The organism is Vulcanisaeta sp. (genome assembly GCF_049966235.1).
Taxonomy (GTDB): domain Archaea; phylum Thermoproteota; class Thermoprotei; order Thermoproteales; family Thermocladiaceae; genus Vulcanisaeta; species Vulcanisaeta moutnovskia.
Genome location: NZ_JBMFVA010000008.1, coordinates 1 through 57671 on the forward strand (window position 1 = coordinate 1; position 57671 = coordinate 57671).

General features: G+C 45.6%; 57 protein-coding genes, 1 tRNA gene and 1 pseudogene (1 of these 59 running past the window's edge). 19 read left to right on the forward strand and 40 right to left on the reverse strand.

Going from position 1 to position 57671, the window contains the following annotated elements; all coding sequences use genetic code 11:
* Together ACP5L5_RS06255 and ACP5L5_RS06260 are read right to left on the reverse strand one after the other, a co-directional pair.
* Nucleotides 1-385 (reverse strand): annotated as a pseudogene (locus ACP5L5_RS06255) (hypothetical protein); the annotation flags it as partial.
* A gap of 205 nt (nucleotides 386-590) precedes the next feature.
* Nucleotides 591-749 carry a hypothetical protein gene (locus tag ACP5L5_RS06260; RefSeq protein WP_158304799.1) on the reverse strand — a complete coding sequence of 53 codons (159 nt, stop codon included), beginning with the start codon at nucleotides 747-749 and terminating at the stop codon, nucleotides 591-593.
* Between the two features lie 98 nt (nucleotides 750-847).
* Here ACP5L5_RS06260 and ACP5L5_RS06265 point away from each other — a divergent pair, with 98 nt between their 5' ends.
* Nucleotides 848-1861 carry a PhoU domain-containing protein gene (locus tag ACP5L5_RS06265; protein WP_428762417.1) on the forward strand — a complete coding sequence of 338 codons (1014 nt, stop codon included), beginning with the start codon at nucleotides 848-850 and terminating at the stop codon, nucleotides 1859-1861.
* Nucleotides 1861-2508: a class I SAM-dependent methyltransferase gene (locus ACP5L5_RS06270; protein ID WP_428762419.1), complete on the forward strand. Its 648-nt coding sequence runs from the start codon at nucleotides 1861-1863 to the stop codon at nucleotides 2506-2508. The genes ACP5L5_RS06265 and ACP5L5_RS06270 overlap by 1 nt, the downstream gene beginning before the upstream one ends.
* 5 nt (nucleotides 2509-2513) lie before the next feature.
* Here the strand turns inward: ACP5L5_RS06270 and ACP5L5_RS06275 are convergent, their stop codons facing one another.
* The 3 genes from ACP5L5_RS06275 to sufB (ACP5L5_RS06285) form a co-directional block, all read right to left on the reverse strand.
* Nucleotides 2514-3707, reverse strand: a complete 1194-nt coding sequence (locus tag ACP5L5_RS06275) for a SufB/SufD family protein (RefSeq protein WP_428762421.1) — start codon at nucleotides 3705-3707, stop codon at nucleotides 2514-2516.
* 34 nt (nucleotides 3708-3741) lie between these two features.
* Nucleotides 3742-5175 carry a Fe-S cluster assembly protein SufB gene (gene sufB, locus ACP5L5_RS06280; RefSeq protein ID WP_013604778.1) on the reverse strand — a complete coding sequence of 478 codons (1434 nt, stop codon included), beginning with the start codon at nucleotides 5173-5175 and terminating at the stop codon, nucleotides 3742-3744.
* 66 nt (nucleotides 5176-5241) lie between these two features.
* Nucleotides 5242-6663 carry a Fe-S cluster assembly protein SufB gene (sufB, locus tag ACP5L5_RS06285; protein WP_428762423.1) on the reverse strand — a complete coding sequence of 474 codons (1422 nt, stop codon included), beginning with the start codon at nucleotides 6661-6663 and terminating at the stop codon, nucleotides 5242-5244.
* A gap of 116 nt (nucleotides 6664-6779) precedes the next feature.
* Here sufB (ACP5L5_RS06285) and sufC point away from each other — a divergent pair, with 116 nt between their 5' ends.
* Entirely contained in the window at nucleotides 6780-7544 is a 765-nt protein-coding gene (sufC, locus tag ACP5L5_RS06290; protein ID WP_428762425.1) for a Fe-S cluster assembly ATPase SufC, read from the forward strand.
* Nucleotides 7545-7590: 46 nt separating this feature from the next.
* The gene (gene pyrC, locus ACP5L5_RS06295) at nucleotides 7591-8907 is read left to right on the forward strand and encodes a dihydroorotase (RefSeq protein ID WP_428762427.1); all 1317 of its coding nucleotides are present in this window, start codon (nucleotides 7591-7593) and stop codon (nucleotides 8905-8907) included.
* A gap of 33 nt (nucleotides 8908-8940) precedes the next feature.
* Here the strand turns inward: pyrC and ACP5L5_RS06300 are convergent, their stop codons facing one another.
* The 8 genes from ACP5L5_RS06300 to trpA form a co-directional block, all read right to left on the reverse strand.
* Nucleotides 8941-9279, reverse strand: a complete 339-nt coding sequence (locus ACP5L5_RS06300; protein ID WP_428762429.1) for an AbrB/MazE/SpoVT family DNA-binding domain-containing protein — start codon at nucleotides 9277-9279, stop codon at nucleotides 8941-8943.
* Between the two features lie 262 nt (nucleotides 9280-9541).
* Nucleotides 9542-10162, reverse strand: a complete 621-nt coding sequence (locus ACP5L5_RS06305) for a LysE family transporter (RefSeq protein ID WP_428762431.1) — start codon at nucleotides 10160-10162, stop codon at nucleotides 9542-9544.
* A gap of 158 nt (nucleotides 10163-10320) precedes the next feature.
* Nucleotides 10321-10902, reverse strand: coding sequence for an anthranilate synthase component II (locus ACP5L5_RS06310; RefSeq protein ID WP_428762433.1), 582 nt, complete (start codon nucleotides 10900-10902; stop codon nucleotides 10321-10323).
* Nucleotides 10903-12168: an anthranilate synthase component I family protein gene (locus ACP5L5_RS06315; RefSeq protein ID WP_428762435.1), complete on the reverse strand. Its 1266-nt coding sequence runs from the start codon at nucleotides 12166-12168 to the stop codon at nucleotides 10903-10905.
* Complete coding sequence (locus tag ACP5L5_RS06320; protein ID WP_428762436.1) at nucleotides 12155-12802, reverse strand: phosphoribosylanthranilate isomerase; 648 nt, start codon at nucleotides 12800-12802, stop codon at nucleotides 12155-12157. Before ACP5L5_RS06320 ends, ACP5L5_RS06315 begins: the two co-directional genes overlap by 14 nt.
* On the reverse strand, nucleotides 12799-13803 hold the full coding sequence (gene trpD, locus ACP5L5_RS06325; RefSeq protein ID WP_428762438.1) for an anthranilate phosphoribosyltransferase: 1005 nt from the start codon (nucleotides 13801-13803) through the stop codon (nucleotides 12799-12801). The genes ACP5L5_RS06320 and trpD overlap by 4 nt, the downstream gene beginning before the upstream one ends.
* Nucleotides 13804-13809: 6 nt before the next feature.
* On the reverse strand, nucleotides 13810-15051 hold the full coding sequence (locus ACP5L5_RS06330; protein WP_428762440.1) for a TrpB-like pyridoxal phosphate-dependent enzyme: 1242 nt from the start codon (nucleotides 15049-15051) through the stop codon (nucleotides 13810-13812).
* Nucleotides 15048-15767 (reverse strand): tryptophan synthase subunit alpha, encoded by a 720-nt coding sequence (gene trpA, locus ACP5L5_RS06335; RefSeq protein WP_428762442.1) that lies wholly within the window; start codon nucleotides 15765-15767, stop codon nucleotides 15048-15050. Before trpA ends, ACP5L5_RS06330 begins: the two co-directional genes overlap by 4 nt.
* 157 nt (nucleotides 15768-15924) lie before the next feature.
* Here trpA and ACP5L5_RS06340 point away from each other — a divergent pair, with 157 nt between their 5' ends.
* A complete protein-coding gene (locus tag ACP5L5_RS06340) occupies nucleotides 15925-16668 on the forward strand; it encodes an indole-3-glycerol-phosphate synthase (protein ID WP_428762443.1) in 744 nt (247 codons plus the stop codon).
* On the opposite strand, the gene ACP5L5_RS06345 is transcribed toward ACP5L5_RS06340, so the two are convergent.
* The 4 genes from ACP5L5_RS06345 to ACP5L5_RS06360 form a co-directional block, all read right to left on the reverse strand.
* Nucleotides 16655-17092 carry a 2-oxoacid:acceptor oxidoreductase family protein gene (locus ACP5L5_RS06345; protein ID WP_013604791.1) on the reverse strand — a complete coding sequence of 146 codons (438 nt, stop codon included), beginning with the start codon at nucleotides 17090-17092 and terminating at the stop codon, nucleotides 16655-16657. The genes ACP5L5_RS06340 and ACP5L5_RS06345 overlap by 14 nt on opposite strands.
* A gap of 116 nt (nucleotides 17093-17208) precedes the next feature.
* Nucleotides 17209-18510, reverse strand: coding sequence for a 3-phosphoshikimate 1-carboxyvinyltransferase (gene aroA / locus ACP5L5_RS06350; protein WP_428762444.1), 1302 nt, complete (start codon nucleotides 18508-18510; stop codon nucleotides 17209-17211).
* A 66-nt stretch (nucleotides 18511-18576) separates the two neighbouring features.
* Nucleotides 18577-20328 carry a transketolase C-terminal domain-containing protein gene (locus tag ACP5L5_RS06355; RefSeq protein ID WP_428762445.1) on the reverse strand — a complete coding sequence of 584 codons (1752 nt, stop codon included), beginning with the start codon at nucleotides 20326-20328 and terminating at the stop codon, nucleotides 18577-18579.
* A gap of 58 nt (nucleotides 20329-20386) precedes the next feature.
* A complete protein-coding gene (locus ACP5L5_RS06360) occupies nucleotides 20387-21211 on the reverse strand; it encodes a shikimate kinase (protein WP_428762446.1) in 825 nt (274 codons plus the stop codon).
* A 63-nt stretch (nucleotides 21212-21274) separates the two neighbouring features.
* Between ACP5L5_RS06360 and ACP5L5_RS06365 the strand changes: the two genes are divergently transcribed.
* Nucleotides 21275-21967, forward strand: coding sequence for a type I 3-dehydroquinate dehydratase (locus ACP5L5_RS06365; RefSeq protein WP_428762447.1), 693 nt, complete (start codon nucleotides 21275-21277; stop codon nucleotides 21965-21967).
* 7 nt (nucleotides 21968-21974) lie between these two features.
* On the opposite strand, the gene aroE is transcribed toward ACP5L5_RS06365, so the two are convergent.
* The 6 genes from aroE to aroC form a co-directional block, all read right to left on the reverse strand.
* The gene (gene aroE, locus ACP5L5_RS06370) at nucleotides 21975-22778 is read right to left on the reverse strand and encodes a shikimate dehydrogenase (protein ID WP_428762448.1); all 804 of its coding nucleotides are present in this window, start codon (nucleotides 22776-22778) and stop codon (nucleotides 21975-21977) included.
* The gene (locus tag ACP5L5_RS06375) at nucleotides 22760-23806 is read right to left on the reverse strand and encodes a 3-dehydroquinate synthase (protein ID WP_428762449.1); all 1047 of its coding nucleotides are present in this window, start codon (nucleotides 23804-23806) and stop codon (nucleotides 22760-22762) included. The genes aroE and ACP5L5_RS06375 overlap by 19 nt, the downstream gene beginning before the upstream one ends.
* Nucleotides 23803-24798 (reverse strand): 3-deoxy-7-phosphoheptulonate synthase, encoded by a 996-nt coding sequence (gene aroF / locus ACP5L5_RS06380; RefSeq protein WP_428762450.1) that lies wholly within the window; start codon nucleotides 24796-24798, stop codon nucleotides 23803-23805. Before aroF ends, ACP5L5_RS06375 begins: the two co-directional genes overlap by 4 nt.
* On the reverse strand, nucleotides 24795-25778 hold the full coding sequence (locus ACP5L5_RS06385; RefSeq protein ID WP_428762451.1) for a prephenate dehydrogenase/arogenate dehydrogenase family protein: 984 nt from the start codon (nucleotides 25776-25778) through the stop codon (nucleotides 24795-24797). The genes aroF and ACP5L5_RS06385 overlap by 4 nt, the downstream gene beginning before the upstream one ends.
* 218 nt (nucleotides 25779-25996) lie before the next feature.
* Nucleotides 25997-26164: a hypothetical protein gene (locus ACP5L5_RS06390; protein WP_428762452.1), complete on the reverse strand. Its 168-nt coding sequence runs from the start codon at nucleotides 26162-26164 to the stop codon at nucleotides 25997-25999.
* Nucleotides 26165-26228: 64 nt separating this feature from the next.
* Complete coding sequence (aroC, locus tag ACP5L5_RS06395; RefSeq protein WP_428762454.1) at nucleotides 26229-27329, reverse strand: chorismate synthase; 1101 nt, start codon at nucleotides 27327-27329, stop codon at nucleotides 26229-26231.
* Nucleotides 27330-27431: 102 nt separating this feature from the next.
* Here aroC and ACP5L5_RS06400 point away from each other — a divergent pair.
* Nucleotides 27432-27510: transfer RNA gene (locus ACP5L5_RS06400), tRNA-Gly, on the forward strand.
* 514 nt (nucleotides 27511-28024) lie between these two features.
* On the opposite strand, the gene ACP5L5_RS06405 is transcribed toward ACP5L5_RS06400, so the two are convergent.
* Together ACP5L5_RS06405 and ACP5L5_RS06410 are read right to left on the reverse strand one after the other, a co-directional pair.
* A complete protein-coding gene (locus tag ACP5L5_RS06405) occupies nucleotides 28025-28171 on the reverse strand; it encodes a hypothetical protein (protein ID WP_428762456.1) in 147 nt (48 codons plus the stop codon).
* Nucleotides 28172-28309: 138 nt separating this feature from the next.
* Nucleotides 28310-28519, reverse strand: coding sequence for a hypothetical protein (locus ACP5L5_RS06410; protein ID WP_428762457.1), 210 nt, complete (start codon nucleotides 28517-28519; stop codon nucleotides 28310-28312).
* Between the two features lie 434 nt (nucleotides 28520-28953).
* Between ACP5L5_RS06410 and ACP5L5_RS06415 the strand changes: the two genes are divergently transcribed.
* Nucleotides 28954-29517: a phosphoribosyltransferase gene (locus ACP5L5_RS06415; RefSeq protein ID WP_428762459.1), complete on the forward strand. Its 564-nt coding sequence runs from the start codon at nucleotides 28954-28956 to the stop codon at nucleotides 29515-29517.
* Here the strand turns inward: ACP5L5_RS06415 and ACP5L5_RS06420 are convergent, their stop codons facing one another.
* Both ACP5L5_RS06420 and guaA read right to left on the reverse strand, forming a co-directional pair.
* Complete coding sequence (locus ACP5L5_RS06420; RefSeq protein WP_428762460.1) at nucleotides 29518-30645, reverse strand: GMP synthase; 1128 nt, start codon at nucleotides 30643-30645, stop codon at nucleotides 29518-29520.
* Nucleotides 30646-30749: 104 nt separating this feature from the next.
* Entirely contained in the window at nucleotides 30750-31313 is a 564-nt protein-coding gene (guaA, locus tag ACP5L5_RS06425) for a glutamine-hydrolyzing GMP synthase (protein ID WP_428762461.1), read from the reverse strand.
* A gap of 188 nt (nucleotides 31314-31501) precedes the next feature.
* On the opposite strand from guaA, the gene ACP5L5_RS06430 reads away from it, so the two are divergent.
* From ACP5L5_RS06430 to ACP5L5_RS06445, 4 genes are all read left to right on the forward strand, one after another.
* Nucleotides 31502-33022: an APC family permease gene (locus tag ACP5L5_RS06430; protein WP_428762462.1), complete on the forward strand. Its 1521-nt coding sequence runs from the start codon at nucleotides 31502-31504 to the stop codon at nucleotides 33020-33022.
* 6 nt (nucleotides 33023-33028) lie between these two features.
* Nucleotides 33029-34366 (forward strand): amidohydrolase family protein, encoded by a 1338-nt coding sequence (locus tag ACP5L5_RS06435; protein ID WP_428762464.1) that lies wholly within the window; start codon nucleotides 33029-33031, stop codon nucleotides 34364-34366.
* A gap of 165 nt (nucleotides 34367-34531) precedes the next feature.
* Complete coding sequence (locus ACP5L5_RS06440) at nucleotides 34532-35539, forward strand: sulfite exporter TauE/SafE family protein (RefSeq protein WP_428762466.1); 1008 nt, start codon at nucleotides 34532-34534, stop codon at nucleotides 35537-35539.
* Nucleotides 35532-35966, forward strand: coding sequence for a DUF1634 domain-containing protein (locus tag ACP5L5_RS06445; protein ID WP_428762467.1), 435 nt, complete (start codon nucleotides 35532-35534; stop codon nucleotides 35964-35966). Before ACP5L5_RS06440 ends, ACP5L5_RS06445 begins: the two co-directional genes overlap by 8 nt.
* A gap of 3 nt (nucleotides 35967-35969) precedes the next feature.
* On the opposite strand, the gene ACP5L5_RS06450 is transcribed toward ACP5L5_RS06445, so the two are convergent.
* Complete coding sequence (locus tag ACP5L5_RS06450) at nucleotides 35970-36806, reverse strand: DMT family transporter (RefSeq protein WP_428762468.1); 837 nt, start codon at nucleotides 36804-36806, stop codon at nucleotides 35970-35972.
* A gap of 32 nt (nucleotides 36807-36838) precedes the next feature.
* Entirely contained in the window at nucleotides 36839-37981 is a 1143-nt protein-coding gene (locus ACP5L5_RS06455) for an MFS transporter (protein ID WP_428762470.1), read from the reverse strand.
* A gap of 82 nt (nucleotides 37982-38063) precedes the next feature.
* On the opposite strand from ACP5L5_RS06455, the gene ACP5L5_RS06460 reads away from it, so the two are divergent.
* Nucleotides 38064-40238, forward strand: a complete 2175-nt coding sequence (locus ACP5L5_RS06460) for a thermopsin (protein ID WP_428762472.1) — start codon at nucleotides 38064-38066, stop codon at nucleotides 40236-40238.
* Here the strand turns inward: ACP5L5_RS06460 and ACP5L5_RS06465 are convergent.
* The 6 genes from ACP5L5_RS06465 to ACP5L5_RS06490 form a co-directional block, all read right to left on the reverse strand.
* Entirely contained in the window at nucleotides 40235-40738 is a 504-nt protein-coding gene (locus ACP5L5_RS06465; RefSeq protein WP_428762473.1) for a DUF996 domain-containing protein, read from the reverse strand. The genes ACP5L5_RS06460 and ACP5L5_RS06465 overlap by 4 nt on opposite strands.
* 87 nt (nucleotides 40739-40825) lie before the next feature.
* The gene (gene endA, locus ACP5L5_RS06470) at nucleotides 40826-41428 is read right to left on the reverse strand and encodes a tRNA-intron lyase (RefSeq protein ID WP_428762474.1); all 603 of its coding nucleotides are present in this window, start codon (nucleotides 41426-41428) and stop codon (nucleotides 40826-40828) included.
* Between the two features lie 18 nt (nucleotides 41429-41446).
* The gene (locus tag ACP5L5_RS06475; protein ID WP_013604815.1) at nucleotides 41447-41815 is read right to left on the reverse strand and encodes a hypothetical protein; all 369 of its coding nucleotides are present in this window, start codon (nucleotides 41813-41815) and stop codon (nucleotides 41447-41449) included.
* 23 nt (nucleotides 41816-41838) lie between these two features.
* On the reverse strand, nucleotides 41839-42120 hold the full coding sequence (locus tag ACP5L5_RS06480; RefSeq protein WP_273304524.1) for a hypothetical protein: 282 nt from the start codon (nucleotides 42118-42120) through the stop codon (nucleotides 41839-41841).
* A gap of 38 nt (nucleotides 42121-42158) precedes the next feature.
* Complete coding sequence (locus ACP5L5_RS06485) at nucleotides 42159-43052, reverse strand: CBS domain-containing protein (protein ID WP_428762476.1); 894 nt, start codon at nucleotides 43050-43052, stop codon at nucleotides 42159-42161.
* A 100-nt stretch (nucleotides 43053-43152) separates the two neighbouring features.
* Nucleotides 43153-44301, reverse strand: a complete 1149-nt coding sequence (locus ACP5L5_RS06490) for a pyridoxal-phosphate dependent enzyme (protein WP_428762478.1) — start codon at nucleotides 44299-44301, stop codon at nucleotides 43153-43155.
* Between the two features lie 572 nt (nucleotides 44302-44873).
* Here ACP5L5_RS06490 and ACP5L5_RS06495 point away from each other — a divergent pair.
* Genes ACP5L5_RS06495 through ACP5L5_RS06515 form a run of 5 tightly spaced genes read left to right on the forward strand, consistent with a single transcriptional unit; the run spans nucleotide 44874 to nucleotide 52773 of the window.
* Complete coding sequence (locus ACP5L5_RS06495) at nucleotides 44874-46796, forward strand: ATP-binding protein (protein ID WP_428762480.1); 1923 nt, start codon at nucleotides 44874-44876, stop codon at nucleotides 46794-46796.
* Nucleotide 46797: 1 nt separating this feature from the next.
* Complete coding sequence (locus ACP5L5_RS06500) at nucleotides 46798-48036, forward strand: DNA repair exonuclease (RefSeq protein ID WP_428762482.1); 1239 nt, start codon at nucleotides 46798-46800, stop codon at nucleotides 48034-48036.
* Nucleotides 48033-50444 carry an AAA family ATPase gene (locus ACP5L5_RS06505; RefSeq protein ID WP_428762484.1) on the forward strand — a complete coding sequence of 804 codons (2412 nt, stop codon included), beginning with the start codon at nucleotides 48033-48035 and terminating at the stop codon, nucleotides 50442-50444. Before ACP5L5_RS06500 ends, ACP5L5_RS06505 begins: the two co-directional genes overlap by 4 nt.
* Nucleotides 50445-50490: 46 nt before the next feature.
* Complete coding sequence (locus tag ACP5L5_RS06510; protein WP_428762486.1) at nucleotides 50491-51354, forward strand: hypothetical protein; 864 nt, start codon at nucleotides 50491-50493, stop codon at nucleotides 51352-51354.
* A gap of 24 nt (nucleotides 51355-51378) precedes the next feature.
* A complete protein-coding gene (locus tag ACP5L5_RS06515) occupies nucleotides 51379-52773 on the forward strand; it encodes an acetate--CoA ligase family protein (RefSeq protein ID WP_428762487.1) in 1395 nt (464 codons plus the stop codon).
* Here the strand turns inward: ACP5L5_RS06515 and ACP5L5_RS06520 are convergent.
* Together ACP5L5_RS06520 and ACP5L5_RS06525 are read right to left on the reverse strand one after the other, a co-directional pair.
* Nucleotides 52756-53955, reverse strand: coding sequence for a cation:proton antiporter (locus ACP5L5_RS06520; protein ID WP_428762489.1), 1200 nt, complete (start codon nucleotides 53953-53955; stop codon nucleotides 52756-52758). The genes ACP5L5_RS06515 and ACP5L5_RS06520 overlap by 18 nt on opposite strands.
* A gap of 190 nt (nucleotides 53956-54145) precedes the next feature.
* Nucleotides 54146-54952 (reverse strand): hypothetical protein, encoded by an 807-nt coding sequence (locus ACP5L5_RS06525; RefSeq protein WP_428762491.1) that lies wholly within the window; start codon nucleotides 54950-54952, stop codon nucleotides 54146-54148.
* 70 nt (nucleotides 54953-55022) lie between these two features.
* On the opposite strand from ACP5L5_RS06525, the gene ACP5L5_RS06530 reads away from it, so the two are divergent.
* Nucleotides 55023-56369 (forward strand): chloride channel protein, encoded by a 1347-nt coding sequence (locus tag ACP5L5_RS06530; RefSeq protein WP_428762492.1) that lies wholly within the window; start codon nucleotides 55023-55025, stop codon nucleotides 56367-56369.
* Between the two features lie 277 nt (nucleotides 56370-56646).
* On the opposite strand, the gene ACP5L5_RS06535 is transcribed toward ACP5L5_RS06530, so the two are convergent.
* The 3 genes in view from ACP5L5_RS06535 to ACP5L5_RS06545 are tightly spaced (at most 4 nt apart) and all read right to left on the reverse strand, a layout consistent with a single transcriptional unit that may run on beyond the window.
* Nucleotides 56647-57201, reverse strand: coding sequence for a PaREP1 family protein (locus tag ACP5L5_RS06535; RefSeq protein WP_428762494.1), 555 nt, complete (start codon nucleotides 57199-57201; stop codon nucleotides 56647-56649).
* Nucleotides 57167-57325 carry a hypothetical protein gene (locus tag ACP5L5_RS06540; protein WP_428762496.1) on the reverse strand — a complete coding sequence of 53 codons (159 nt, stop codon included), beginning with the start codon at nucleotides 57323-57325 and terminating at the stop codon, nucleotides 57167-57169. The genes ACP5L5_RS06535 and ACP5L5_RS06540 overlap by 35 nt, the downstream gene beginning before the upstream one ends.
* A gap of 4 nt (nucleotides 57326-57329) precedes the next feature.
* Nucleotides 57330-57671: the 3' portion of a class I SAM-dependent methyltransferase gene (locus tag ACP5L5_RS06545; RefSeq protein WP_428762498.1), read on the reverse strand. 117 nt of this gene lie beyond the right edge of the window; only the last 342 of its 459 coding nucleotides appear in the window; its start codon lies off the right edge, out of view; it ends in the stop codon at nucleotides 57330-57332.

Here is a 57671-nt window from a genome sequence, read left to right on the forward strand (position 1 = left end):
AACCGCTTACCTCACGTAACACGCCCCAGCGGACCCTCCTAAATACTAGACCTATGACTATGGGTATCACCAAAGCCGCAATGACCTCGTATAGGTAGAGTCCGTGGGCCTCTGAAATCACCGTATACTCTCCGTAGAGCATTAGCCCTGAGGCTATTATTGACGGTACCACGTACCAACCCCTCAGGTACCCTATTGATGCCACCATAACTATGAATAGCGTTAGGTATAGGTCGGCCACCGATGGGTATATCGTTATTAGGTAAAACCCCGAATAATTAATTAGGCTGATTATTGCTAGGGCTATGACTAAGGCGGGCACTATAGCCCTAACCCTATTAATCCCAAGGCCATGGTACAGCAGGTAATACGGTAATACTGGCATTATCAATAGTGATACTGATAATGGGCGCTGTGATATTCGTGTACGGTTACTACATACCCACTGGAAAATCCGTGAGCAGTAGCAGCAACACCGCGCATACTCAATCCCAATCAACACCGACCTGGGGAGCATCATCATCAAGTAGCTCAAACACGTCATCCTCAACCCAACAATCCTCAACAACTCCCTCATCCATAAGCCCACCTCAGCAGTCCTCCAGCTCCAACAGTTCAAGTACACCATCAACAACGTCTTCATCATCCACAACACAGAGCACAACAACAAACTCAACCACGACAAGTTCCTCCCAACAATCATCAAGTAGCTCGTCAAAGTCAAGCTCACCAACGTGGGGCTGATACACCCCTTAGTGTCGAGAATCACTAAAATCTAGGTATTTTTCTTTCTTTGAGGAAAAGTAAATTTATTATGCTTAGTACAGGGCTGTAATTATTGAGAGTGATGGTTGAGGAGGAGGTTAGGAAGGTTGTGGTTTCGGGTAGGTCTTCAATAGCCATTACAATACCCAAGAAGTGGGTCTCCGCCCTGGGCATTAGTGCTGGTTCCCACGTTCTACTGCGTTTTATGGGTGATCACATTGCCGTAATACCCATAGGCCGTCTAGCCCGTGGTTCCGGTATTAACAATGTTGTTGAGGTTGATAGGGAGAACCCTGAGTACGTACTTAGGAAGTTAATAACCCATTACCTAAGGGGTGTTGATGAGGTTAGGGTTAGGCTTGGTAAGTATGTTGGTATTAAGGAGGAGGTTAAGGAGTTAGTTAAGGAGAGGATTTCTGGTGCTGAGGTTATTGAGGAGGATAATAATTACGTGGTGTTTAGATTCGTAACACCGGCGCCCGAGGTACCCATTAGGAGGCTGCTAAATAGGATGATATTAACAGTGCTTGGCATGTTTAAGGACTCACTCGACATACTCAGTGGTTCGAGCCTCGATCCTGGGGACATAATTGATAGGGACAATGAGGTTGATAGGTTATACCTACTCATTGAGAGGTTGGTGATGATGGGCATCACCGACCAATCAATACTCTCTAGATTGGAGGTTAATAGTTCCAGGGAGCTTGTGAATGCACTAATGGTTTCTAAGTCGATAGAGAGGTCTGGTGATCATTCATGGAGGATTGCCCAAATAATTAGTGAGGCGTATCAATCATGTTGTAAATTAAGTGATTTACCAATAGTGAGGGATGTTGTTGAACTTGGTCTAAACTCCGTAGATATACTTAGGAAGTCCGTTATGTCCTTTATAAATGGTGATGTTGATGAAGCCATGGAGGTCCTGGATAGGAGGATTGCCATGAGGAGTAAGAGCCTTGAGGTTATTAAGTCAATTTATGGCAGTGGACTTCACGTTGATATTGGTGGTAGGTTGATGATGATTGTGGAGAGTATTAGGAGGGTCTCCGAGTATAGTTATGATATTGCTGAAATAACGCTTGATACGTATGGGTGATGGCTCTGTCATCAATACCAATATTCAATAAATACGCTAGGGATTACGATAATTGGTACGTGAAGCACGTGGATACGGCAGAGTCCGAGATTAAGGCAGTCTCAATGCTGGTGCCTAAGGGCCTTGGCATTGAGATTGGTGTTGGTAGCGGGTTCTTTGCAGGTAGGGTTGGTATACCAATGGGTCTAGAGCCCGCCATTGCAATGGCCGAGTTAGCTAGGGATAGGGGTATTGATGTTATGGTTGGTGTTGGTGAGTCCATGCCCCTCAGAGATTCATCCTTTGATTACACGGTTATTGTGGTGACCATATGCTTCCTTGATGATCCGAGGAAAACCCTTACTGAGGTTCACAGAATACTCAGGCCAGGCGGTAGGTTAATAACCTGTATTGTGCCTAGGGATAGTGATCACGGCAGGTACTACATGGAATTAGGTAGGAAGGGGCATAGGTTTTACCGAGCAGCTCATTTCTACACCGTTAATGAGATTAAGAGAACCCTGGAGCCCCTTGGGTTCTCAGTGAGTGATAGGGTCGTTGCCGTACTGTCCAGGGGAGTTGGTGAGTACTTTGAGGAACCCAAATTCGTTAAGTTAAGTGAGGCAGAGCGATTTGGCTTTGCATGTATTGAGGCAATACGTGAGTAACGCACCTAGTCCTTAATCACTATCTTACTCATTATTAGTGATCTAATGGCCTCAGCATCAACCGCGTACTCCCTGGGTAGTGACTCAATGAATTGAGAGACAACCTCATGTATTATTAGGTCCGTAACCTCATCCTTACTAATACCCCTAAGCCTCAGGTAATTAACCTGGTCCTCGTCTGGTGAGGCATCAGCCGCGCTGTGCCTAGCCCCATTAACATCACCAGTATCGACCATTATTATTGGCACCGAGGCTGCGTAGGCGCCCTCATTCATCACGAAGACCTTGCCCTCAACGCTCGTGTCACTCCACCTTGCGCTATTCATTATCCTGCCCAGAGCCCTATGTATTATGAAGGACTTATCCCTGGCTATCCCCAGTACCCTTGAGTAACTCGTTCCATACTCACCAGTGTGTACCGCATTGATTTGGTAATCAATCCTTGAGGCTCCATAACCAATCTCAAGGCCTAGATGGTTTAGATTGCTTTTCCTGCCCTGGAGTAAGTAGTCCTCTCTATGGTGGTTCATTGAGCCTCCCATTATTAATGAGCGGGCATTTATTGATGATTCCTCACCAGCGATGACCTTAATCAATGCATATGCAGGGACTTGCTCATGAACGTCCGTGAATAATACATTCAATTTAGAACCCCTACCTAGGTAGACCTCGACCGTGGTTGATGGGCAACCCCCAGAACCAATTGTGAATAGGCCAAGTGATGCTGTGACGCCATCATTAACAAGCACCGTGTAATGTGTTGGTAATAGCATGGGCTTCTCTATGGAGGCTATAATGCCTATTCTGAGCGGTTCGTTTAAATCCTCATTAATCTCCACGTATGCGCCATTCACGAGGTTGGCAACATGCCTAGCAATGGCCCTTGACTCAGAAATATCAATTGACCTAAATAGTAATTTACCTAGTTCCTCACCTATTTCGTTAATGCTCATCACGTGGGTACCTCTTGGTATCTTCGTAATGCCTATACCACCATTTACCGATACAATATTGGGTTCATAGGGCATATTGGTGATCAATGGAGTGGGAAGAGCCTCCATGGTTGGGTCACTACACTTCTCAAAGGCGCTCCAGTCCGTGTAGTACTTAACTGACGGTGAATCCTTAATTTGTTGGTAGGGTATTTTCTGGGCAATCTCCCTAGCCCTAAGCTTCAATTCATCAAGCCACTTAACCATTCAAGACCACCTAGTTTTTACCTAGCCTTTTAAGTCATCCTACCTTAGATAACTTACTGAATTCGAGTTCAATAACCCTATTTAGCGTCATTGCGTACTCAGTGGGTAGGCGAACGGTTATGTCCTGGATAAAACCAAGCACTATCAGGCTCCTGGCGGTTCCCTCATCGAAACCACGGCTACGTAGGTAGAACAACTTGTCCTCGCTTATTCTTCCTGTATAGGCTTCGTGGGTAACTGTGGCAGTATCCTCAAACACTTGGTCGTGGGGTATTGTGTAGGCCCTTGACTTATCATCAAGTATTAATGAGTCGCATGATACTGAGGATCTCGTGTACTTAGCGCCCTCCCTAACATAAACCAGACCCCTATAAACCACTGTGCCTCCATTAATACTTACGCTCTTATTAACAATCTTGCTTGAAGTCCTTGGTGCATCATGGTATGCCTTAGCCCCATTCTCCTTCCAGAATGGCCCATTGGCTATGGTAACGCCTATAATGCTCGTCCTGGCACCCTCACCCTTGAGTACCGTGCTTGGGTACGTATAACTAACTTTACTACCTAGGCTACCCTCAACCCACTCAACCGTCGAGTTCTCCATGGCCAACGCCCTCTTATTATTAAAATTAATAATGTTCCTACTCCAGTTCTGTATTGTGTTAATCCTTAGGTGGGCATTCCTCGCTGCATAGCCCTCAACCATACCATCATGGAAACTAAAGCCCTTGTAAACGGGAGCTGCGCAACCCTCAAGCCACTCAACACTTGCGCCCTCATCAGCAATTATTAATGAGTGCTCGAACTGACCTTCACCAGAACTACCTATTAGGAAGAAGGATTCTATGGGCATGTCGAGCTTGACACCAGGTGGTACATAGACGAATGTACCGCCACTCCATAAAGCAACATGCAACGCCGCAAACTTGTGCTCGCCAGGTGGGAATATTCTTGAGAAGTACTGCTTTACTAGGTCAGGATACCTCTTAACAGCCTCATCCATTGTGGTCACCACAGCCCCCTTCTCCTCAAGGTACTTCTTTACATGTAGGTAAACAACCTCAGAATCAAATTGGCCAAGTAATCCAGCCAGCACCCTGGCCTCGAGTTCAGGCATGCCTAAGGCCTCATAGTACTTTCTAATCTCCTTGGGTACGTCGTCCCAAGACCCAGCCTTCTCCACACTGGGTTTGGCATAGAGCACCAGGGACTCCAGGTCAATCTCCTCCTTAATAGGCAACCACTTAGGCTCTGGCAACTTCTCGAACATTTCAAGGGCCCTAAGCCTAAGCCTCCTCATCCAATCAGGCTCACCCTTAATCCTACTAATTTCCTCAATCATATCCTTAGTAATCCTACCCCTAATGACGGCCTCCCAGGGCAACCTCTCCATTTCCGGCCCAAGTAACTCCTCAACTGAGCTTTTCTCAATAACGGTCTTCAAAGACTCTGTCGATTCACTAACCATCAGTGTCACCGAACTCCTCTACTGTGGTTCTTTAAAAACCGGTTCCGGGAAATAAAATATAATGAACTACCCAACACCGCCCATCCTCGATAGCTCAAGCTCAATGGCCTTATTGAAAATGGACATGTATTCAACGGGTAGGTTAATCATAACGTCATGGAAATAACCAAGGACTATTAGGCTACGGGCCTCCTCCTCACTAAGGCCGCGACTACGTAGGTAGAACAACTTATCCTCACCAATCCTCCCAGTATAGGCCTCGTGAGTCACGGTTGCCGTCTCCTCAAAAACCTGCTCATGGGGTATTGTGTAAGCCTTGGAATTATCATCCAGAATAAGTGATTCACAACTGACAGAGGACTTAGCGTATCTGGCTCCGTCCCTAACATACACGAGACCCCTATACACTGAAGTACCGCCGTTGAGACTAACGCCCTTACTAACAACCTTACTATACGTGTGCGGTGCACTATGGAATACCTTGGCCCCCTCCTCCTTCCACGTTGGCCCATTAGCAAGGGCAACACTTGTTATTGTCGTCCTCGCATTAACACCCTTAAGAACACTCATTGGGTACACAATCGTTACCTTACCACCCAGGGAACCACTCAACCAATCAACACTCGCGTTATCCTCAATAATAGCCCTATTATTGCCAAAGTAAATAACATCCTTACTCCAGTTCTTTAGGTCTATGAGCCTAACCCTAGCGCCCCTGTGTATGTATGCCTCGGTCATACCATCATGAAGACTAAGCCCAGTGAATACTGGTGCTGCGCAGGCAACTATGAACTCAGCACTTGCGCCCTCACCAACAACAATTAGTGAATGCTCAAACTGCCCAACACCAGCACTACTTATTAGTATGACTAGTTCAATGGGCATCTTAACATGGACACCAGGCGGCACATAAACAAAAACACCACCACCCCAAAGGGCTATGTTTAACGACGCGAACTTATACTCCGGTGGAAAAACCCTAGCGAAGTACTGCTTTACTAGGTCAGGATACCTCTTAACAGCCTCATCCATGCTCATCGCAATGACCCCAGCCCTCTCAAGATCCTTCTTAATGCTCTCGTAAGTAATCCCACCATCAACCTGCCCAATAACCCCAGACAAAACCTTAGCCTCGAGTTCAGGTATCTTAAGCGCCTCATAATACTCCCTCAACTCCCTGGGTAATTCATCCCATGACCTAGCCCTCTCAACACTTGGCTTTGCATATAAAACGAGAGACTCAAGGTCAATGTTACCCTCCAGGGGAAGCCAGTTAGGCCAGGGTTGTCTCTCGAACATTTCAAGGGCCCTAAGCCTAAGCCTCCTCATCCAATCAGGCTCACCCTTAATCCTACTAATTTCCTCAATCATATCCTTAGTAATCCTACCCCTAATCTCTACCTCCCACTTGATGGGCCTTGCATGGCCCAATATGCTCGAGAGCTCGCCCGTCCTTGCGATCTCGAGTTTAACGCCATCCCTACTCATGATTATTCCTAGATAGCGTTATAATTTTACATAACTATTAAGCTTTCTATTGATTGGTTCACATAGACACTGCCGAAAAGTTTTTAATCAGTGTCACAGAGGTTACGCGACCAATAATGGCAAGGCTTGATGTGATTAATCTAAGTGTTGAGGTTGATGGTAAGAGGATACTAAACAATGTTAACCTAACCGTTGAGTCAGGGGAGGTTGTTGCCATAATGGGGCCAAACGGTAGTGGAAAGACCACACTCTTCCTAACAATTGCTGGTCATCCGAGGTATAATGTGGTCAATGGTGACATTAGGCTTGATGGCGAGTCAATACTAAAGCTATACCCTGAAGAGAGGGTTCAGAGGGGTGTATTGCTTGCCCTGCAGAGCCCCACTCCCGTCCCTGAGGTTAGATTATCGACTTTAATAACTGCAATGCTAAATAAGAAGGCTGGCAAGCGCATAACTGATCCACCGCCACCGCAGGCCATTGCTGAAATGACGAAGCTAACCACGGAGCTTGGTCTAAGGCCTGAGCATTTGACGAGGGGTGTGCATGCTGGATTTAGTGGTGGTGAGTCTAAGAGGGCTGAGATGCTTCAACTCCTTATGTACAGGCCTAAGGTAGCCATGCTTGATGAACCTGATTCGGGTCTTGATGTTGATGGTATAGCCATAATAGGTAGGTCAATAGCTAGGCTTGCCCAGGAGGGTACGGCAATACTAGTCACCACGCATCATGCGGAAATACTTCATTACGTTAAGCCTACCCGCGTCATTGTGATGGCTAGGGGTTCCGTGGTTCACGTTGGTGGGGAGGGGGTTGTTAAGATGATTGAGTCCATGGGTTATGAAAGGTTCTTTAGGGAGGTAGTGAAATTGAATGCATAAGCAGGGCAGTGGATAACTTATAATTAAGGGCTTGTAATTATTCATAATGAGTATTTCCAGGGTTAATACGTTAATTAGGGCTAGGGCTTATGTAAGGGGTAGTGTTAAGGAGGTCTACATAGGTATTACTGGTAGTGAGATAGCCTACGTGGGTAATGAACCAGTTGAGACCGAGAATAGGGTGGAATTACCCAGTCAATATATTGTGCTTCCTGGCCTTGTGGACATCCACGTGCACTTCAGGGATTTCGATCTATCCTATAAGGAGGATGCTGTTAGCGGGTCGCAGGCTGCATTGGCCGGTGGTTATGTGGCTGTTGGTGACATGCCCAATACGAAACCTCCAATAAAGACGGTGGAGTTATTGAGGAGGAAGATTGAGGAGTTTAATAGAAAGACTGGTATGCACATTAGGCATTATTTTGGTGCTCCCCAGGAGCTGTCGGTGCTTAAGGAGGCGCTTGATAATGGTGCCTACGCCATTGGTGAGGTACTTCCCGAGGAAGTTGCTGAGTATGGCGGTGATCAATACCTGGAAGCCCTATTTAAGGAGGCTGCTAGGGTTGGTATACCAATCATAATGCATTGTGAGGACTCATTAATTATTAATCAGTATAGTGGGCCTAGGGATTTTGAGCATCACAACGTGATTAGGAACCCGAGGGCTGAATTGGCCTGCATACACAATGTTATTAGGTTGGTGTATAGGTATGGTACGAAGACCCACATAACACACCTAACGCTCCCTCAATCAATAGGTATAATTAAGTCAAGTGGTCTCGACATAACCTTCGATGTAACCCCACACCACATGCTCCTGAGTCAGGAGGAGTGCCTTGCCCGGGCTGAGAAACCTGCCTATTGCAAGGTTAATCCACCGCTTAGGGATGAGCCAACGAGGAGGGAGTTACTGGCAATGTTCGTTAGGGGTGAAATACCCATTGTGGCTAGTGATCACGCACCACATGCGGATTGGGAGAAGGATAAGCCCTATGATGAGGCACCACCGGGTATTGTTGGTCTTGAAACAACGGCACCATTATTACTTACGCTGTGGCGTCGTGGATTCACGGACCTAGGCACAGTAATGAGAGCCATTCAGGAGAGGCCGGCCAAGTTCCTTGGACTTAATATAGGGATTAGGCAAGGCTCATGCGCTGACCTAGCAATAATAAATACAAAGGCTAGGCATAGGATAGAGCCCGAGAAGTTTAGGTCTAGGGCTAAGTTCTCGCCGTTTAAGGGTTTTGAGGTTGATATTGCCGTAGTCGCGACAATACTTCACGGTAAATTGACCTACCTAAATGAGGAGTATATGAATAACACGGTAATGAAGACCCTGGAGAACGCATTGCCGCATTAGGCGCTATATTCCTATTAATTTAGTTTAAAGTAGTTATTCCCTAATCCTTCCATTAATTACCTGTTCAGTGCTAACCTCCTTAATCCTTAAGGGCCTTACATCAAGTATCTCTACTTCATCCAACGGCATTACACCATACTTCTCCCTTACTTCCCTGGGTATTGTGAATTGCCTAGATGCGGTATGCCTAGTCCTAAGGAGGAGGGTCTTCCTCAACGTAATCACTTCACCATTATGCCTAATTGTTATATCGGCATACCTAACCCAGTCAATGCCCAAGGCCCTAACAAGCCTTGCAGGCAGAAGCACCTGGTTATTGACGTATATCTTGGTCCTGTAGGGAAGACCATCAACGGGCTTTGGACTTGGCATCTTAATTACTAAGTTCAATCCCTAAATAAAAGGCTTTCGATAAAGACAACAAAGAGGAATTGATAAAAGAGGTCAAGGTGTTGAAGGCAGGTTTATGAGAAATATTAATTTTGAAATCACTAATTATTTCCACATGACTCTCCAAAGCACGTGTTATTCCTCGTATGTTACCAATAACTAGGACTGATCATCAAATGGCATTGAGTAAGGGGGAATTTCACCACCCATGTTGGTGCAGTAATGCAGTTGTTACTTGATAGTATCATAGGGATTTAACTAGGGATATTATCATTGATATTCCGAAATTGGCTATTGCTATTGCAAGTATTATTAATAATGCCCTGTATACCGAGACCTTCAACCTACTGACGGAACCAAGGGATGCCATTAACGTTAACCATGCGTAGTCAAGCCACACGTGTGAAACATACAGTATTGCTATGCCGATTAAGTACATTGATTGAAAGGCCTCCATTATTAGGGGTGTGCCGACACCAATCCACCAGGCGATGAAATATGGATTGAACAGTGATAATGCAGCGCCGGTTATTATTGCTGAGCTATACTTAGGCACATCACTTATGCTGAAATTACTCCTAAGGGCATCCTTAAGTGTTAGGTAGGCGAAGAATAGTAGGAAGGCACCGCCAATAATGCCGAATACCGTACTAACAATGGGTATTTGGAAGATGCAATGAAGGCCATAGGCTATTGTAATGACTAGTGGTAATTCAACCGTCATATGCCCAACAGCCTCATTTAAGCCTGCCCTCCAGCCTACGCGCGCACCAAGGCTGACTGCTGATGCCGTGAGTGGGCCGGGCGCCAAGGCACCCGAGGCACTAATTATTATGACCTTAATTATAAAGCCTGGGTCAAGCACTAATTAGATTAAATAGCTTTATTTTTTAAGTATTTAGTCTTTATTCAATTTCCAAATACCCTGTACTCCCAAAAACCCGTAATCCCAAGAGGTGAATTAACCATTCGCAATATATTATTGTTGATGGTTTTATTATGATTATTGATGGATACGTATTTTCATCCTAGTGAAAGGAAGTTCTTTAGTATTTTCTTGCCCATTGGAGTTCCTATGCTCTCTGGGTGGAATTGAGTGCCAAATATCGGGTAATTCCTATGCTGTATTGCCATGACCTCATTATCATCCTCTGAAACCGCCGTAACGATTAACTCATTGGGTACGTCATCAATGACCAAGCTGTGATACCTCATACCCTCAATTCTCTCCGGTAATTCCTGGAATATTGGTGATGGATTTATCAACCTAATGATACTTGTCTTACCGTGCTTTATCGTTTCGGCGATCCTAATCCTAGCGCCAAAGGTGACACCAATCAATTGATGACCAAGGCAAATACCCAAAATAGGTAGTTTATCCTTGAAGTGTAGAATAACGTCCCTGGAAACACCAACATCCCTGGGGTTAAGTGGATTGCCGGGGCCTGGTGATATTATTATGCCGCTTGGTCTTAATCTCTCGATTACCTTAACCGTAACCTCATCATTCCTAAAAACCAGTGGCTTGGCTCCGAGTTCACCCACATATTGAGCAATATTATATGTGAATGAATCGTAATTATCAATAATAACCACAAGATCCACCTAAACCACCCCCATAGCAGTCTTCAGACTACCTAGTTTATGCTCGGTCTCCCGGAACTCAAGCTCTGGAACTGAGTCATACACAATACCAGCCCCTGCCTGTATCCTTACTATATTATTAAGAAGGAATAATGTCCTGATCATTATTGCGAATTCACCGCCATAACCATGCAATAGCCCTATGGCACCCGCATATGGACCCCGAGCCACATCCTCATACTTCGCGATTAATTCCATCGCCCTCGGTTTCGGTGCGCCACTAACGGTACCTGCGGGAAAAGTTGCGAATAAGGCATCAACAATGTCATTACCATGTTCCAGTATACCCTCAACCCTGGAGACAAGGTGCTGTACGCTTTGGTACTTCTCAATTGCGTACAGCTCCTTAACCCTAACAGTACCGAGTCTACACACCCTGCCAATGTCGTTCCTCGCCAGGTCAACGAGCATCACGTGCTCAGCCCTATCCTTAATACTATTGATCAACTCCTCCTCAAGTCTTAGGTCATCAATTGGGTCCTTACCCCTCGGTCTCGTCCCAGCTATTGGATGTGTCTCCACCCTATCACCATCAACCTTAATCAATAACTCGGGGCTTGTTCCCACTATGTACTTATCACTGAACTTGGCAATGTACATGTATGGTGATGGATTTAGGTCCGCAAGCCTAATGTAGAGGTTCATTATGTCACCCTTCACGGAGTAGTCCTCATACCTAGACAGGACTATTTGGAAAACCTCGCCATTCCTTATATCCTCAAGTGAATTCTCAACCCACCTAGTGAAATCCTCCTTCCTAGTACCCCCAATCCTACCAATAACCTCGAAATTACCCACATCCATAATGTCCTTACTCGGTAATTCACCCCTAACGTAGCCCCTACCCAGGAGGTTATCATAAATGACCACATTGCTTGGTATAAAGAATTCGGCGATAGGCCATTGCGGCCTTCTCAGGTAATTCCTTAGGTATGGTTCCATATGGATCACTGCCTCGTACGAGAGGTAGCCAAGGACTATATCACCACTCTCAAATTTACCGAGTTTCCTTGTTAAATCCTTCAATTCTCCGTATAGGTCATCATCCCAATCAACCACTAAACGCCTCGATACACCCCAGGCAACTATCGTATACCTAGACCTCTCGGGAAAGCCTGGCCCACTCTCAAGGAGTATTGCGAAATCCTCACCAGACTTAAGTAATTGATTGATCAACTCCCTGGGCCTTGGTAGGTATTGAATCGGTACCTTCCTAACACTTGACACCCTTAACCACCTCCGCAATCCTCCTCACCAAATCCCCATCCTTAACTCCAGGTTTTTTCTCAACACCAGAACTCACATCCACCAGGTAGGGCTTATAACTAACCACAATGGGTGCATTACTTGGGTTTATACCACCGGCAATGCCAACCTTGGGTACACCACCAACCCTCCTAATTACACTGAGTGGTATCTTAAGCCCGTGCTCATACGTCCTAAACCCAACCTTAGGTGCATCTATGAGCACATACTCAATATAATTCCTGGGGGCTATATCGAGGGCTTTCTCGATGATGAAATCATCACCCGCATACGCCATTGCCAGGGCTAACCTAATACCATGTTGATTAAGTAGGTCAATGGCTTCGTCTGTTACGGTTGTATCTCCATGATATTGAACAACATCAAAGCCAAGTTCACCAACCAACTTAATCGCACTGGCCACGTCTAATCCCTCAACAACACCCACTGTCCTAACACCCCTAACTGCATTAATTATTTCCCTAGCCCTACCGCGATCAACCAGCCTAGGTGTTGGCACGCTTGAATGTACAATCACACCAACATAATCAGCATACTTACTAGCCATCACAGCGTCCCTCTGACTTGCAACTCCGCAAATCTTTAGTAGTGTCATGATTTGCTCACCCTAGCTAATTCATTAACGTAGTCCCAGAACTCATCATTTAGGTTGGTCTCTACGTACTCAACACCATCCCTAATATCCTTAACAACGCCTGCAATGTAAAGTGTGAATGCGGTGTTTGCGATTATGAAGTCCCTGGCCGCCCTATCCCCACTTGAAACTGCGCGTCTCGTCTTCTCAACGCTCTCCAATGGGCTTGAAACCCTGACATCCCTTATATCATGAGTTCTTAACCCTAGGTCCCTGGGCTCAATGAAGTACTTATCAATCCTCCCTCCCCTGACCTCCGCCACTTCTGTTCTTCCGAAAACCGAGACCTCATCAATACCGGGTTCTCCATGTATTAGCACGGCATGCTCATAACCAAGCATTAATGCTGCCTCGGCCATCCTATCCATGAGCGCGGCCTCAGCAACACCAATTAATTGCCTAGTTAGTAATGCGGGGTTTGCCAATGGACCGACCAAGTTAAATATTGTCCTTATACCCAACTTCTTCCTAACCGGCATTACATTCTTCATGGCTGGGTGATAGGCAGGTGCGAAGGCAAAGGTGAAGCGATACCTAGTGGCCATCTCGGCCGCCTTATTAGGTGGCAGGTTTATATTGAAGCCCAAGGCCTCTAGAAAATCGGCGCTGCCTGATGTTGAGGATACACTCCTATTACCATGCTTAATCACGTGGGCGCCCAGGTAAGCCGCAATTAATGCTGCTGCCGTTGATGCATTGAGTGTGCCGAAGCCATCACCACCAGTACCAGCAGTATCCACGTACTTACCCCTTTCACTCACTGGTATTTTCATGCAGTAATCCCTCAGTGCTCTCGCAAAACCTGCGATTTCACTTGATGCTTCACCCCTCACTCTAAGTCCCATGAGCACTGCCGCGGACAGCGCCTCGTCAATGTTAGTCAACATGCCCCTGGCGGTGTCATAAGCCTCATCAACACTCAATGCAAACCCCCTCGCTATCTTCTCAAGTACGTCCCTCATGACACCTCACCTAGTATTGCTGTAGGCATCAACGTCCAGTAGGCCATGACCCGATAAATTGAAGAATATGACGGATCCCTTTGGCATTCTCTTCGCCTCGTCAATCGCAGCCTTTATCGCATGCGCAGACTCTGGGGCAGGTATTATACCCTCGGTCCTCGCGAATATCCTGGCCGCCTCCATAACCTCCTCCTGACCATAAGCCCTGGCCTCCACAACACCCTCCTTAACAAGCATTGAGAGACTTGGTGCAGCACCATGGTACCTAAGCCCAGCTGCGTGGGTTGGTGGTGGTACGTAGTCATGACCCAAGGTGAGCATCTTAACCATCGGTAATAAACCCCCAGTATCTGGGAAATCATACATGTACCTACCGCTGGTTAACTTTGGTGCTACCCTGGATTCAACGGCGAGGAACCTCGTCTTCTCAAAACCCTCATTTCTCAACTTAGCGCCTATCATTGGGAATGAGAAACCACTGAAGTTACTACCACCTCCAACACAACCAATCACTAGGTCCGGCTCCTCGGGCATTTGCTGTAGCACCTCCTGCCCGATGACTGTTTGGTGAAGGACTACGAAGCCCAATACGCTGCCTGGTATGTACTTCCTACCCTCACCCATTAGTGTGAACTCAATGGCCTCGGTAATCGCAAGTCCTAGGCTACCAGGGTGATCAGGCCTGGTCTTAAGTGCCTCCCTACCAAAACTCGTTAATTCGCTTGGGCTTGGATAAACATCGGCACCGTAAGTCCTCATGAAAAGAACCCTCTGTGCCTTGTTGAGGTATGAGTTCCTCGTCATGAACACGGTAGCCTTAACACTTAGTAATGCCGCTGCCAATGACACTGCGAGACCCCACTGACCAGCGCCAGTCTCTGTAACAACCTCCTTAGCACCATCCTTTATCGCATAATAAACCTGGGGTATTGCCGTATTTAACTTATGAGAGCCCGCTGGCAATGCACCCTCAAACTTATAGTAAATCTTAACACCATTACCCAAGGCCCTCTCTAGCCCATAGGCCCTCCTGAACGGTGTTGGTCTACCCATCCTCTCGTAGAGCTCCCTAACCTCATCGGGTATTGGCACATACCTAAGTGGCGTGAATTCCTGATCAATCAACTCACTGGGTAGTATCCTCATGAGCAATGCGATTCTGGAGTCAACTTCGTAGGGATCAATGGGTGGTGGTAATGGCTTTGGCAGATCCACATTTATGTTATACCAGTAATGGGGAATCATCATGGTAAACCACCCCTGAGGCTTGTCATGAATTCCACACATGCCCTTTGATCGTTTAGTTTATTCACAAGTGCCGTGCCGACAACCACGGCATCAGCGCCAGCGCTGATTACCAGCTTAACCATTTCTGGGGTATTTATGGCGAAACCGGCTATTAACGTGATATTGTCAACAAGCTTCCTGACCTCCCTAACATTCCTCTCAATATAAAGTGGTAGTTTTATGCCCGTAGCTGCGTAGAGACCTAGGTATATGAATAGTGGCTCGTACTTAATAAGAGTACCCACTAACGTGTATGGTGTATTACTCGATATGAAGAAGGTAGGTCTTAGTGAGTATTCCCTCATGGCATTTATGTAATTCTCAAGCATATCCAGGTGCTCAAATAATAGGTCTGGGAATAATACTGAGGATGCTCCAACTTCACTGGCTGTTTCAGTAACAAGCCCTAGATTGTTCACGTAATCATCAATATAACCCATGAGTATTGTTGGTACATCACCATACTTAGTCACCCTAATGGCATCTAGGCCCTTAAGCTCAGAGTCGAAGTGCGTCTTCCTTATCACTGGACCATCGTACTTAGGATTTTGTGTTGGTATTCCTATTTCGAGGAAGTCTGAAACCCCTGATAGGCATTTTACAGCCTTTAGGAACGTTTCTTTATTTGGGTACGTAGCAGTTATGTATGCGCCCAGGCCCGGTTTCCTTATGTCCATTGGGGCATGGAATCCACCAATAGGGATTGCTTGATAGGATTTAAAAGCTTTATGTATATATTGTTCGTTAATACTTATTCTCGTTCGGAAAATATTTATTAATATATAGGGAATATAAATAGGAAACACTTTTTATAATAATGTTATTTCACAACCCGTGGATTTCCTAGGCATAATTAATGAATTAACAAAAAAGCGTGTTGAGGCTGTTAAGGTTAATGCGAGGGCTCCGGGTATGCTTAGGGCAATTGAAAGACGCAATTCCGAGGGTTACCTAGCCCTGATAGCTGAGTACAAGAGGGCGAGCCCCAGCGGCGTTATTAGGCTTGACCTTGATCCCTGGACCTACTTCAACGCGGTCGGTCAATACGCCACTGGATTCAGCGTATTAGTTGAACCAATATACTTTCTCGGTTCACCTATCTTCGTGAAGATAGCCCTTAATTACGGTAAGCCAGTGCTGTATAAGGACTTCGTAATTAGCAGGGAGCAGATCAGGGAGGCTGGGGAACTAGGTGCAAGTTCAGTATTACTCATTAAGAGACTTGGTGGTAATGCGCTGTGGGACTTGGTGGACTATGCCATGGACCTGGGCTTAGAACCCCTTATTGAGGTTGATGATGAGAATGATGCCCTAGAGATCGTTAAGAGCAACCCAAACGTAATGCTTGGCATTAACTCCAGGGATTTAGGTGATTTATCAGTATCCCTGGATAGGGCTATTTCAATAATTAGAGCCGTTAGGAGTAAGGCCAATGTTATAATTGCTGAGAGTGGTGTTAGGGGTGTTAATGATGCAGTGAGATTGGCTAGAGAGGGCGCCAATGCCATACTTGTGGGTACTGCTTTAATGAGGAATGTGGAGTTAGCGAAGGAGTTCTCAGGCATTACCATTCATTAAGTAGTGCGTTGAGTATTAAATTAATCATGTGGGATGAATAATCAACACCAGCCCTCCTTAGCCCATTAATGTCAATGTTCATTACGTCACCATTAATGTTACCTGTGTATTTCATTACGAGTTCCCTGCTCGGCGCATTAATAATGAGTTTCTTGGCATTAAGTACCTCCTGGTTATTCTGAAGTAACCTGGCGTCAAATAGTACTGCAATTTCAGGGTTTATTACAGGTCCCCTAACGTAAACTGGCTCCTTAGAAATCCTTACATGTACCTTGGCCAGGGTCTCCCTACGCTCCGGGTCATACTCTGGGTAGGAGATTACGTAGAATCCCTGCTTAATTAGTGTTTGGGCAAGCTTATCAACTATTGCATGTATCCCGTCCCCACTCCTTCCGTAAAATATTATTTCATGTATTTCAGGCATATGACCCTTCAATGTTTAGCTTTTAATAAAAAGATTTGTATGAATTCTTAAGGAATTATAATTAGGAATTTCGTCAACAGTAGAAACACCAATAATACAGAAAATAAGCCTGGACGTTAAGGGGAGGCATTAATTATCCTCATTTCAGCGCCTAATTTCTCCAGGTCCCAAATGAAGGCTGGCCAGGACTTACTAATACCCTCCCAATTAATTATTGTTATTGGCTCCTTGGCTGATAAGGCACCGATTACGCTCATCATCACAATCCTATGATCATTTACGGCATCAATTTCACAACCACCTCTCATTTCATGCACGCCCTCTATCTCGATGATCCCATTAACCTCATCAATGTTCACACCAGCACCAAGGCACTTAAGGACACTGGCTACGCCCCTAAGCCTATTACTCTCCTTATAAACCAGGTGGTTAATGCCCACTATCCTTGACTTTCCATGAGCCCTCGCAAGCAATAGGGCTAGTGGCATTACGATATCCGGTGAATCACTTAGGTCTATGTTTAACGGTTTTAGATCCTTGACTGATGAACCCTTGACAATTACCGAGCCTTCCTTCTCCTCAATCTCCACACCAACCTCCCTAGCATACCTAATGAATGCGTACTCACTCTCGATTGCCCTATCCCTATGTAGATTTGTTATCCGTATATCCACACCAGTCAGTACAGAGAGAGTTGTGTAGTACGCAGCCAATGAGTAGTCACCAGGTATTACGAACTCCTCATTAACAGCCTTAAACTCCTGGGACCCACTTACGTAGATCATGTCATTATTCCCCTCTACGTTTATATTGAAGTCCTTGAGTACGTTAATTGTGGCGTCTATGTACGGGCGTGACTTCACAGGCGGTTTAATGCTTATTTCAATACCACCCTCAGTGAGTGGTGCAAGGTATAGGAGCGCTGATACGTATTGTGAGCTTATTGATCCACTTATCGTTACATAACCACCAACTAACTTACTACCAATAACCCTAATCACACTGCCTAATCTGTCGACTTTGGCATTTAGGTTCTTGAGTGCATTCAACAACTCATCCATTGGCCTACTAATGAGTGAACCCCTCGGTACTAATAGTGTTGTTCCATCGATACCCGAGTAAACCCCAGTTAATGTCCTAAGGGTAAACCCACTCTCGCCGGTATCAATAACCCTAAATCTCTCTAAAGTCACTTCACGCCTAATTCTGACGGAGTCATTCTTAACCTCAACCTCTGAAATTGGCTTAATACCCCTAATCATTGACCATGTGTCGTCACCCCAATTCAATTTCCTAAGTAAGACCCAAGTCCTCGAAAGAGCTGAGGCAAGGATGTACCTAAGGGTTAATGCCTTAGATGGTGGAGCCTCAACAATCCCCTCTCGAGCCCTAAAGCCATTAATAATTAATTTACTCATTCACTATCACTATTTACCTTAAGGTAAAAAGTTTTGTGGATTCATTGAAGACCCATGTTAATGATTCTATGAATTAACAAGCTTTAATGCAACATCCATTATTGACTCCTCATCAAGGCCAAAAAATCTTAGCAACTCCTCCTCAGACCTACCCCAATGTCCATAACCATCAACACCAAGCACCTTAACCCTAGCAAAACCACTCACCAACTCAGCAATTGCCGAACCAAGGCCACCCCTTGGTGAGTGCTCCTCAACAACAATTACATTACCGACTCTACGGGCAATCCTACTAACTGCATCATTATTAAGCGGTTTAATTGTTGGTACGTTATACACACCCATCCTAATGCCTATCCTCCTTAATTCCGTGGCCGCCCTCACGGCATTATAGAGTGGTGGTCCATAACCCATTACGATGACATCATCACCATCAATCAACTCATAGACCTCGCCAATCTTGAATTCGTAATCCATGTCCATGGTTATTGGTGGTGAGTAATCACGACCAATCCTAGCGTATACGGGGCCCTTATACTCAATGATCCTAGGTATTATTCTCTCCACGTCCCAGGCATCCGCTGGCGCCACAATGACCATATTGTTTAATGTCCTCATTAGCGCCACATCCTCAAGTGCTTGGTGACTCGGCCCATCAGCGAAGTCACTAAGGCCTGCATGTGTTGCTATTAATTTAACATTAAGGTTCATCCTACCCAGGGAATTTCTAATTTGTTCCCAACCCCTCATCATGAACATGGAATAGGCCATGGCCACCGGTACGTAGCCCCCCAATGCCAATCCAACGGATACACCAACTAGGTCCTGTTCTGATATACCAATGTTGAAGTACCTATTGGGGAATCTCTCGCCGAAGTACCTGGCCCTTGTTGATTCACCCACGTCTGTTGTGACAACCACTAACCTATCATTATCTTCACCGAGCCTGGCCAGGGTGGTCCCAAGGGCCTCCCTCATTGAGAACTGCGGCCTTGGTGGTGGATTAAGCGTCTGCTTACTGGTATTCTCAAGGTTCCTAATTCCCTTGCCCCTAATGGTGCTTAGGAATATTACCGTTGGTTTCCCCTTAAACTCATGCGCCTTGTTAATTAGCCTAATGATTTCCTCATAATCATGACCATTACCAAAGAGGACATTCCATCCAATGGCCTCAAAAACCCTGGCATAACTAATGGGCTTTATTGTACTTGTTGCCCCATCAAGTTGATAGCCATTTAGGCTTACTATGACCTTAAGGTTGTCAAGACCGTATTTCACCGCTGTCGTGGCTGCCTCCCAGGTCTGGCCCTCATTTAATTCACCATCACCCATCAAAACATATACAAAACCATCATTACAATCCCTAACCCTACCTGCTAAGGCCAATCCAACGCCCATACTAAGTCCCTGACCCAGTGAACCGGTTGTGGCGTCTATGTATGGCAGGTCCATATTATCTGCATGCGTTGATATGCTTGAGGACAATTGATTAACCTCCATGAGTCTCTCCTCGGGAATTAAACCCTCAACGGCCAATATGGCGTATAGGGCCGGAGCAACATGACCAATACTGAGTATGAACCAATCCCTACAATCATCATTATTCCTCCTCATTATCCTAATGAGGACGTTAATGATGTCCAATGCAGCCAGTGAGGAGCCAAGGTGAATGTATGGAAACTCCCTATCCAACCTAGTCAACAGGTCCCTCGCGCTATCCCTAACCTCCATAAGCCTGTTTAGGTCGATAGATACCTTTGATCCATTAATTACCATTGGAATTCTTGATATTCCATACGAACCCCAGGCATTCAGCAAATATTTAAGGATTATCCTAACCTATATTCTCTATATTCCCGATAAAAACCATAGAAATTCACAATACTAAGTACCGAATCCCAACTAAATTAGTGATTAAGTGGTAGCCCCAGGTATTCTTTATATAATCTATAAATGGGCTCTCCTCACCTGGCTTAAATATGGCGTATATCGATGGGCCATTACCACTCACACCAGATGCAACAGCACCAAGCCTTAGCGCTACGCCTATGGCCTTCAGGGCATTATGGTACTCCAGTGACTCCGCAATCAGCATCCCGTTTATAGTCGCTGCCCTCCATAAATCACCACTTAATGCCATATTGAATAGTGCTTGGTAAATCCCCGATAATGCCCTTAACCTATCAATGGCTTGCAATCTCTTCCTCTCCATATAACCAGTAATAACTACAGTGAGTGAATCAGGGTTTAACTGCTTGATTATCCTCAATGACTTATTATCAGTGAGTACAGCGCCTCCGAGGATTGCGGCTGACGCATCGTCAAATGCACCTGTTATTGATGAACCATGGGCTCTCGTTACCTCAGCCGCTAATTTAGCAGCATCCACGGGATTAACATCCTTACCCAAGAACCTTAGTAAGCTATATATGACGCCCACGGCAACGGCACTATTACTCTTCAAACCACTGCCTGGTGGAACCTCACTATTAACCTCAACGCATACACCATGTATAGATCCAAGCCTACTCCCTAGGTAATTAAGTATGAAATTTATGAAGTCATTCATTTCGCAAGAACCCTCACTGATCCTGGTCTTCACCTTAAGGTCTATGGCTAAGGAACCGCCTAACCATGCAGGTACTGCATTTATTATTGATATTCCTCCATAGGTTATGTATTCCTCGTCTCTCGAATCCATGATCTATTTAGTATTGATATGTAATACCAACATTTTTAAATTTCTAGGTATTAGTACTTAGTAATGTCTACATGGGACAAACTACTGACGAGGAAACCAGTGCTGGTCTGTGCCGTACCATTGAGGAAACCCTCCTTCTATTACTTACCAACGTCTTGCGAGGCCGTTGAGTTGAGACTTGACTACGTAGAGAATTTAAGCCTAAACCAAGAGCTTAGGATCGCTATAGAGAATTACGTATCGCATTACCCAACCATAGTCACAGTGAGGGAGCGTGATGAGGGCGGTAGTCATAGTATTGAACCCGAAATTAAGTATAAGGTGCTTGAGTTCAGCAAAGACATTGGTGCGTTAATCGACATAGAGATAAGCCTATTGTCCAAGTACCCTGATGTGTATGGTGACCTAGCCGAGGGATCAATCCTATCCAGGCACGTCTTTAACAGAGACGCTAATTCATATGAGTCTGCGCTTAAGGATATTGAGGTGGCTAAGAGACTCAGGGCATTGTTGTATAAGATATTCTCAATAAATGACGGTGAATTCCTAAACCTACTTAGGCTACTTGATGTTGGTGGTATTCACGTAGCCGTGATTCCCAGGAATCCCACGTATAGGGCTATCTCAATAATGATGGGATCAGCGCTCATGTATTGCTCCACACGTGGGAGGACAGGACCTGGGCAATTGAGTATTGGTTTTTGTAATAAGGTTAAGATGATGAGGAACTCCTTATCAATGTTCAATAGGGAATGAATGATAATTATCTTCCACGTAATACCGTAAGAACCTCACGCCAATCAGGCCTTTCAAATGAACCTAACCAAGCCTTATCAGCCTCGATTGCCTGCCTAATCAATATCTCGAGTCCATCTATATACCGTATTGACTCTCTCCTAGCCAGCTCCACAAGGCTTGTATCACCACTTAGTCTATACGCTAAATCAAGGACTAACTCTGCACCGGCGTTCCTTGGATCTATTGGGAAACCTTCCTCGACTCCCAATGGGGTGGCGTTTATTAGTAATTGAACCTTAATGCCAAAATCTCGTTGTAGGCTAAGAACCTCACAATCAATACCCCATGAATTAATTAGTGAGCATAACTCACGGCCTCTTTCCACAGTCCTATTCATTACATAAACCCTGGTACAGCCTAAATCCCTAAGGGCTAGTGCGGCTGCCCTAGCGACACCACCAGCACCAATAATCAACGCATCACCACCCAAATAACCCCTCTCGCTTAATGCCTGTCTAATGGCTAGGTAATCGGTGTTGTAGCCCAGTAATTCGCCATCTCTATTAACCACGGTATTAACACTACCGAGTTCCTTGGCAGGCCCCGTAGTACCATCTATCAACTGTACAATAGACACCTTATGCGGTATAGTCACATTGAAGCCACTTAGGGAATCCCTGGCGAACTCCACGAAGTGCCTCAACCTACTTGGTGATACCTTGAGAGGCACGTAAATCGCATCAAGCCCCAGCACTCTAAATACGTAATTATGAATACTGGGTGATAGCGTGTAATTAAGTGGGTAACCTATTACTGCATAGACCCGCATTCCTCAATCACCAGGTTCATCAAATCCTTAATCCTCACCCTAACCATGCCCCACTTACCCACGTCAATCACCACCGGCAATTTAATGAATTCACCACTCCTCTTCTTATCCCTCACCATGGCATTAACCAGCCCATTCACATCAATAGCAACCCTATTGATTAGGTTAAACCGTGATAATACGTCCATTAATAGGCCAGGTACTTCTCTCGATGTATAGCCTAGCTTAACGCCAATACGCGCCTCACAGATCATACCTAGCGCTACCGCCCTACCATGACTAATTGAGAAATTAGATACTGATTCTATGGCGTGCCCCACTGTATGTCCATAATTAAGCACAGCCCTTGCATTACCCCTATCTAATTCATCAACCTCAACAATACTAGCCTTATCCCTTAGGGACCTATAAATGACCTCCTCAAGGACCCCATAATCCCTACCTAGTAATTTATCCGTACTACTCATTACCTGACCCAGTAGTTCCCTATCCATGGTTATGCCGTACTTAATAACCTCAGCGAAGCCATCAATGTAGTTGGGCATTGGTAGTGATTCTAGGAAGGTTAGGTCAATGATTACGTACCTCGGCTGCCTAATGACACCAATCACGTTCTTGAGACCCAGGGCATTAACCCCTGTCTTACCGCCTAGGGATGCGTCGACCATGGATAGCATGGTTGTTGGGACATTAACATAATCAACACCCCTCAGGTATATTGATGCTGAGAAACCCACCACATCAAGGACACTACCGCCACCAACACCAATGAATAGGCCATCCCTATCTATACTAAGTTCATGAGCATTCCTCACGATACTTAGCACCGCCTCAATGCTTTTACCCTCCTCACCATCAATTACTGGGATTAATGGGCACTTCGTATGAACCCTATCAACAATACTCCTTGAGACAAACACAGTGCATCCAGTGTAATTCTCCGTGATTTTTTCCAGGACATCACCATGATTAACATTGATTAGAACATAGACATCACCATCACGTGATTTATAGGTGAATTCCCTCATAATGACCTACCAATAGCCCTCGCCACCTCCCTACCCTTAACCATTAATTCCCTAAACATATCGAAGGTTAATTGTTGCTCAGCATCGGAGAGAGCCTCCCAAGGCCTTGGGTGAACCTCCACGAGGAGCATGTCTGCACCCGCGGCTATGGCGGCCAGGGCAAGCGGTATTACCAGGTCCCTCCTACCCGCTGGATGCGATGGATCAACACAGATGGGTAAGTGCGTTAGTTTCTTAACAGCAACAACGGCGCCTAGGTCTAGGGTAAACCTGGTAGCATGTTCGAACGTCCTTATACCCCTCTCGCAAAGCATCACGTCTCCATCACCCTCAAGAAGCACGTACTCAGCTGCCTGTAACCACTCATCAACGGTATTCCCAAGGCCACGCTTAAGGAGCACAGGCTTACCCAACCTACCAACCTCCCTGAGCAGGTCAAAGTTCTGGGCATTCCTCGCGCCTATCTGTAGTATATCCACGTACTCAGCCGCGGTCTTGACCATCCTGGTATCCATCACCTCCGAAACCACTGGGATACCGACCTCATCACCAACCCTCCTAAGTATCCTAAGACCCTCAATACCAAGTCCCTGGAAGCTATATGGATTTGTCCTAGGCTTAAACGCACCACCCCTAAGCAACCTAGCACCAGCCTCTTTAACGGCGACAGCCGTATCCCTAACCTGCTCATAACTCTCCACGGCACATGGTCCCGCGGCAACTATTACGTCATTACCACCGATCCTAACCCCATTAACATCGACTACGGTCCTATCCCTCCAGGTATTACTCGCCAATTGATACTTGGTCTTAACCTCAATAATCACGGCATTCGGGTCCACTGACTTCACGGAATTAACATCAACCCTTGAGTCAGGCCAAGTAACTATTAACTCCTCCCCATATATCCTAACAATGTTTAGTTTAATCCCAGCCCTATCCAGTAGGCTTGCTACATCATTCACCCTATTGTTTGATGCCCTAATTATCATGGCCCAACACCCCCTATGGCATTGTCTCCATCAAGTTCCCTAACAACCTCCTTTAATAAATCACCTAGTTCCCCAGCCACACTCTTCGAGTATGGATTCAACCTAAACAACTCATTACTAACCTCAGGTTGTTCCAAAACCCTCTCCAGGGCCTTAAGCGTGTACCTAAGGCTATGGGTGGCTAGTGGCGTATTCAGGTCAATGCCAGCCCTTCTCATGGCTCTATAAAGCGTTAGTAACAATACATGGTGTGCAACCTGGATGTAAGCCATCAACCTATCATGCTCCTCAGGACTACCTAAAACCACTACATTAAAGCCAGCGCTCGTGAAGAGCTCCCTGACCATGTCCAACCTATCACCACTAGTCCTTGATGGTATTAAGACCACAGTCTCACCAATTGGATTACCTAACTCACCAAAGAGCGGGTGCGCACTTATGTAGTGGAACCCACTCCTTAACGATTCATTCTCAATAAGCCTAAAAATAGGTGTCTTAACGGAGAATAGGTCCATGACCACGGAACCCCTGAACCTACTTGAGTACTTAGTAATTATGCCCAGGGAGTCGGAGGTCGGCCTTGTGGCCAGCATAATGACGTCGCCAAGCACTAACTCCTCGGAATGCCCCTGTAGAATAACGTTGGTGACCCTACCAAGTGCCTTGGCCATTGTCCTGCCAACCCTACCACTACCGACTATAGCTACCCTGATATCCAGCTTATTCGTTAATTGAACTTTCGTCGATGCCCCAATTATGGACTGCGCAATCCCAATTGCGGACTCAAGGTCAACACCGAACTTACCCAAACCCTCAATCCACTTGGCAATAACTTCCCTCTCACGATAATCATCAACAATCGGCAAACCGAGACCCCTCTTGACCCTACCAACCTCAGCCGCAAGTCTAACCCTCTCCCCAATTAACCTAATCAACTCCTCATCAATAGCATCAATACTACGCCTCAACTCAGAGAGCATAATAATCACCGAATAGGCAATGATCACTCACGACTAGGCTAGGATAATAACAGGGTTTAACCCTGAACCTTACGAATCTAGATATTCCATAGAGGTCCCAGGTCTATTAAGAAACTATATTTTTAAACATTATCACTATTTACCGCATTAACAAAACACCTAAGGCCCATCACGGCATCCGCATCAACTTATTAAGTAATACGTAGGTACTACCCTTCTTAATGAGCAATCAATGCCTTAATGAGTGAATCAACGGTGGAATTATTAAACTCTCTACCCTCCATGGCCTCAAGGGCCTTTTTAATAATTGACCAGTGACAACCATCAACACAAACCTCGAGTATCCTCAACCTCCTCTCTATCGAATAAATCCCTAAGACCCTCATTAACTCTAATGTCGAAGAGCAGTTACCCCCACCAAACTAGGTTACCCCCTCCCAACCTTTTAAGCTACCTCCTGATGACCCTCGGTATTAGGCCGGCCCTCATTGCATGGTCCACGAGGACTATCGCCGTCATAGCTTCGGCTGCGAGTATGGCCTTCGGTGCAGTCGATACATCATAACGACCTCTAAAGGTTATTGCCGTCTTCACCATCCTCTCCAAATCCACAGTCCTCTGAACCTTCCTAATACTAGGCGTTGGTTTAAAGGCGACCCTAAACCTAATGGGCTCACCAATACTCATACCACCAAGCGTCCCACCAACCCTATTGGTCTCAAGCCTCGGCCTACCATCCCTAAGCACAACCTGGTCATTAGCCTCACTACCCCTCATCCTAGCCAGCCTAAACCCAAGCCCAAACTCAATACCGACGGCACTGCCTATTGACATAACAGCCTTCGCTAAATCAGCCCTTAACTTATCGAAGACTGGCTCACCAAGCCCTGGCGGAACCTCCGTGGTAAGCACCTCCCCAATACCACCAACACTATCGCCCTCCTTAACCGTATTTACCAACACATCCACTGCCCTCCTCACAGCCTCATCATCAACCATGGGAAGTGGCTTCTCCCAAGACCTAACCACATCCTCAAAGGTGTAATCCTCCCTGGAAATAGCCACACCACCAAGCTCAATAAGGTGGCTTGCGACTTCAACATTTATTGCCTGCTTAAGCACGGCCTTCGCAATGGCCCCAGCCACTATCCTAGCCACGGTCTCCCTACCGCTAGCCCTACCACCACCCCTGTGATCATAAAACCTACCAAACTTCAGATAATAGGCGAGGTCTGCATGACCTGGCCTAGGCTTCATCCAAAGCTCATTATAGTAATCAGAGATAGCCCTCCTGTTCCAAACAATAACCGCTATTGGCGTACCCTCAGTAAACCCATCCTTAACACCAGACAGTATCTGAAACTCCTCATCCTCACACCTAGGATTAAGGATTGGCAATTGACAAAAACGCCTCCTCTCAAGTTCCCTCCTGATAAGGGACTCATCAAGGGTCACGCCGGCAGGAACTCCATCAACCACGACCCCAACAGCAGGTCCATGAGACTCCCCAAAGGTCACAACCCTAAACACATGCCCAAAGACACTACCCATCAAAACAACGCACTATTTAACCTATATAAGCATTCAAAGCACCACGAGATACGAAAAATAACAAACAAAAACTTAAATTCCTCCTTAACCCTATCCATAACAGCGGCCGTGGTCTAGACTGGTCTAGGATGGCGGCCCCCCGAGCCGCAGAACCCGGGTTCAAATCCCGGCGGCCGCACCAAATTACAATCAATCCCTTGCTTATCATTACCATCACAGTTCTTGATACTTATGATTGCTATTCGGGAAAACCTAAATACGTGCTCAATAGCCGCTAATTGATTGTGGCATGATTAATTGCCGGTTCATCGCAATCGAGGATATTAATAACGAGCAATACCTACTAATACTTACCTAGCTAGAAATTAGGGATATTCGGCATTTTATAAAGGGTTCCTCCTTCAGAGCACAGGGTGTTGATCGAGCACTACTGGAGCTTGAGGCATGAGGAATTACGTCAATGTTATTTGAAATATGCATCGTGTATGCTGTATCCGTGATCTTCAATTAAGTGCCAGCACTGATTTGGTTGGCAACCTCACTCAGTGCAATTGTTGATTTAATTACCGAATTAATACGGTGATAGGTGAGTTTCACGTTTTAATTAAGGAGGTCTTAATGAAAAAGATCTTCATAATTTTAGGTATTCATCGGGTACCCTTATTGTTATTATTACGTCCTTACTAACCAGTTCCTCATACTTGATTAGTAAGTTTTAGGAACAATACATAGTAGGTCTCGGTCTTCTTAACCCTACTTGTTGTAGGTCTCCTCCTCACGGCAACCACAAATGTGAACTCAGCAATACAAGTAGATAATTGATAATTGCAAGTCACTTGCATACAGGAACAAAACCAGAATATGCTTACCTGGGCCTAGCCCAGGGACGAAATCAAAGTAAAAAGAAGCCGAAACAGGTATAATGGCAGCCTCCTTTCTCATGAACCTTATAAAAAGTCCTGCATATCCTAAGGCAATATCTAGGTTGTTCCTTCCTCGGTGGTCTTACTCGTGTTTATCCTTTTCTCGAGTAACTTAACTTCATAATCAATATTCACGAGGTATTCCCAAAGTGCGTCGAGTGCCTCGTCCTTATCCACGAGACCCAACTTAGCCTCAATAATAGCCCTAAATGCGCAGTCAAGGAACTTATCAAGGCATATACCCGGGCACTTAAGGACTTTTTTCACGTACCTTTTATATTCAGTTTTGTTTAAATTGTTTTCTATTTCAAATAAAAATAAAATAGAAAATACCCCATATAATACACACCACATTGATATTTCATAAAGAATTCATAAATAATATAAACAATATCAATTAGGGTAATTAATATAAATATAGTAGAGAACACATTATTAGGCCTATACCTGCCTTGCATTCACGTCATTAGTACGAGGCCCAACGACCCGGCCAAAACCGGGCCGCTGAGCCCCGTACTAATGGTGTGGATGCATGCAGGGGGCAAATCCTTAATTACTATGCATTGTTATCACCGTATATTTTTACGCTTGCCTTTGTCGTTTCTTGAGGTTGTTGGGTTTGTATTGTTTAATTAATTTTAATAAATTGTTTCCTGTGGTGAGGAAAGCCTTTTAACATTATTATTTCAATAATTTGATTAATGGAGTTCCTGGTCCTTAATTGGCAGAGACTTACGGATTTGGCGCTTGACTTATCATTAATGATTAGGGACTCTGGCTATAGGCCTGACTCAGTGGTTGCAATCCTTAGGGGTGGTTACATGGTGGGTAAGCTTGTCTCTGATTTCCTGGGTGTTGAGGATTTGGTGGTCCTTGGCTTAACGAGTTATGGGACTAGGGTTGGTCAGGGTGAGGAACCCATTATTACTTACCCAATAATACATGACCTAAGGGGTAGGAGTGCGTTGATTGTTGATGATGTTGCTGATACAGGTAAAACCTTAACAACTGCTAAGGATTTGCTTAGGTTCTATGGTGCTGGGGAGGTGAGGACTGCGACCCTCTATGTGAAGCCGTGGTCAAAAGTCAAGCCTAATTATTATGTGGATACTACGGATAGGTGGATAGTGTTTCCATGGGAGGTTGGTGAAGTCGTTAGGAATAGGCTTCGTGATCTAGACCTGGACCGCATTGTTAATGAACTAGACTTGGTTCATTATTTCGGTGAGAACTTCGTAAATAAGCTCATAAAGCTACTCCACTGATTACTCATACTCAATTGTCGCTGGTGGCTTTGGCGTTACATCAAAGCCCACGGACGAAATCCTATTATCATTACTCAGTATTTCCTCAGCTACGTCCATGAGAATCTCACGGCTGAGTCTCGGTACGTCGGCTGTCATGAAATCATCAGTAACGATTGCCCTTATCGACACGAAATACTTACCTACACCCCTACCCATTAATTCATAAATCACGTGAGTAACATCACTGGTGGTGGCTAAGTACTTATGTAACTCATAAATTACGTCCCAATTAACTGGGTATCCCCTGATGAGCGCCACGTGGCCATAGGACCTCGCGTCACCCTTGACACCTGTCGCCCTAATACTGAATAATTCCACGTGCAAATCACCGAGGCCATTAACAACCCTTGATAATTCACTGCTGGGTACTGTATCATACTCCCATGTGGCGGCAAACCATTGACTAAGACCCATGTTACCTAGCCTTCTCTCAACTATGTCCGTAGCCCTCCTAGCCACGTCAAGCTTCTCAAGCGTTAACTCACCCACAGCCCTAATACTGAGCCCAGGTCCTGGAAACGGCTGCCTATTAACTATTTCACTTGGTACACCAAGTGACTTAGCCAACTCCCTGACCTGGTCTTTATATAGGTCCTTTAATGGTTCAATGAGTTTGAAACCGTATTTCGAGGCCGTGTCTATACCCACCTGCTCAAGCACATTGTGCTGTGTTTTAATGCCTCCCCTCGTCTCAATCCAATCAGGGGCTATTGTACCCTGTACTAACCAGTCGCAGTCATACTCCTTGGCTATTTCCGAGAGAACCGTGTAAAACACCTCCCTAAACCTAATCCTCTTCTCCTCGGCATCACTGAGTCCAAGCATTTCACGGTAAAACCTATCACTGGCGTTAATTATCTCAAGGGGAAGAACAGCTCTAAGTATCTCCTTAATGTGCTCAGGCTCGTTAAGTCTCATGAAACCAGTATCAATGAAAACAGCCCTTAATCTATCACCAATTATCCTCCTGGTGAGGATGGCTGCCGTGGTACTATCAACACCCCCAGAGATAGCCGCAAGTGCACAGTTTATGTGTAGTGACCTCATGTTTTCAATGACCTTATCAATAGCGCTTATGCTTATCATTAATGGATAATTCAATGAACCGTTTAAATACTTTAGCTTAAAACTGGCCCATAATATTCAGTGAATTATTTAATTAAAACTATAAATGATAAGGGCAAGTATTACTAATGACACAAATTCAGGAAGTTCCTCATTATTACTATGCCATACTCCGTGTGCTTCACTTCAGGGTGAAACTGCACACCAAACCTACTAATTCCCTCATTAACCATTGCCTCAACAGGCACATTATCGCTATGGGCAACTACATCGAAGCCCCTCGGCTGCTTAACAACACTTATATTATGACTCTCCCATGCAGTGAATTCCCTAGATACTCCCCTGAGAATGGTATCCTCCCTATCAACGTAGATCCTAACACCACCAAACTCAGGGTTACCCCTACCTAATTCGCCACCATATGCATGGGCCATTAATTGATGACCAAGGCAAATACCCAATACAGGACCGGGGAATTCAAGGATGTAATCAATGGCGTTACCTGTCTTGGGTAGGTCCTCGGGTATGTTCCACGGACCACCACTAATGATCAAGCAATCAAATGACTGCTTAACCCTGCTAATGGGCTCAATGGGACCTAGAAAACTACCTTGAAACCCCAGTTCAATTACACGCCTAAGTATTAAGTGGTTATATTGACCTCCGAAGTCAAGGATCCCAACAACCACGAATTAAGTTTTTCGGTACTGTTTAAATACTTTTCATTAACAATAAACCAAACGCTTTGTTTGTTTTTAAGTCTCCTTATCGTTTTATTATTTAATTAATTATTTAAATTATTTAATAAATTCATTAAATAAAGATTCGATAATAGTTGCGCGAAAGATTTTTAAATATTCCAATTCTTGATGAAACAATGGGGGCTAAACAGGGCGTATTCCTTAGGGAATCCACGGGTTTAGTCAAGGAGGCTGGTTTTTGGGATGCTGTTTCAATAAATATTGCCAACATGTCCATAGGAGCCGCGTTAGGTACTGCAGGGTTCACACTGGCGGCACTACCCAGTGTTACTGGTGTGAACCTGGTATATGCATCATTAATTGCGTTTTTACTTTCAGTACCTCAAATAATAGTCTACACACTACTAACCACGTTAATACCACGCACAGGTGGTGACTACGTCTGGCTGACTAGGGCATTCGGCCCAAGGGCTGCCTGGCTTATTAATGGCTTGGTCATGGCATTCGTAATACAGGCCTTAGCCTACTACGCACTTGTTGCAACAGCTGGCGTTTTCCAGCTTGAGTCGGTACTACCGATACTGGGTATAAATGCCTCTTTCAATACTTGGTCCATGATCTCCATAGCCATCGCCTTCTTCGCCATAATAGTCATAGCAAACATACTAGGTACTAGGTATGGTATTAGGTTAATGACCGCACTAACCACAGTATCACTACTTGGGTTGATAATAACAGTAATAATATTATTTACAACGCCTAAGTCCATGGCCATTGCAGCAATTAATAAGTTACTACCCAGTGGCTACACATACTCATCACTCGCCAGTAGTTATAAGGGCCCTGAGTTCACGTTAAGCGGCGCATTCATGGTGATACCATTCTTCGCACTCTATGTCTACCCATGGTTAATGGCTGGACCAGCAATAGCCTCCGAAATAAAGGGTAGGGGTGCCATTAAGTATAACGTGCCGGTGGCGGCCTTAATAACGATGGTAATGGCAACAATAGGCTTTGAAGCCCTTTACTACTCACTGGGTTTTAACTTCGTGACTGCTGCATTGTCCAATCCTAACATTAATAGTATCCTGAATTACTGGACCATCGCCATGGTCGTGTCAAACAATAACGTGCTCAGTTGGATTATTGGTATATCATCAGTTACCTGGTACCTGGCAATACTGGCCTACGGCGCCATTGTGATTGTTAGGTATTGGTTTGCCCTTGCCTTTGATAGGGTTTGGCCTAGCTTCTTTGCCTACGTAAGCCCTAGGTTTGGAACACCAATATACGCACATGTAACAGACTTGGCAATAACAGCAATGCTCATTGCATTAACGGGCATATTCTACGGAACATTCACAGCACTATATGGAACTGAGGTTGGCCCACTGACATACTTGGCATTGGTTGGTGTTGCTGCCGTGTTGATAGCCCTAAGGAAAAACAATGAATTGAGTGGTGGAGTTAGGACCGCTCTCGTTGTTTCTGGTATTCTTCAATTCCTCGTATTCGTATTCCTCGACTATGAATTCCTAGCCTACCCACAGATTTGGGGTGGTAATTGGCTGGCCTACGGCGTAGAACTCGGCGCAGTAATACTCGGTATTGCGGCCTACGTAATCGCAAGATCAATCTACCTAAAGAGGTTTGGCATCGACATATCGGTAGCCTACGTAGAAATACCACCAGAGTGATTAGTGATGGATAAGACCGACCTAATTGTTAGAGCTAAGTACGTAATAACGATGACAAATCCATTAATTATAGAGGATGGAGCCGTGGCCATAGATAATGGCCTAATTAAGGCGGTGGGTAGGGCAAGCGACGTACTCAGACAGTATAGGGGTGAGGAGGTCATTAATAGGGACAGGCACATACTAATGCCAGGTCTCATTGACACCCACACGCATACACAACAAGTATTGCTCAGGTCTTTCATTAATGATGAGAGACTTGCGCTACCGCCGTTATGGACAAAGCTCCTAATACCCTTCGAGGAATTACTCAATGATGAGTTGGCATACCTATCCTCACTGGTGAGTGTTATTGCCATGGCTAAGAATGGCATCACATACTTCATTGAGGCTGGCGCACCGAGGCCTAGGGAGTTAATTAAGGCAATTAATGAGGTTGGTATTAGGGGTGTGGTTACGCGGTCGACCTTTAATGTACGTGGGGATAAAATCACTGATGCTGATGAGGCCATACGTGGAATTGAGGAGTTGCTGCCGGAGGTTAATGATAGGGTTAGGGTTTGGTGTTCAATCAGGCAGGTAATGATGGCTACTAAAGACCTACTCCTCAAGGTAAAGGATTATTGCCTAAATAAAGGGTTGGGCATAACCTATCATTTGGGTGAGTATCAAGGTGAGGTTGATTATGCACTTACTAAGTACGGTATTAGGCCTCTCGAGGTCTTCGACAAGCTTGGCTTAACGCTAGTAAGGCCTACGGTGATAGCCCACGCCGTTTACCTATCCAGTAGAGAAAGAGCCATTGTTAGAGATAGGGGGTTAGGCATTGCCTGGTGTCCAATGGTTGACTCAATAGCCATGGGACTGCATTGGCTACCCATGTTTAACGATGCATTGTTTGGCTTTGGAAGTGATGGTGGTGCATTCACAAGTCTTGATTTGCTGCATGAGACTAAGATCGCTAGAGCCGTGGGCAAGGCATTAACTGTGGGTATTACCTATGATAAGTCCTCCTTCAACTCCATTACAATGCTTAGGGCACTCACGGGCTGGGGTGGCCTATTGATTGGGGATAATGTTGGGGCGATTAAGGAGGGGTTTAAGGCTGATTTAATAACGCTTAGGCTTAATGATGCCAGGGCATTACCTGCGTATGATCCCGTGGAGTCCGTGGTATCGTTTTTGGATGGTCATGATGTTAATGACGTATTGGTGGGTGGTAGGTTTATTGTTAGGGATGGTAAATTATTCAGTGTTAGTGAGGATGATATTATTGAGAAGTTGTATGCAGTGATGCCTATTGTTAATGAGAAATTGAATAATATTAAGTATGGGGCTTTTTAATCTTCATTTTACATATACAAAATGTAAAGTATGATGATCATTCAAAATCAATGAAATTAATATATGCATGCAATTTAGGTTTGCATTAACAATCGACGCGAAATACATAACATGTCCCTCGTAGTAAGTTAGTTTTTTAAGGTCATTCTAATCACTGGCATAAGTATGGTATTGTTTAAAACAATATTATGCTGCATAGAGTTACTTATATTCAGTATTATAGCTGGATTACTTGGATCGCTAACAGGCTTGGGGGGTGGTACGGTATTAGTGCCCTTACTTACATTGTTCTTGGGTATACCAATCGCCTACGCCGCTGGTGCATCGCTAATATCCACAATAGCGACATCAAGTGGCGCAGCCAGTGCGTACATTAGGGATAAGATAACTAATGTCAGGATTGGCATGGGCCTCGAGATAGCCACTACGACTGGGTCAATAGTTGGTTCATTAACGGCAGCCTACATATACAGCCACAGCCTTGCGTGGATTGTCTACGTGGTCTTCGGCATAGTAATTCTAATGTCAATAATACCGACAGCCCAGAGAGGTAAGTATGAAATACCTGATCCTAGGAAACCTGATCGAACCACGAGGATATTTAAACTATACGGTAGTTACTACGACGATGCCCTAAAGAGGGAGGTTAAGTATTGGGGTGTTCGTTGGTGGCTCGGCGAATTGATAATGTTCTTTGCGGGTTTTATTAGTGGTTTGTTGGGTATTGGTAGTGGCGCGCTTAAAGTCCTCGGGATGGACTGGGCCATGAACCTACCCATGAAGGTGAGCACAACAACGAGCAACTTCATGATAGGAGTAACGGCGGCTACGGGCAGCGCCCTTTATTGGTACTTCGGCTATATACAACCGATGATGGCTGCTGTAACGGCTATAGGCGTCTTGATAGGGGCTATGAGCGGTACGAGGATACTTGTGAGGATCACGAATAAGCAGGTTAGGTGGGTCTTCCTTGCAATACTGGCTTTCCTGGGCATGGAGATGCTGCTGAAGGGTCTCTACATGGATCACATAATAACGATAGCCGTGGCAACCCAGTACCTGTTGAGCGTAGTCTTCACGGCAATAGTCATGACCATACTTTATTACCGCTACGGCATATCAGCAGCAAGAAGAGAAAGCAGAACTACAGTTAGAGGTGGTGGGAATGCCTAGGTGGGATATGGATTACATTATTGGGCTAACCCTTAGGTACGGCGTGATCATCAGCATAGCCCTAATACTAATTGGTATTGCCCTGTTCCAAGTCAAGGGCGAAGCCCTTGGATGTAATGAACAGCTTATCATGAACTCGAGATCCCCAATAAACACAACCGTAATACCACCAATGTACGCACTATCCAGGTTACCCAACCTGGACGCACTCTCATTTATTATACTTGGGCTCATGATCCTCATAGCGACCCCAGTACTCAGGGTTGCCCTTGGTATTGCATCATTCGCCATGGAGAGGGATTGGCTCTATGTATTTATAACCGTGGTGGTTTTCATAAACCTCATGCTCGCAATATTCGTACTACCATCAATAATGCACCTACATGCGAATGCACAATTACTCAAACTGCTCTGTCCATCCTCATAAAAATCACTGAGTCTCCTCAAATGACACTATTATTGACGCCACCATTATCAGGGCATAGGCTATTAGTGTTAGTGCCGTGGGTATTTGCTTAAAGAATAGAAAGCCCCAAAGAGCCGCTAGGACTGGCTCCACGGTGGCTATCACGGAGGCCGTAGAGGCCCTCACCCTCGACACACCCATCGCAAAGAGCCTATATGGAATCACGGTAGTCACTATGCCGAGGTAAATACCCCATAGGGCCGGTCTAACTATTGGTCTCCAGGAGTTCATAATAATTGAGTAGGCGATGGCCGTTAATGCCGTGACTACTAGTGTATATGGTATTGCACCCCAGGAAACATCAACCTCATTACCCATCTTAGCGAACCTCCTTGCCAGGGCTATGTATGAACCGTAGGAGATACCAGATAGGAGACCCATGAATACGCCTATCATGTTTATTGAGCCCTTGATTGTTTGGGCGCCAATCAATACTATGGCGATTATCACTAGGGAAACGCCAATAACGCCTCGTCTGCCAGGTTTCTCACCCATTACAAGCGCCACTAGTGTTGCCCATAGTGGCGCAGTATATAGTAGGAAGGCCGCCAAGCCGACACCAGCCATTACGGCTGCGATTGGGTATGCTGCGAACAATACACCGAGAGCTATGCCCGTTATTACCGATGCCTTATTGAGTGATCTACGTATGAATAGGGATACCAGCGAGGCAAACAATGACCTGAAGAGACCAAGCATTATTGGATTTGCACTATACATACTCACAACACCTATCGTTGACCAGAGCGCTGCGGCCATCATTATGTAGAAACCGGGCCATAATTTACTTCTATTATTCACGGTAGTGGTGCTTACATAGTGATTAATGAGTATTATGCTCTTCGGGAAACCACGGCAATGTCCTTAACGAGAATTGCGTATAATCCTGTTGATGATAATGCCACGGCAAAGACAAAACCCCACATTGCCAGTGGCTGCCTGAGGGCGTAGGGTAATAGTAGGCTTGATATTGATGATGCAGTGGTTCTTCCTAAACCAGTAACCAGTGAGTAAAGTCCCATGTACCTACCCCTTGTCCTTGGGTCGGCGAGTGTATTAGCAATGCTCTGTGATAGTGGTGATACTATCATTTCAGCGAACGTTATGAAGAGCATGTCAGCAATGGCCCAGGCAAAGTTCGGTATAAAGGCCACCGTTAAGTAGCTTACGCCGTAAATAACCATACCAAGTGATATAAGACTTGGTTTCTTTAAGTACCTGCCAATAAGGTCCTGGAGAAAAACAACAAGTAAGCCGTTCTCCATGTATAGCAGGCCGACTTGGAATGTGGTTAAGCCATCGTGCGCATTATAATACGTGAGTAATGGAAAGCCCAGTTGCCCCATTACGAGGAATGTTAGGAATGTTGGTATTAGGAACAACGCGAATGATTTATTAACATGGAATGTTAGACCTGCCTCAACCATGTAATTAGGCTCGTTTAATGACACCAACAGTGGTAGTGCGGCTAGTGGTATTATTGAGCCTAGGAGCATCAATACCCTAAAACCATAAACCTCATATAGTAGGCCACCAATGGCAGGTCCAATGGCCCAACCGGCATTAATACCAACCCTAAGCCTACTGAAGTACCTAACCAGTGATGAGAAGCTCCTTGCGTAGTCCCCAACAATTGATGTATTGGCGACACCATACACATTATTAAAGAATGATTGAATGAGAACCATGATAACCACAACAAGAGGCCTATTTATTAAATAGGCAATGATCATTACTATTGATGATACCACAGCCGAAATAACCATTGTCCTTACCCTACCTAGGAAGTCCGCCAAGTAACCACCAATCACGAAGGCTATTGAACTAACCACAGCCTGGGCTACATAGAAGATTGATATCAGGGTAAGAGGTAGCCTGTAGTATTGGAATAGGGCGAATCCCGTGAAGGACCAGAGCAGGGAACCACCCAGAGACCTAATTGCACCTATTAGTGCCAATTTATTGCTAAGTTCCATTTAATTACCGCCTATGAGCATTCCCTTATTAAATTATTACGTAACCGCTCACTTTTTAAGTCCGCACAGTAATTAACACACCGTGCCTAGCCTATTGCCAGTACTCCTGACAATACTCGTGGCGATGCTTAATGGCACAACCTATCACCAGGTCAACCCATTAACTAACAATTATGGAATTTACACATACCCCATTAATTACGCGGTTATTTATAATCACTTGATTGGGTCAGGTACGTACATACTAATTATTGCACCAGGCACGTATTACTCAGTGAGCGCCTATGGACCTGGACCAATGGGGATTTACCTAAGGTCGAATAATAACGTATTACTACTAGTACTTAGTAGTCAGGGCTATGAGGAGTTGAGGGTGGGCACCACGGCTAAGCCGTTATTTGCATATTACGGGCAAGTACTCAACATAACTATTGAGCTACCCAGTGGTGAGTATTACATTGTTGTTATTAATAATGGTTCATTAACTGCCCAGGCGATACTCGCCATAACGCGCCACTACTCAACACCATTCATTAACGCGCCAATTGGTATTGTTGATTATGGATTAGCACCCTCACAACTTGGTTATATACCGTACTCATACACAACCGGTGAGTTCATTGGTGAGGCCAAGATAATGAGCGCGAGCGTTCAATCACTAACTAATTGCTCCTCACTACCACCTAACTCATTCTCTCTGCAGTTAAATGCTGTGCTTGAAATGATGATTAATAATCAAACACAGTATTACTGGGTTCAAGACGTCCTAATAATAGACCCCATGGATGACTTAATGGCTCCACTTGTTAATGTATGGAACATGAGCAGTACCGAGTTAGTTATGAACCCGTTATTCATTGTTGGACGTGGCTCTGTAATGAATAATGAGGTCTATGCGTACATGGGTAATTGGGTTCAGTATGAGGCGCCACTTACCGTGAATCTAACGATAACTAGTAATAAGACCATTGATGGCTTTCCCGAGGTACTCCTTGGTTACTCAATGAATGGCGTTAATACGCTTGTTGATAACGTGACCTTCCTAATTACCCCTTCATGGGGTCCATACCTCGTCGTTAATGGGTCCGAATACTCACCACTTGGTTACCTAATTGATACTGAATTCGTCATTAGTGGCCCCGGATGCGGCGCGATGGTCTTAACCAATGAATTGAATGCAACCCTCTCCCTTTATTACCAGGGACTTAATGGCGATTTACTGCCTGTACCAAGCGCTTGGAGCTTCGGTAGTGATACTGGCGAGACCATAATCAATGCCAGGGCTTACGCCATTGCCCCTGGTACCGTGGGCATAACCACCGGTGATGAGTACCTCGGTCCATTAAACAATGCTGATTACCTGGCGTTTCTCATCCTCAGTAATTACCTAGTTAATAATCAAAGTATTGTATCCACAGTATTACCATTACCCATAGACTCCAGGGTAATTATAACCACACCACGGAATATCTACCTAGGAAATAATACGTTACTTAGCCTCGCAGGTCTACTCATTAATGACGAATATGTTAATTCCACGGAATTCTCACTGATTATGAACCAATCATACGTAGTCAATTACCTATGGGTCAAGTACTATAGGCTTGACATAATTGATGAGGCAAACATACTCACTAACTTGAGTGGTTGGTATAATGAGGATAGCATAGTGAATATTACCGTGCCTTATACAATCATTTACTTCAGTAATAATACGAGACTCATATTCACTGGATTCACCACAAATGCCACTCACTACGTAATCACGAATAACACATTAATCCTACTCATGGATAGGCCTGTTATGGCAATCATTAATTGGATCAGGGAGTACAATGCATCATTGATCCTATACACGGCCAATGGGTCCTATATTGGGATAAAGAACCTTGGATGGATTAAGTATGGTGAGGAAATAACTAACGTGAGTATTAACGGCTTTATTTACGGGTTAAGATCACCACTCGTGATAAGTGGCGCAAACAACACTGCAGTACTTAATGCCGAGTACATGGAATTAAGCATTAGGGATTCCCTAGGCTTACCCGAACCCTTTACTCAAGTCATCATTAAGTGCGGTGATCAGGAATTAAGAAGCGTAACAAATTCCTATGGAGTAACCCAGGAATTACTCATACCAATTAGTGTTATGTGTATTGCCGAGGCGCCGCAAATTGGGTATTACAGTATTGCATTAATACTCGCCGTAATACTCACCATGGTATTAACTGCTGTGCGATTAATGAGACGCCATTAACCCCTTAACTTACTATAACCAAGTAGTGCATATATGTCGGCCACTATGTATAGTATGAAGCCGACAATGATTATTGTTAATATTGCACCAAGCCAATACCACCTAGCTGCACTACCAAAGTCCTCAACACCACTGGACCTACTTAACTCATTATATGCATTCCTCATGAATAAACCACTTATTAATATAATTATGTAGAAAACCACGAAAACCACAATAAACATGCCAAGCCTGCTCAATGCACTTGGACCTAGGTAAATTAATGATAGGTATGCCGTACCGGCAAATGCGAATGCTAGGATTATACCACCAATGATGGCCGTTACCAATGCATAAAGAGCATTGCTCCAAATAGCATTATTCCCATAGGCCTTAGATAACTTATTAAGTGCTATGAGTACCAGTATATCGCCAATTATGCTCACGTAGGGTATGAACATGAGTATTGAACCAACAAATCCCAAGGTACCTGCGGATTTAATATCCTCCTGGGTACCCATACATTATGTTATTTAGTATTATATTTAATAAATGTTTCATTGAATATACAAAATAGCCAATAAATGCCAGTGCATTAATGGAATTAATCAAGCCCTCCACCATTCGAAGGCCACGTAGTGCATCTTACCATCAACCTCGCTCTGCGTTGCCAGGACAAACCTCTTATTAACACTGTGACTAAGCCTTGCGGCTCTCGTTATATCGAGGGCACTGACAGCCCTCCTCGGCTCAATGAAGTGCAACAGGACTGGCGCGTGGTCAATCCCTGGTCCTCTTTCGTAAACAGCGAATAATGAACCAAACTTAAGCCCGCTCTTTACGACGAAGCCCCCATCCCTTAACTCTCTATAAATAGTGTATACCTGGTCGAAGTTAGTCACGGTATTATGACCAACCTTAACCAAGTCATCCCTCGTGAGTTTATTACCATTACAATCAAAAACCTCCAGGAATCCCTTATCCACTAGATACAGGGCCTCAATAATTGATAGTTGCAGTGGTGAATTAACGTTATTAACCTCACTGAGCTTAACCTTATCCTCATTAACGAACTTCCCATAAAAACCCATTGAGTAAAGCTTCCTAGCCTCATTAATGTCCGTAACAACCACAGCACTACCTATTAAATAACCCTTGAACACATCATGACTATATAGGGGACTATTAAAAACCAAACCCCATCTATCCATAAGTAATCCATTAATTACTCATTCCCTTGGAGCCCTAACTGTGGCTATGCTCATATCAGCAACGCCCAACCTCCTCATCTCCTCCTCATTGCACCAAACCTCATTCCTCGGCACATCCTCACTGGGTACTACCGCGAACACGTACTTCCTCTCCCTAGAGCCACCACCAACAAGCACCACCTCCACTCTATCCGTTATCTCGAGTTCCCTCATCACATCAGGGTTCATCTTAGCCTTACCCTCATCCACATCATTCCTACGCCTAATCCTCAACCTCCTCTCACGCCTCTCCCTCTTCTCCTCAGGCTTAATGCCACTTGGCGTTAGGAAACCTGGTATTAACAACTTCCGCGCTGGTTTACCCTCACTTGGCTTGCTCTCGCTCATTAATTAACCATGACTGGACACCTTTATTTATGTTTAACTTCATTAATTATACCCAACTCCCTGGCACAATCAATACAATACCTACTAAGGCCAACCCTAACACTATCCCTCCTACAAACCAACCTACCGCACCTGGCGCAATGCCCAACGGCGAGCCTCTCACGGCATACCTGGCACAGGGTTGCTGAGCAGGCCTTACATGCGTTAATTGAGTGATCAAAGTCGTCACTACACACATACCTACCGCAAATACGGCACCTAGTCACTGCGGGCTTCTCCTCGCAAATATCGCAAAGTCTAATCAACTTAATACATGGGTTGGCTTTTACCATGTTTAAATATATTAATCAAGCGATGCCAGGTACTGTAGGATGTCGGTCCTAGTTATTATTCCAACGGGCTTACCGCCGCTAACCACTATTAACCTACCAATCTTGTTAACGGTCATGAGTCTCATCGCATCATATAAATCAGCCTCCTTATCAATGGTGGGTACATCCCTCCTCGCGTAATCCCCAACCTTAGCGTTTAGGTTACCCTCATAGTAAGCCTTGGCTATTTCGCTCGTGGTTATTAAACCAACTATCCTACCCTCATCATCAATAATAGGCAAAGCCCTAATCTTCTTCTCAGCAAAGACCTTGGCTGCATCCTTAAGTAGTGAGTCATGTTTTATGGTTATCACGTTCTTACTCATCAATGCATCAACCTTAACCTTGGGTATCGCTATCAACTTGTTAATGGCCACCACCAATTCCCTCAATCCCTCATTCTTCTCCGTAATCACGCCCTCAATTATGACCCTACTATTCGCCGTAGGCCCAATCCTAACATTATCACCAATCCTAATATTCTTCATATCCCCAATAACCCTCACAAGCGCCCTATTACTGAATGGGTTGATGACGTCAAGAAGCTCGATACCAGTCACATAGAGGTTGGTGGACAACTTATTAATTGTTATTGGGGCTATGTCCAGGGCAAAGACCGTGTTGGTGGGCATCTTAACATACTCAAGGGCCTTTTGAGTTGGTACATAACCACCGTAGGGCCCAGTCTTAGACTCTATGTAGCCCATGGCTCTCAGTGCAACCATCGAGTTCCTGACAGTCCCCTCATTAATACTGAGCTTCTCGGCAATGTCCCTAGACTTAACGGGTCTCTTAGACATCATGTAGAGCTCAACAAGCGCATTAAGTATTGATGCGTAGGTTGATGGTAACTTCTCAATCATCATATGCATTACCTACATTATTTCATTATTATTTAATATTTATAATTCTTATTCACCGTAAAATTCACAGACCAACTAATCCATTATTAATAATTATCCTTAATTATCTATAATTCGATAATGCACGAAAAACCCTAACCTTCCTACTACCGTAAATCTCATAATCAAAGGAAACCAAACCCCTTTTAACAAGTGAGTTCAGCGCCTTATAAACCCCCTGAACCGTGGCCACATCTCTCAACCTCTCCCAGACCTGGTAAGCCGTTAATGGCCCAGAACCCTCCAAAACCCTCAATACGGCCTCCTGAAGCCTAGTTAAACTACCCAACTCCCTACTAACCCTATATTCCTTCAATCCAGTACCCGTAATAACGACAACATAGTCCCTGCCCAGGGAGGCGGCGGCCACATACGCCATAGCCGACACAGGCTTAACATACAGACCACTCCTCGCCAACTCAACCATAGACCTTATAGTCTCCTCATCACCAACATCAACTAACTTAGCCCCTGCATTCCTAACTAGCCAATAACCAATATCAGTGACCTGACCAAACCTATGCTTAACGAGTATGAAACTTGGTAAATCACCAATGAAACCCCACTCAAGTAATTCCCTAAAACCCTCATAAACCGCAAGAGCCAGGTAACCCCTCTCCATGGGTAAGACGACACCCCCAACCTCACCAACCTGCTCATACAACTCATAGGCAATTGTCTTAATACCCTCAAGGAACAAGGGCTCACCGTAATGCACATCTAGGTCCTGACCACCCTCCCTAAACTCAATGATTACACCCCTCATTGTTGACAATCTGAGTAACTCTGGGTAGGCGCCAGGTACATTGGGATTTACGTAGACCCTAGTCCTAATTCCCGCGGTATTCGCATAGGTGGCAAGCGATAGCGTGAAATCCTCCTCAAAGGAAACCCTAACCTCATCACTTGTTACATTACTAATGAATACTGATGAGCCCCTATCCATGAATGAACCTGTTGGGTTCCTTGACTCATCCTTAATCAACACACCATTAACCCTCCTAATCCTCGTAAAACCCTCACCAAGCGTAACAACCCTACTGCCATAATTCAACGCCGACGCATACCTAAGGATACTCGGCTTTCCCCTATCAATCTTAAGGAAACTCCTCGGCTCCATCACCAATGGAAAACCACACCTGGGACAAAGTGAATTGTTGCTAGGTCCTATGTAACCACACCTAAGGCATCGAAACCTCACACCACTCAACATTCATATTAAGGTAAATACCCGGCCTTTATATGGTATTACAACCGAAAGCCTCGCCCTTTAGGGCTATGCGTAGTCTTCAAAGACTATCATGCATACACTCTTCTCTCTAGTTTCTTCATATTCACATTGTACTCATAATGCAGTGTAGTGTTGGGATTAGTTTGGTGAACTTGCTTAATGGTTTTAATCAAAGCGTTAATTACCCCATCAACCCGCACTAAGAGGGTTTGGGCGGATTAATGCCTAAAATGGGCTGATAGCTCGACATACCACCGCAATACCCGCTGGGATGTTCAGTCCGCTAGGATGGTTAGGCTTAATACTATGCTAAGGCCTAGGATAATGAGCCACCACGTAACAACCAACGGTGTTAAACCACTAAGCCCCACCAGAGGACCAACACATCAGACCTCCAGGGTAAGAATTCTATCCCTTTAAGAGCGAGGGAGGGGTCATCTCATTAAGGTAATGGGTTTAATTTCATCATTAAACCGAAAGTTTTGCCCTGGTCTGCTCAAGTCCTGTCAGCATCATATTAAATACCCTCTAAATCGAAGAGGTGGTGCTTAGTCATGGCTAATGAGGTTGGCTTCATTGTGAATGTGGAAAGCCCATTGGTGTATATAGTGTCCATAAAGAGGAATAGTGGTGTTAATCGTTATGACTATGTATACATACCCATGAGGGATTACGTCAATGATAAGGAAGTTAGCGTTAACGTACTTGGGCAAATACTATGGATAAGGCGCGAACCCTATAGGATTGGTGTTGATGGTTATGTTGCCGACGTCCTTGAGGACATGCCCAGGGACAGCATTGTTGAGGTCGTTCAAGCCAGGGTTATGGTGCTCGGCTATAAGTATGGAGACAAGATATACATGCCCAGGACAACCCCAGCCGTGGGTACACCCGTGTACCTAGCCGACACAAGCATGGTTAGTGAATTCGTGAAGGTTGACCCAAAAAGAGCCCTATGCATTGGTAGGCTATCCCTCAGGTCCGACGTACCCTACTGCATAGACATGAACGGCCTTAGGAGACACCTAGCCATAATAGCGTCCACAGGCTCTGGAAAGACATGGTCCTCAGTAATACTAATTGAGGAATTGCTTAGGAAGGGTGCGACAATACTCGTTATTGACCCACACGGTGAGTACGTACACATAAAGAATAGCATATCGAAACTAGGTCCCCAATTCCTTGATAAGGTAGTAATAATCACGGCATCCGAGGGCAACATAGGCGACTTGAGATATAAGATAAATGCAATGAGGGTGCGGCCTGACGTACTGGCTGACGTGGCTGGTGTACCGAGAGGCGCATCGAAGATTAGGTACGTAATCTACTTAGTTCACTCATTAACAAGGATTATTGTTAAGTACAGTGGTATTAAGCGTTTGGGTACTCTTGATACTATGATTAAGATTATCAATGATGTGCTTGATCATGGAACCAACGTAAACATTGAACGAGTAATAAGGCGTTTGAACGTATCACTTAATGATGAGGGTAGGAGAAAGGCTGAGAAGGTATTGAATGAACTAAAGGACTTAATAGATAGTAAGACCAAGAAGTCACTCCTGGTAAGCGCGAGAGTCTATCTAAGGAGGCTGAGGAGGATTGGCCTATACACCCATTGGTCATTACCATTGGGTGAAGTCCTTAGGCCTGGGTCAGTAACCATAATGAACCTAGCTGGCTTGAGTGATGAGGTTCAGGACCACGTGGTCTACCACATACTGAGTAGGGTGTTTAGGGCTAGGGTAAACCAAGTAAGAAACCTACCTGGACCTAAGTATCCATTTCCCCTGGTGATTATTCTTGAGGAGGCACATAGGTTTGCCCAGCCCAGGTCCATTGGGTCAACGCTTAGTTTGGGCATTATTTCCAGGATTGCTGGTGAAGGGCGTAAGTTCGGTGTCTACCTGGTCGTCATAACCCAGAGACCATCGAAGGTTGATCCAGACGTACTCAGTCAATGCAATAGTCAAATAATACTAAGGCTTGTTAATCAGAGGGACATAATGGCGGTGCTCAGCGCCAGTGAGGTTCTTAACGAGGAGCTTGGGCGTTTAATACCAATGCTTGATGTTGGTGAGGGTATCGTTGTTGGCCCAGTAACACCACTACCACTCGTGATTAGGCTTAGGGATAGGATACTTGATTATGGAGGCTCGGACATAGACCTAAGCGAGGCGTGGACCATTCAAAGTGATTTAAACATTGAGGAATTGAGGAGAGAGGTCGAGAAGGCCCTAAGCACCAAGGTCAGTGCAAGGAACGTGCTTGAGGCTGTTCCATTAATTAATGAGGTTAGTGACGTAGACATGGATACTGGCGTCCTCAGCGGTAGAGTCAGCGATGCCCATGTTGAGGTTAGGCTTAACGAAAACTCCTGGAGTTGTGAGGCATGCGGTGCATCATACGAACCATGCCCACACGTAATAGCACTAACAGCAAAAGCAATTAAGGATGGATTGCTGAGGGTTGATTAGAATGCTAATTGCGCAATTAGCCGATATACACCTCGGTCATCGTCAGTACGGGCTAGAGGAGAGACTTGAGGATTATAACAGGGCATTCCTGAACGCAGTTGATAGGCTCACCCAGCTTAGGGAGGAGAGGGGGGTGGATACCGTGATTATTAGTGGTGACTTCTTCGACACGCAGAGACCATCACCAAGTATTTACATAACGGCGATTAGGGGATTAACAAGGCTTAGGGAGGTGGGTATTAAGGTCATAGCCATTAGGGGTAATCATGACTCATCAGTCATAAACTCCATTGAGAACCCACTTGCCGTGCTTCACCAGATGGGTCTAATCCAATACCTGGACAATGACTACGTAGATCTTGGCGGTGTTAGGGTGATTGGTGTCGGCACGGTATACACCGACATGCAGAGTAAGTTAATTAACTCACTAAATGCCCTGAGGGGTAATGGCATTAACATAGCCGTTATTCACCAATACATTGAGGGTGCACCGTACATATACCCAATGCCCAATGTCGATGTATTCATGATTAATGAAAAGCCACTGGCTCAGTTGGGCATTGACTACTTCGCTGTGGGGCATATACATGAGCATGGACTTAGGCATCCGAGGATTAACGCTGTTTACCCAGGCTCGTTGGAGGTTTGGGATGCCAGGGAGTTCGAGGTTTATGAGTACGCTGATGGCAGGCTTAGGAAGGCCAAGGACATAGATCCAAAGGGCTTCCTATTGCTTGATGTTGGTGGTAATGGTGTGAAGGTCAGTAGCGTTAGGTTAGGTGTATCAAGGAGGCTCGTGAGGGTTAGGCTTAGGTATGATGAGGCCAAGCCCAGTGCCGTTAGGGGTGATGTATCCTACATAGCCAGTAATATGGATCAGAGGGGTTCTTTGGTGATCCTGGAGATTGAGGGTAAAGTAGCCAGTGGGTACTCCACGAGGGATTTCAATGCTATTGAACTTAGGAAACTCTTCACGAAGGCTTGGGTCGACATTAGGCTAAGCCTAGAGAGGCAGGTCAGTGAGAGACCCGTTAAGGTATTTGGTGGTATTAACGAAATCATTAGGCAAGCCCTAAGGTCAAGGTTGGGTAATGAGGAGTTGGTGAATACATTAATGGACATTATTGAGAGAGTTAGGGTGGATGATGAGGATGGCGCTCTTAAAACGCTTGAGGGCGTGGTCGGCGTACCGCTTAGGGGCGGTAAGTCAATAACTGACTGGCTGGGTGCTTCGAAGTGATTACCAGGGTAGAAATTGAAAACTTTAGGTCGATAATTAGAGGTAAGGCAGTCATTACTGAGGGTATTAACTTCATACATGGACCGAATGGGTCAGGTAAGACGAGCATACTGGAGGCAATAGCCATAGCCCTATACGGCTCAGAATGGGTCAGGGGTAAGTACAGGCTGGGTGACCTAGTCAGGCGCGGTGCATCCAGTGCGATTATTCGCGTTGAGTACCTGGGTATCGATGGGCATAAGTACCTGATCCAGAGGGCCTTCAGTACCGAGAAGACCATTGAGTCCCAGACCTACATACTCGATGAGGGTGGCAGGAGAGTTGCGGCTAGGGATAGGGAGGCCACGCAGTTTGTGGTTAAGACCGTGGGTATAGACATGGAGACATTCTCGGAACTCCTCTACGTCAGACAGGGGGAGATTAGGGAGATACTTAGGAGCGGTAGAAGGGGTGAGTTTAAGCTTGATACCCTGCTCAGGCTTGATGCCATTGAGAGGGCTAGGCAGGACGTGGTTAGGGAGGGTTTTAAGGCGGTGACGAGTATTGTGGAGGGATTGAGGGGTAGGCTTGAGGTACTCGAGCGTGAATTAAATAGTAGGAGGGAGGAGTTAATGAGACTCGAGAGGGAGGTTTCGGATTCCGCAGGCGTCCTTAGTAATAGGGAGGCTGAGCTTAAGGTTATTGAGGATGAATTGAATAAATTAACCGCTAGGGAGCAGGAACTAGAGAGGCTGGAGAATGAGTACTCGGAATTAAGGCAGAGGCTATCCATGCTTAGTGAGGAAGAATTGAAAATAACCAACGAATTAAATGAATTAAGGAAGAACCTTGATCAATTAGGTAAGTTGAGGGCACGAGCCTCTGAGTTAGAGTCCGTAATATCAAAGGAGGATGAGTTAAGGAAAAAGCTTGAGGAATTGAGGAGGAGGCGTGATGATGTTAAGGCAAGATTAACGCTTGCCCAGGGCTATAGGCAGAGAATTGAGGAAGTTAATAGGGAGTTGAGTAGTATTGATGCCAGTGTTAAGGAGTTGAATAATGAGTTGGATAGAATTAACGAGCTTAAGACTAAAGCCGAGGAGTTAAGGAGGAAATTGATGAGGAGGTCATCGATAGATGTCGAGATTAATAATGTAAGGGAGGAGTTGGCTAGGGTTAATGCTGAGATTGAACACATTGAACTAGAACTAAACCTGCTCAGGGGTGGTCAAGTCGAGAAATGCCCACTATGTGGTAGGCCATTGAGTAGGGATTCGGCACAGGAACTAGTTGCAAGTAGGGAGGCTAGGTTGAGGGAGTTGGGTAGGAGGAGGGAGGAGTTAATGATGAGGTTGGGCAGGTTAAGTAATGAGTATGAGGAGTTAAGTAGGTTGGAGACTGAGTTGAGGGGTATTGAGGGTGAGGTTAGTAAGGAGAGTGTCATTAAGGCTTCCCTTGAGGATCTACGTAGGAGGAGGAATTCACTTCTCGAGGAATTGGCGAAAATCAGTAATTATAATGAGGAATCCTTAAGGAGTGAGTTGAGGTCCATTGAGGATGAGCTGAACAAGTTGAATAGGGAGCTCGATGGGCTGGGTAGGGCTAAGGTGGAGCTTGCTGAGTTAAGGGGTAGGTTGTCGAGTATTGAGGAATTGGAGAGGAGGATTAGGGATGGTGAGGCTAGATTGTTGAGCGTGCGTGGAGAGAGGACTAATGTTGAGGTGAGGATTAAGGAGTTGGAGGATAAAGTTAAGGAGCTTGGGGATGTTAGGGCGAGGATTAGGGAGCTAAGTTCAAGGAGGGATTCATTGATGAGGGAGGTTGGTGAGTTAAGGGGTAAGGTCAATACCCTTAGGGATAGGATTGAGAGGCTAAGGACTGAATTGATGAGTAGGGATTCGGAGATAGGTAGTGTTAGGGCTGGGTTGAGTAAGTACGTGGGCGCCATGGACACACTCAGTAGGCTTCAACAGGTCCTTGATGATGTTAAGCCCACGGTTAGGAAATTGTTCTTGGATTCGGTTAATGAGGAGTTGAATGTAATGATGAAAGAACTAATGCATAAGGCCTCATACGCATTCATGGAGATTAACGAGGACTATGACGTAATAGTGAAGAGGAATGATGGAGTAGTACTACCTATTGATGCACTGTCAATTGGTGAGAGGAACCTAGTCTCCCTAATGCTTAGGTATGCGATTGCCAGGGTCGTCATGGGCCTAATACCAATACTAATACTTGATGAACCCACGGAGCACCTGGACGAGGAGCATAGGCGTAGGGTTGGTGACTGGATAAGGAGCCTGAGTAATGGCGTTAGGACTGTGATAATAACATCACACGTGGATGCCCTGGAGACTATTGCTGATAACGTTATTAGGATAGGTTTCGTGAATGATAGAGGCGAGTCAATGTTCGCAAATTCATGATGCGAAGCAATTATATATTATGGCTAATCCATAGTAATTACTGGTTATGAGGAGGGGAATACCTGCCTACATGCTTGGTGGTTTGATAATACTCGTGGGATTCATTGCATCCCTAACCCTCATACTCTCAATACCATCACCACTAACAACAGTGACAGGCTACCTAAACCTAACCGCAAATGCATACCTGGGCTTTGGAAATAACCTGCTTGTTATTATTGGTACTAATAACTTCAACTTCCCAATAAAAGAACTAAACATTTACATACCAAGGACTGGGACAAACATAACCATAGGCAGTAGTATACCCAGTGGCTCATACTTCCTGGTAATGATTTACCAGGAACCGAATAACACAGTCATCATAGCCCCAGGACTAAGCATTACTGGGAGTCCAGGGAACCTAGCCAACCTAACGAAGTCTGGGGTTGCCTACAGCCTCAATACCACTGCGATGGTGTATGACGTAGTAAAGAACAGTGTATTCCAATTAACAACTCAGGACTCAGGCATTATATACGCAGTGCCTGTGATAACAAACCTATCAAAACCGATACTGGGGATCTACGTGTTTCAAATGGCCCCAATGGGTAGTGCCGAGGTTATGGGCTTTAACCTAATATCCCTGGGGCAGCAGGTAATTGGTGAGGTTAAGTGCAACGTCAGCGAACCAATACCAGTACTGCCGAGTGGACTTACGTACTTCGTAATAAACATATCCTCAATAAACGGCACATTGACACCACTGGGCATTTGGTACACCTGCAATGCAACACCGACCTCATCACTACCATCACTACTCTACCTAAACCTAGCCCTTAAGTATGTCTATACATATAATAGCATAGTGATTAATAGGGAGGATTGGTTTTCAGTATATATAGTACCCATGCAAATGAGTAATACGTAATAAGCCCAGTGTCATTACCAATCCGTGAGTGTAGGCCTCGACTACTTACTTAATCCCAGGTCAGTAGCCATAATAGGCGCCACGGCCAGGGAGGGGAGTGTAGGCGGTGTAATAACCAGGAACCTACTTACGAAGTTCAGGGGTAGGATCTACCTGGTCAACCCAAGTTATAATGAGTTGCTTGGTCATAGGGTTTACAGGTCAGTGCTTGAGATTCCTGATGAGGTTGATTTGGCCGTGATAGTTACGCCAGCGCCCACAGTACCGAAGGTAATGAGTGAGTGCGTTGCTAAGGGTGTTAGGGTTGCTGTAATAATTAGTGGTGGTTTTAGTGAGGTTGGTGAGGACGGCACGAGGCTTGAGAGGGAGGTTAAGGAGGTGGCGCAGGGAAGGGTTAGGATATTAGGCCCTAATTGCATTGGTATCTATAATGCGTTTAATGGCTTGGATACATTCTTTATACCACAGGTCAGGATGGAGAGACCTAGGCCGGGTCCAATAGCCCTCATAAGTCAGAGCGGTGCTGTGGCGGCTGCAATCCTTGATTGGGCTGCCAGGAGGAACATTGGCGTTGGATTAGCCGTAAACTACGGGAATAAAATGGACATTAGTGAGGTTGAGTTACTTGAGGCATTGGCTAGTAATGATGATGTGAGGGTTGTGGTTATGTATATTGAGGGGTTGAAATATGCAGATGAAGGCAGGAAACTACTTGAGGTAATGAGGCGGGTGACCAGGATTAAGCCAATAATTGTTTATAAGGCTGGTAGGTCGAAATCCTCGAGTAGAGCCGTTAAGTCCCACACCGCCGCCCTTGCGGGTAATTACGAGATTTATAGGGCAATGCTTAGGCAAGCCGGTGCAATAGAGGTTAATAATCTAATGGATGCCCTCGAGGTGGCCAAGGCCCTGGCAACACAGCCGCTGCCCAGGGGCAACAGGGTGTTGGTAATCACAGATAGTGGCGGGGCCGGTGTTCAGGCTGTTGATAATGTAGAGACAGTCGGCTTGGTAGTCCCTGAACTACCACAAGACCTACGGAACACGCTGGCTAAGTCATTACCGCCATTCGCAAGCACTGCAAACCCTATTGATCTGACGGGTAGCGCCACTGACGCCATGTATAAGTTCGTGCTAGATACAGTACTACCAACGGATCACATAGACATGGTGCTCATCCTAGCCCAAATGCAGTTGCCTGGCATGACGCCTAATCTCGCGGATTACATAATTGAGGTCAGGAGGTTTGGCAAGCCAATAGTTGTTTATGGCATTAGCGCCAATGAGGAAGCTAGGACCTTCAAGGCTAGGCTTGAGGAGGGTGGCGTGCCCACTTATGATAGGTTGGAGACCGCGGCTAATGCATTGAGGGCTTTATATGAGTATGCGGTGATTAGGGGTTTAGCGCGTCCTCACTGACCTGAATCTGCAGGCCTCCCGCCTATAGACTACGGCGCCTATTATCGTGGTTATCAACACCATGAGTATTATAACTCCGAAATCACCCATGGTAATCAACCCACTACTCAGGCCAATGGATGCCACCACAAGCCCCATCTCACCCCTGGGTATCATGCCGTAACTAACGATTATTGAGTCACGGCTATCACGAAGCCTTAGGTAGGCGAATGGGTATATACCAATAACCTTACCAATGATTGCCGCGAGGGAGACCACGATAGCCATTACCAAGACCTCAATGTTAAGTATATACTTGAAGTTTAGTTGGAGGCCCATGACTATGAAGAAGATGGAGCCGAATATGGCGAGTAGCACGTTCACGGTCTCCCTAACCCTCTGCGAGAACCTGCCCTCGGCAACAGCAACGCCGGCTATGAACGCAGCAATGACCTCGGAGAAGCCCAGCGTTGTCATTATGAGGACGATGCCGAAGAGGACAACCAGGGATGCATACACAATGGTCTCCTCACCAACCCTGTTTAGGATCCTTGGTATGAATAAAACGGAAAGAAGGAATATCAGTACCCAGAGAATGACGATCTTTACTGCCGTGATTAGGGTGCCGTATGTAAAAACACCGGCGGCTATCACCGCAGTAGCCATGGACAGGAGTATTAGGGCAACGACATCATCAATGGAGGCAGCCGTAATCAAAACCTTAGTGCTGGGTAGCCCAGTCAAGCCCTCGCGCTCTATGATCCCAGCAACGACCGCCAGGCTTGTGGGCGCCGTTGATAGGGCAATGATTGTTGATTCCGCAAACGGCAAACCCATACTCACTAAGGCCCAGTATACCAGGGTATAAGGGACTATGGCGCCGAATACTGCGGCTAATATGCCATAGACACCACCCTCCCTAAGCGTGGATAGGCCATGCTCAAGGCCCGAGGCAAATAATAGTAGTATCACCGAGAGGTTCGTCAGGAATAATAGGTAGTCATTAATAGTGAACAACTCCATGTGGAGTATCGCGTTCAATAAGGAGCCCAGGGCGTATGGGCTTAGGGTAAGCCCTATAAGGAGCTCAGCCACGACCCTTGGAAAGCCATACCTAGCGAGAACACTACCTGCTAAGTCAGCCAGTAATACCAGGATACTAACCTCAAGAAGCGTGAGGAAAATAACCTCCTCGGCAGGCATAGAGCTTTGCGTAGGCAACCTCCTTAAAAGAATAACTCGAGGCAAACCTTAACATGAGTTAATCTTTAGCAATACCTATATTGGTGATTTAGACATGCAGTGCTGCATGACACTACCAAGTATTACTTCACTCGTATATACAGTCATAATTTATCCTGATGGTGATGACATTACAACCAAGCAAATTAGATTAATTATGAGGTTTAGGTCCCATAAGTATAGATAGCGCCCTAAACCCACCAATGAAGATTAGGATGGCTATTATAATTACGGTAATGAAGTAAATAGTAGATATGAATATAACCAGTGAGGAGTTAATTAGGCCAAGGACAATAGCACTGTCTAGGTATTCAACGAATGAGTCCATGTAGGCGTGAGCAAGAATCATGAGAATTAAACCCCTAAGGCCCTTATTCATGAATTGATAAGCCCTGAGCAGCATTGATGAACCTGGATGGAATAGGAAGGAGACAACGGGCTGAATGGCAAGGCCGACCAGGCTTATGACGGGCGCCACGGCAATGTACTGGTATTGAATATCGAGATTTACCGACACAGGTATCAGCAATGACATAACCACACTCGCAATAGCAAATGCAATATCCACAAGGGCGAAGCCGTAACCAATGTACAGGGCTGGCTTGAGTTCACGACCCCTAACAGCCAGGTACTTGAAAACCTCCTGAAAGACTCCAGCCATTAACCCCATGTAAATGGCCACTAGGTAAATATTCGATTTAACAAAGTCCAGGACTAAGTCTATAATTGATGATGCACTTCCAATCACAACCTCCTTAATGTGGATTAAGACAACAATGAGTATTGGTACCTCCTGAGCAATCACCTGCAGTGTTAGGGCGAGGACCATGAAACCAATACCCATTAAGACCCATGAAGCCCTACCACACCATGTAAATCGGTTAAGCATTACGTAAGCGATAACAGAGGACGCGATTAGGTAGGCGATCGTCAACAACGCAGTCATTAACTGCGCCATTAGGTTCACTTGATGCAGTTCATCCTACGTGAGTAATGCTTTTAAGGTTTTCGTAATCTTCATGAGCGTTATGGACATAGCCAGGCAACCCTACGCCGTTAAGTGGCTCATACTCGGCATACTGATTGGGTTGGCCGCAGGCGCCTCAGCACTAACGTTCTACCTAATGCTTAGGTTAACCACGTACATATTCCTAAACCTACTGGTTGGTTATGAGCAGCCCGAGCCCATTGGGCTTGGCGGCTCACTAATGTACGCACCACGCATTGAGAGACCTTGGTTAATACCCGTGTCCACGGTGATTGGCGCAGTGATCGTTGCCTACCTCGCCAGGGAATTCCGCGAGTCCAGGGCTGGCCTCGACGCAGTAATTGAGGCGTACCACGATAGAAGGAGGCCCTTCAGTAACCCTGTTCTTCACGGCTTTATTAATGTGGTGCTCTCGACAATAACAATAGGCTCAGGAGGCTCCGCGGGGCCCGAGGCACCCACCGGAAACTTCGGAGGTAGCTTATCACACTTCATTGCCAAGAGGCTTGGACTCGATGAGGAGGATAAGGCCCTGGCGATGATTGTTGGTATGGGCGCGGCCCTGGGCGCAATATTCAAGGCGCCAATAGGCGGTGCATTACTCGCGGCTGAACTACCCTATAGGAGGGACCTGGAGGTTAGGGCCCTATACCCAGCCCTCGTGGCCTCGCTGGTGGCCTACGCAATCTTCTGCCTAGTAACTGGTTTCAAGCCTTACCTGGGCCAGGTAATGATGAGCACACCCACAGCATCAATTCCACTTTACGTTGTTTTGGGGTTTGTTGATGGCGCCGTAGCCATAATATACATTAAGTCGTTAGATGGCGTCCGCAGGCTATTCAGTGAGTTGGGGGTTAATGACGTGGTCAGGACCGCCATTGGCGGCTTAATAATTGGCTTGATCGGCCTCGCAACACCCCAGGTACTTGGTGCCGGTGAGGGTTGGATGGACTTGGCGATTTACGCAAGACTAAGCGCCTTCTCCTCACAGGTAATACCGCTTATAATACTCCTAGCCCTGCTCCCACTCATTAAAATAATCTCCACATCAATAACCCTGGGCTCGGGGGAGGTTGGCGGCGTCTTCGCGCCAGGCCTCGTAATCGGGACCTTCACGGGGCTGGACATGGGCCTACTCTTCCACAGCCTATACCCCGCGCTCACGCCTAGCGTTGCCCCATTCGTCGTAGTGAGCTCCCTGGCGATGCTCGGCGCAGCCTCAAATGCGCCATTAGCTGTCATGGTGATGCTCCTCGAAATGACCAGCAACTACCAAATACTTCCCGAGGCAGTCATTGCATCAGCAATAGCCTACCTAATGACGACCTGGAGGTTCACGGTATTTAAGGCCCAGAGAATCAATAAAAGACATGCTAGGCACGAGTGAGCACTGGACATAACTATTACATAATAATTACGGCAGGTGAGCGAGTAACCCTTTGGTAATGATAACCGCCGGGGTCCTTTTATAGAAAGCATTTAAGACTTATTCAGAAAGATTGAGGAAATCTAAGGAGCTGGTGCTCAACCGGGAATTACATGGTGGGCCGGTTGTGGTAGGTTGACAGGTTCTTAGGCCTATCAACAATGGAGGCCATGAATAAGGCGTACACGGGGCAAGGGAATTAAACCTAGGCGCTTAACTAACCATGGACATCGCCACCTTAACCCGCACTAAGCCTATCCTTGAGCTCCCTAAGCGCCTTCTCCAGCTCATCGCTCCACTTTACCCCTGGCCTTAGCTCCTCCACCCTCCTCACCAACTCATTAACCAATTCAATCACGGCAATAGACGCCTCCTCCCTATCTCTAAACTTACTCAATGCCATGTCTGGGTCTGGACCATTGTACTGGTAGTCATGCAGGCTCAGGGCCAGTGCCGTGTCGGGTAATAAGCCGGCGTACCCAACGTCACTGAGCATCTTGGACAAACCCATCATCCTACTTGTTGGAACCCGAGGCACCGCCCTCTCCATGAGCCACCTGCGTTCCTCGTCGGTTTTTACCACCTGCATTAGCTTATCAAGTTCAAGCCTAAGTAATGCCGCTAGAAAGGCCCTCCATGCTTGAAAGGCCTTGCCGGCCGCGTTTCTGACCAAGCCTCTACTTAGGAAGTCAAGGGCTAGCCTAGCCTCTATTAACGCCTCAAGTAGCCTCGCACTTACGTAGTCCTCAGTGGTTGGTTTAGGCAGTGACTTCTCTAGGGTTTCTGCGCTCATTCAATGTTGTTTTGTTTGACTTGCTTAAATACTTCAGCCTAAGCCCTCCCAATCCCCTGGCCCCTCCATCCCTCAACACCCTAATCACCTCCTCAGAACCTATTACTAAACCACCAACTGGCACTGCATTAAAAAATATGAAAAATCAAGCGCCTAATCAACTCATTATCCACAGCCCTAGGCGACACCGCATAGACGTGGGCACCGAGGCTCAGGGTCTCCCTAAGCACCTGCTCACCATCGGCCTCCACATTAACGACGTTAATCAGCAGAGCGTAGTCTATGGAACCAGGCCTAATGGGTAGTAAGGCCGCGTCTGCGCATACCACGTCAACGTTTGGCAGGTGATTAGCGTACCTAAGCACACCGCAGGCAATGTCCAGGCACACGTACTGCCCAGCCGAGCCAGACAGAAGGCCGGCCCCAATGCCAACCCCACAACCAACATCCAACACCCTCGCATCCCTAAC

What these genes read in the sequence shown, in the direction of transcription:
- endA (WP_428762474.1), bottom strand. Translation starts at nt 41,428, where the DNA reads ATGGATAGATGGGGTTTGGTTTTTAATAGTCCCCTATATAGTCATGAT.
- ACP5L5_RS06520 (WP_428762489.1), bottom strand. Translation starts at nt 53,955, where the DNA reads ATGCCTGCCGAGGAGGTTATTTTCCTCACGCTTCTTGAGGTTAGTATC.
- ACP5L5_RS06420 (WP_428762460.1), bottom strand. Translation starts at nt 30,645, where the DNA reads ATGATAAGCATAAGCGCTATTGATAAGGTCATTGAAAACATGAGGTCA.
- ACP5L5_RS06265 (WP_428762417.1), top strand. Translation starts at nt 848, where the DNA reads ATGGTTGAGGAGGAGGTTAGGAAGGTTGTGGTTTCGGGTAGGTCTTCA.
- ACP5L5_RS06345 (WP_013604791.1), bottom strand. Translation starts at nt 17,092, where the DNA reads ATGCCTGAAATACATGAAATAATATTTTACGGAAGGAGTGGGGACGGG.
- ACP5L5_RS06385 (WP_428762451.1), bottom strand. Translation starts at nt 25,778, where the DNA reads ATGCTCTCTGAGTTGAGGCGTAGTATTGATGCTATTGATGAGGAGTTG.
- ACP5L5_RS06525 (WP_428762491.1), bottom strand. Translation starts at nt 54,952, where the DNA reads ATGGCGCAGTTAATGACTGCGTTGTTGACGATCGCCTACCTAATCGCG.
- ACP5L5_RS06445 (WP_428762467.1), top strand. Translation starts at nt 35,532, where the DNA reads ATGCCTAGGTGGGATATGGATTACATTATTGGGCTAACCCTTAGGTAC.
- sufB (WP_013604778.1), bottom strand. Translation starts at nt 5,175, where the DNA reads ATGGTTAGTGAATCGACAGAGTCTTTGAAGACCGTTATTGAGAAAAGC.
- ACP5L5_RS06510 (WP_428762486.1), top strand. Translation starts at nt 50,491, where the DNA reads ATGAGGAGGGGAATACCTGCCTACATGCTTGGTGGTTTGATAATACTC.
- ACP5L5_RS06535 (WP_428762494.1), bottom strand. Translation starts at nt 57,201, where the DNA reads ATGAGCGCAGAAACCCTAGAGAAGTCACTGCCTAAACCAACCACTGAG.
- ACP5L5_RS06375 (WP_428762449.1), bottom strand. Translation starts at nt 23,806, where the DNA reads ATGAGGGAATTCACCTATAAATCACGTGATGGTGATGTCTATGTTCTA.
- ACP5L5_RS06430 (WP_428762462.1), top strand. Translation starts at nt 31,502, where the DNA reads ATGGGGGCTAAACAGGGCGTATTCCTTAGGGAATCCACGGGTTTAGTC.
- aroC (WP_428762454.1), bottom strand. Translation starts at nt 27,329, where the DNA reads ATGGGTAGTGTCTTTGGGCATGTGTTTAGGGTTGTGACCTTTGGGGAG.
- ACP5L5_RS06415 (WP_428762459.1), top strand. Translation starts at nt 28,954, where the DNA reads ATGGAGTTCCTGGTCCTTAATTGGCAGAGACTTACGGATTTGGCGCTT.
- aroF (WP_428762450.1), bottom strand. Translation starts at nt 24,798, where the DNA reads ATGATAATTAGGGCATCAAACAATAGGGTGAATGATGTAGCAAGCCTA.
- ACP5L5_RS06495 (WP_428762480.1), top strand. Translation starts at nt 44,874, where the DNA reads ATGGCTAATGAGGTTGGCTTCATTGTGAATGTGGAAAGCCCATTGGTG.
- ACP5L5_RS06435 (WP_428762464.1), top strand. Translation starts at nt 33,029, where the DNA reads ATGGATAAGACCGACCTAATTGTTAGAGCTAAGTACGTAATAACGATG.
- ACP5L5_RS06270 (WP_428762419.1), top strand. Translation starts at nt 1,861, where the DNA reads ATGGCTCTGTCATCAATACCAATATTCAATAAATACGCTAGGGATTAC.
- aroE (WP_428762448.1), bottom strand. Translation starts at nt 22,778, where the DNA reads ATGCGGGTCTATGCAGTAATAGGTTACCCACTTAATTACACGCTATCA.
- pyrC (WP_428762427.1), top strand. Translation starts at nt 7,591, where the DNA reads ATGAGTATTTCCAGGGTTAATACGTTAATTAGGGCTAGGGCTTATGTA.
- ACP5L5_RS06475 (WP_013604815.1), bottom strand. Translation starts at nt 41,815, where the DNA reads ATGAGCGAGAGCAAGCCAAGTGAGGGTAAACCAGCGCGGAAGTTGTTA.
- trpD (WP_428762438.1), bottom strand. Translation starts at nt 13,803, where the DNA reads ATGAGGGACGTACTTGAGAAGATAGCGAGGGGGTTTGCATTGAGTGTT.
- ACP5L5_RS06490 (WP_428762478.1), bottom strand. Translation starts at nt 44,301, where the DNA reads ATGTTGAGTGGTGTGAGGTTTCGATGCCTTAGGTGTGGTTACATAGGA.
- ACP5L5_RS06330 (WP_428762440.1), bottom strand. Translation starts at nt 15,051, where the DNA reads ATGATGATTCCCCATTACTGGTATAACATAAATGTGGATCTGCCAAAG.
- ACP5L5_RS06300 (WP_428762429.1), bottom strand. Translation starts at nt 9,279, where the DNA reads ATGCCAAGTCCAAAGCCCGTTGATGGTCTTCCCTACAGGACCAAGATA.
- ACP5L5_RS06275 (WP_428762421.1), bottom strand. Translation starts at nt 3,707, where the DNA reads ATGGTTAAGTGGCTTGATGAATTGAAGCTTAGGGCTAGGGAGATTGCC.
- ACP5L5_RS06485 (WP_428762476.1), bottom strand. Translation starts at nt 43,052, where the DNA reads ATGATGATTGAGAAGTTACCATCAACCTACGCATCAATACTTAATGCG.
- aroA (WP_428762444.1), bottom strand. Translation starts at nt 18,510, where the DNA reads ATGAGTAAATTAATTATTAATGGCTTTAGGGCTCGAGAGGGGATTGTT.
- ACP5L5_RS06320 (WP_428762436.1), bottom strand. Translation starts at nt 12,802, where the DNA reads ATGACACTACTAAAGATTTGCGGAGTTGCAAGTCAGAGGGACGCTGTG.
- ACP5L5_RS06360 (WP_428762446.1), bottom strand. Translation starts at nt 21,211, where the DNA reads ATGGATTCGAGAGACGAGGAATACATAACCTATGGAGGAATATCAATA.
- ACP5L5_RS06500 (WP_428762482.1), top strand. Translation starts at nt 46,798, where the DNA reads ATGCTAATTGCGCAATTAGCCGATATACACCTCGGTCATCGTCAGTAC.
- sufB (WP_428762423.1), bottom strand. Translation starts at nt 6,663, where the DNA reads ATGAGTAGGGATGGCGTTAAACTCGAGATCGCAAGGACGGGCGAGCTC.
- trpA (WP_428762442.1), bottom strand. Translation starts at nt 15,767, where the DNA reads ATGGACATAAGGAAACCGGGCCTGGGCGCATACATAACTGCTACGTAC.
- ACP5L5_RS06465 (WP_428762473.1), bottom strand. Translation starts at nt 40,738, where the DNA reads ATGGGTACCCAGGAGGATATTAAATCCGCAGGTACCTTGGGATTTGTT.
- ACP5L5_RS06365 (WP_428762447.1), top strand. Translation starts at nt 21,275, where the DNA reads ATGTCTACATGGGACAAACTACTGACGAGGAAACCAGTGCTGGTCTGT.
- ACP5L5_RS06440 (WP_428762466.1), top strand. Translation starts at nt 34,532, where the DNA reads ATGGTATTGTTTAAAACAATATTATGCTGCATAGAGTTACTTATATTC.
- sufC (WP_428762425.1), top strand. Translation starts at nt 6,780, where the DNA reads ATGGCAAGGCTTGATGTGATTAATCTAAGTGTTGAGGTTGATGGTAAG.
- ACP5L5_RS06405 (WP_428762456.1), bottom strand. Translation starts at nt 28,171, where the DNA reads ATGCAAGTGACTTGCAATTATCAATTATCTACTTGTATTGCTGAGTTC.
- ACP5L5_RS06390 (WP_428762452.1), bottom strand. Translation starts at nt 26,164, where the DNA reads ATGAGGGTCTTAGGGATTTATTCGATAGAGAGGAGGTTGAGGATACTC.
- ACP5L5_RS06455 (WP_428762470.1), bottom strand. Translation starts at nt 37,981, where the DNA reads ATGGAACTTAGCAATAAATTGGCACTAATAGGTGCAATTAGGTCTCTG.
- ACP5L5_RS06530 (WP_428762492.1), top strand. Translation starts at nt 55,023, where the DNA reads ATGGACATAGCCAGGCAACCCTACGCCGTTAAGTGGCTCATACTCGGC.